The following is a 54,871-nucleotide window of genomic DNA, read 5'->3' on the forward strand; positions in this document are numbered from 1 at the left end:
CCTCGGCGAGGAGTATCCGGACTTTCCGCGTGCAGGGCAACTCGTGCATCGGCTGGAATCGGCCGGCGTCGATCTCGGATCTGTGACGGATGTCGTGTTGACCCACATGCATTTCGACCACGTCGGTGGCCTTCTTGCCGAAGGTGTGAAGGAGAAAATGCGTCCCGATCTTCGGGTACATCTCTGTGCCACCGAAACCGAATTCTGGAAGTCGCCTGACTTCTCCCGCACTGCCATGCCGCCGGCGCTCGCCGCGCTGGCCCGCAAGGCGTCGCTCGACTTCATGAATATCTACGGCAGCCACATTCGCACCTTCAAGGACGAGGCCGAGGTGGCTCCTGGCGTTTCCGTAACCCGCACAGGCGGCCACACGCCCGGACACAGTGTCGTCCGGGTGAAGTCTGGAAAGGATCGCCTGATGTTCGCCGGCGATGCGATCTTCCCGGTATCATTCGATCATCCGGAATGGCACAACGGCTTCGAACATGATCCGGAAGAGGCCACGCGCGTTCGTCTCCGTCTCATGCGCGAACTTGCAGATACGGGGTCCTGGCTAATCTCGACGCACATGCCCTTCCCGTCCGTGGGCCGCGTCGCGGCGGCCGGCGACCTCTTCCGCTGGGTGCCGGCTTGGTGGGACTACTGAACGTTACTCGATAAGATAGAACAATATCCGGAGAGGAATGCCCGGCGCATCGCTTGATGCGCCGGGTTTCGCAACAATGGCATGAAGTGGGACCGATCGGACTTGCCTGCTTGTTAGCACTGTGACTTGGGCACCTTGTCGGATTGTTGGTGGCGCGTTTCGCCTGGACGCCGGCCGAGCTCGCAATTTCGTTTGAGGAGGAACGTCTCCGCACCAACAACGCGGCAGCTCACCGGGCGAACGCCGCTTCTTCGATGAGGAGGGTTCGTCGAGCGCAGCCCGGGCGGCCGGACGCGGCGCCGAGGCCATCAGCGCCGCCTTGTCATCTGAAACGTCGGCGGCGAACTGGAAATGATATTTGGACGGCTGGATGTAGAGATCCTGCGTGCCATCCGGCAGCGTCACGGGTGCGAGCGCGCTAAGCGTACTGCCCGGGAATTTGCCCGACAGGGTGAGGCTGGATTCGCCGGCATCCAGCATGAAACCCGCGACATAGACCAGAGCCTTCACGTTCGGATTGCCGTTTGCGGCTTCAGTGATGACCGGTCCGCTATAGGAGTGACCGACCAGAACGACCGGGCCACGGATGCTGCATCCGACGCGACGCTGCGAAGCGGGTTGGCTGCCGCGATCGCCACATAGCCGTACTTGGTCAGGCTGCGATCACAGCATCCCAGCTCGACGACTCGGCAAAGGCGCCATGAACGAGAACGATTGTCGGCTTGAGGTCATGATCTCAGGGATTGTGCGCCGGCGCCAGTCAGCGTGGTGATCGCGGCACCAAGCGCCAAGGCCTGATAGTTTTGAGCATCTGCTTTTCCTAACGCTGCGGTTGCGTATGGCGGGAGAGTGCATGGGTTTGCGGCCGCAAACCATTCTACGTGAGCCGGGCCTATCCGCTGCCGAAGTATAGAAAGAGATGGCACGAAAGGCGGTGAAACCTGGTCAATCGGCAAGGCCCAGCTCCATCAGGTGCTAACCGGGAGCGCCTTCCGGCCAGATGAATGATCCGCGATATCGTGGATAGTTGGTGATCGGGCGACCCGCGTGGCTTCGACCCCATCACAACCAATCCACGGAGAGCAGGATGACCAGACGTTTGAACATATTGGCCAGGAAGAATGACGGCATCGATGGCCTCATCGCCGTCGAGGCCTGGATAGCCAAGAGCTTTGATCCAAAGCTAATGGAGCTCGTCAAGGTGCGCGTGTCGCAGATCAACGGCTGCGTCCATTGCCTGCACATGCATCGTCAGGACGCGCTGAAACAGGGCGAGACGGAAGAGCGAATGCTTCTTCTGAGCGCCTGGCGCGAATCGCAGCTTTATAGCGACCGGGAGCGCGCCGCACTCGCCTGGGCGGAATCGCTGACCAACGTCGCCGAGAGCCGTGCACCGGATGCGGATTATGAAGTTGCCTCGAGCTTCTTTTCGGAAGACGAACTCCTGGCACTGTCTGTCGGCATTGCCATGATCAATGCCTGGAACCGGTTGGCGATCGGCTTTCGGCTGCAGCATCCGGCAGATCACAAGCGCGCCGCCTAATCGCCAAGCAGACGCGAACGTGCCGGGCGGGTTCATCGCCCGGCAAGCTCCAATGCAAGGCGTCCGCTCCTTCATGCCAGCCACTTCGCTGCCAAATCTCCGCAGCGGCCGCGCTGAGAGCATAGGCTACCCTATCCTCAGGTATGGCCCCTCCTCTTCTTCCGCCGGATCGACCGCCAAACGCGCCTCAACATAAAATCCGCCGTGGCTTGTAACCGACACTTTCGATCACGCAGCACAGGAGAACATCATGTCGCAGACAGAAACAAAGCCCCGTTCGATTGCTCAGCAGGAGACCAACATGAGCTTGGAAAACAACTCACACCTCGGAAGAGCGGGCGCCGACGAACTGGTCCCGTCGCGCTACGCGGTGCAGATCGGTGATATTGAGGTGCTGGTGATCAGTGACGGCGTGCTGCCCCTGCCGACCAAGATGCTGGGATACAATGCCGATCCGGCCGAGCACGCGGCCTGGCTGAACGACATGTTCCTGCCGCCGGATGCTTTCGACTGGGCACTGAACGTGGTCGTGGTGCGCAGCGGCAAGCAGACGATCCTCATCGACGCCGGCCTGGGGCTGGACCCGGAATTGAACCTGCCGCGGGCCGGGCAATTGATCAAGCGACTGGAAGCCGCCGGCATCGACCTTGGATCCGTAACCGACGTGGTGCTGACCCACATGCACATGGACCACGTTGGCGGGCTGCTCGTCGACGGGGTGAAGGAGCGGCTGCGTCCGGACCTCAGGATCCATGTGGCGACGGCAGAGGTCAAATTCTGGGAGGCACCCGATTTCTCTCACGTGTCCATGCCGCCCGGCTTCCCGGACGCGCTTCGGGCGGCTGCCAAGCAGTTCAGAAAAGAGTATGAGAGCCACCTGCAATTGTTCGATGATGAGTACGAGGTAGCGCCAGGCGTGGTGGTCTCCCGAACCGGCGGCCACACACCCGGGCACAGCGTGGTCCGCGTGGCATCGGGCAAAGACCGGCTGATGTTTGCCGGCGACGCGGTGTTCGCGGTCGGCTTCGATCACCCCGACTGGTTCAATGGCTTCGAACACGACCCGGAAGAAGCTGCCCGCGTCCGCGTTCGTCTTTTGCGGGAGCTGGCCGAGACCGGCGAACTTCTGGTCGCCACTCATATGCCGTTCCCCTCCGTCGGCCATGTGGCAGCCGACGGCGATCACTTCCGATGGGTGCCGGTCTTCTGGGACTACTGACCGCCTGGTACACTAGAGCCGAGCCGGCGCACGGCCTTTAAGGCCACGCCCCGGCTCGGCCGAGTGGATCTGCAGAACCGGCAGGGCCGGCCCGATCCTCGACCAATCGTTCAGAAACGAATGAACAGTGCGGTGCGCGAGACGGCCGCAAATGGAGAAGCTCATGAAAATCGTCATCATCGGCGGAACCGGCCTGATCGGTTCGAAGACTGCCGACCGCCTTCGCAGGCAAGGCCATGAGGTTGTTGCCGCCGCTCCCAAAACCGGCGTCGACACGATCACGGGTGAAGGTCTCCCCGAGGCGCTCGCCGGAGCCTCCGTCGTCATCGACCTCGCAAACTCGCCGTCCTTCGAGGACAAAGCCGTGCTCGAATTCTTCGAGACGTCAGGCCGCAACCTGGCGGCGGCGGAAAAGGCCGCCGGTGTAAAGCACCACATCGCGCTCTCCATCATAGGCACTGACCGCCTGCCTGAGAGCGGCTACATGCGAGCCAAGGTCGCTCAGGAAAAGATCGTCAGGGGCGCCGGCATTCCCTATACGATCATCCACTCGACGCAGTTCATGGAATTTCTCGGTGGAATCGCCCAGGCGGGCACCGTCGGCGACACGGCTCGCTTGTCGACCGGCTTTTTGCAGCCGATCGCCTCCGATGACGTCGCGGACTTCGTGACGGATGCGGCCCTTGCGGCGCCGGTGAACGGCGTCATTGAGATTTCCGGCCCCGAGCGCGCCCGGCTTTGCGATTTCGTCGCCCGTTACCTGAAGGCGATGGGAGACACCCGCAAGGTCGTCGCCGATCCCGAAGCCCTCTATTTCGGCACGAAGCTCGAGGACGGCTCGCTGGTCTCCGACAACAATCCCCGCATCGGCCGCATTACCTTCGAGCAGTGGTTTGAAACCGCGGCAAGGAAATGACCGAGCACCGGTGCGTCGCGTGAGGCGGCGCACCTCACTACCTCACGAAAAGAGTTTCGCTATGATCAAGTTAATCCTCACTGCCTTTACCATGACGGCTCTCCTGTCCGCTGCCGCCGCTGCTGGTGATGCTGGTCGGAAAGATGCCAAGGTCACGCTGGTTTACGAGCACGAATTGCCGAACGCCGCAGGCAAGAGCATGAAAGGCGTTCTTGTCGAATACGGTCCCGGCGGCTTCTCCTCGGCCCACACGCATCCCAATTCGGCCTTCATTTATGCGACGGTGCTGGAAGGCGCGATCCGCAGCCAGGTCAATGATGGTCCCGTCAAAGTCTACAAGGCGGGCGAAAGCTTCTCTGAAATGCCGGGCGATCGCCATGGTGTCAGCGAAAATGCCAGCAAGACCAAGCCTGCCAAGCTGCTGGCTGTTTTCGTCGTCGATAGCAGCGAGAAGGAACTGACCTTCCCGATCAAGAAGTAGGCGAAAGGGCCAGTGGCCGTCTGTGGCATTTGGCCCTTTCCCAATCGTTAAAAATCACCGCTGGTGAGCTCGGCCATGTTGGGCGAAAATCATTTCCTGCTGCTCGTCCTGATCAATATTCTAGGACTTGCCGGCATTCTCGTATGGCACGTTCAGGGGCGCAGCCGTCCGACCGGGCGTCTGATCGTGCAAATTCTCTTCTTCGCCACGATGAGCGTCGTGCTCGGGCTGGGCGGAATTTCGCCTTACCGGCTCGACCAGACCGAGCTTCAGGGCGCCGGCCTATTGGTTGCCAAGTCGGCGAGGATCCTCTGGTGGACCCATCTCGCGTGGACGATCATCGGCTTCGTGCACATCTATATCGGTCTCAACCACAGGCCGCGGGAGGCACATCTCCTGCAGGATCTGATCGTCGCCGTCGTTTATCTCGGCGTGGCGCTGTCGATCATCGGCTTCGTCTTCGGCGCGCCAATAGGCCCGTTGGTTGCCACCTCGGGCGTGGTTGCCGTCATCATCGGCCTGGCGCTGCAGAATACGCTCGCCGACGTCTTTTCGGGGATCGCGCTCACGCTCGGGCGGGCTTATGGCATCGGTGACTGGATCCGGCTCAGCGAAGGCACGGAAGGGCGCGTCGTCGAAACCAACTGGCGCTCGACGAATCTCCTGACCGGCGCGCACAATGTGGTGGTGGTACCCAACAGCATCCTGGCGAAGCAAGGGGTCACCAATCTCAGCCGTCCTGACGAGACACACTGGATTGCGTTTGCCGTCCACATTGCCGCCACCCACGCGCCGTCCGTCGTTGAACAGGTCATGCTGGGTATCCTGCAGGACTCCGAGCAAATCGTTAAGGTTCCGCCGCCGGCCATCGCGCTCAAGGCGATCGACGCGACGGCGATCGAGGTCGAGCTGCAGTTCTGCGTGGCGAGCCCGGCGAGCAGAATGCCGGCCAAAAATGAGGTCATTGATCTCGTCTACCGCGGTTGCAAGACGAACGGCCTCTCCCTGGCAATGCCGCCCGAGAACCTGCTCTGGGGACCAGCCGTTGCGGGCGATAAGCCCGCAGCCATCGTCAGGCCCCGCTCATCCAGCACGGTTTAGCCATGGACGTCGCGCTGAGGCGCAGGAGTGAAAAGCTTGAGCGACAACTACTCGGTCGGCTCGCTGCCGGCATCGCGCATGAGATCAAGGGGCCGCCGTATTGCTCATTCCTGTTGAGCGGGCATGCTCTTCGCATCCCGTGCAAGCAACAGGCAGGGCGAGCAGGCGGTTTGCGTTACACATTGCTCAGGCGTCAGCTCAACTCAATACGTTCTCCCGTTGCCGCCGAGCGTTTTACCGCATCGATTACCCTCAAGGTTTCGAGCCCCTCACGCCCGCTGACAAGCGGCGGCTGGTTTCCGCGGATCACCTTGCAGAATTGCCTGATCTGCAGAGCGAGCGGGTCCTCGTCGTCGACCTCGATACGCGTTTGTTCAAATGGTTCCCACCAACTCCGGGTACCAGGATTGCGCCACACCTCGAGCGACGGAACAGCCAGCGACCCGTGCGTTCCTCCGATCATGTAACAGGATTGCTCGGTTTTCGGGTAGGCCGGATTCTCTGCGGTTGTCATCTCCCAGCTCCAGGGTGCGACCACCGCGTCCGAGACTGAAGCAGTTCCCAAAACTCCATTCTTGAACTCGATCAGGATAACAGCCGTTTCCTCAACTGCATTGCCGCGCACCGCGTTGGACTCGCGTGCCTGAACCGCGGCCACATCGCCGAGAAGGTAGCGCAGATTATCGACATCGTGGATGAGATTGAGGAAAACCGGCCCGGCGCCGCGCTCACGACGCCACGAGATGTCGAAGTAATCGTCGGGCTTGAACAGCCAGAACATCGCATTGACAACAAGAACGCGGCCGAGCTTCCCGCTTTCGATGACTTCCTTTGCCTTCTGCATCATCGGATTGTGTCGGCGGTGATGGCCGGTCAAAAGAGGAACACCTTTTGCCTCGGCCGCTGCGATGAGCTTTCCCCCGGATACAATGTCGTCGGCGATAGGCTTCTCGATGAGTGCGGGAACGCCGGCTTCAACGGCTTCCAACCCGTTCTGGACGTGAGCCTGATTGGGTGTAGCCACGATGACCCCATCAGGCCGGTCTGCGGCAATCATGTCCGCGAAGCTTGGAAACCACTTCACGCAGGCTTCCTTGGCAATGGCCTCGCCAACCGGCGTGGGATCGACCACGGCGCTGAGTTGCGCCGAGGGTTCGGCCAGGACATGCTGAATATGGCGCTTACCGATGAGGCCTGCCCCAACTACGGCGAGCTTAACCCGCTGGGTCATGGTCACCTCAGCCCTTGCTCGCCGCCTTGATCATTGTCGCCACGCGCCGGATGCCAAGCTGGTATCCTTCTGTTCCAAGGCCGCAGATCACGCCGTCCGCGCGGTGCGAAACGAACGAGTGGTGTCGGAAGCTTTCGCGCTTGTGCACATTGGAGATGTGGACCTCGATCACAGGCCCTTCAAATGTGTTCAGAGCGTCGAGGATGGCGAGTGAGGTGTGGGTGAAGGCGGCCGGATTGATGACGATGCCCGCACCGTCCTCGCGCGCCTCATGAATCCAATCGATGATCTCGTATTCCCGGTTGCTCTGATGAAAGCGGAGCTCATGGCCGAGTTCGGCTGCCAGTTTGCGGCAGTCCGCTTCTACGTCTGCAAGCGTCTCATGCCCGTAGATATGCGGCTGACGTTTGCCAAGCAGGTTGAGGTTTGGTCCATTGAGAACGTAGATCAGGCTCATAGCATTGTGTCCTTCTTGAAGAGGTCGTTCTGGTCAGGCGAACCCGGTTGCTTGAACAGCAAAATCAGGGTCCGACTCGTAGAGATCCGCGCGCAAGCCGAGCCTTCCCGCTTCGAGAGCAGGCGCGGCGATCGCGCGCGCGGCGTCGAGAATGGCAGTGAGAAGCTTCTGCTTGGTCTCTGCAGTACGACCCGGTGCCATCCGTACGATGATTTGGATGAAATGATTATCGACATCCTCGTCGCCCACGCACGAGTATGTCGCCTCCCGCGCCAGCGTGCGCACGGCGGAAGGTTTCACAAGGCCGCCATCGCGAACGCAGCGATGCACGGTCATCGTCAGCCGGTCCATGGCTACATGCTCGCCTGCGCCCCGGCTATAATCGATGATGATATGCGGCATGTGGGATCTCTCCATCAAGCCGACAGGTGGCACAAGTCCATGAAGTGACGGGACATGCGCTCTGCGTCGGGTGCTATCCCGGTGAATAATTCAAAAGCCGCTGCGGCCTGGTAGACGGTCATGCCGCCGCCACGAAGGGTCCGGCAGCCTGTTCTTTCCGCGAGGGCAAGAAGCTCTGTGACGAGCGGCATATAGACGATGTCGGCGACCCAATGCCGTGGCAGAAGCCATTCCGGGTCGATCGGCAAACCAGGATGGCTTTTCATACCCGTCGGCGTCGCGTGGATAAGTCCGTCGGCGGAGCGCAGGGCGCCGCCGACATCCGTCGTGGCACGAGCGCAATCCCTTGAGAACCGATCGTTCAACTGCCCGGCCAAGGTTTCTGCCCGTTTCGAATCCTGGTCAAAGATCGATAATCTCTCAATACCGAGCTTGATTGCGGCATGTGCCACGGCGACACCGGCGCCGCCGGCGCCAAGCAGGACGGCATGCGACTTTGCGACGTCCGGAAGGCCGCGCTGGAAATTCTCGTAGAAACCGTACCAATCAGTGTTATGGCCGATCCTCTCGCCGTTGCGAAAAACCACGGTGTTGACCGCACCGAGCATCTCCGCATCCTCGGAAAGACGACTGAGGTGGGCGATCACCGTCTGCTTGCACGGATGTGTAATGTTGCTCCCGGCGAAACCGCGCCGCTCTTCCTCGTCGAGGAGGTCCGGCAGCGCCGAGGCGGGAAGGCCTCGCTCGGCCAGGTCGAGAAGCTCGTAGCGGTAATCGAGGCCCTGATGTCGAGCCTCCGTTTCGTGGAGCGCCGGAGACTTCGACATCTGGATGTCGGCACCGATCAGTCCCACGAGAAATTTCTTGTCGCGCATTGGTATCGCTTTCGAACGTCAGTGGTGGGCCAGGATTTCGCCGAGGAAGGTTTTCGTGCGTTGGTGCTTGGGAGACTTGAAGAAGACCTCCGGTTCGGCCTCTTCGACGATTTCTCCTGAGGCCATGAAGATGACGCGATCAGCGACCTGGCGGGCAAACCCCATTTCGTGCGTGACACAGATCATCGTCATGCCGTCACGGGCGAGCCCGATCATGGTGTCGAGCACTTCCTTCACCATTTCTGGATCGAGGGCAGAGGTCGGTTCGTCGAAGAGCATGACCTTCGGCTCCATGCAGAGCGCGCGAGCGATGGCAACGCGCTGTTGTTGCCCGCCGGATAGCTGTGCAGGATACTTTTCCGCCTGGTCAAGGATCCGAACACGCTCGAGATATTTTCGAGCCAGTCGCTCTGCGTCAGCGCGGCTTGTGCCTCGAACACGCATCGGGGCGAGTGCACAGTTCTGAAGTACTGTCATGTGCGGGAAGAGATTGAAGCTCTGGAAGACCATCCCCACTTCGCGACGTATCGCATCGACGGATTTGGTGCTTCCATCCAGTACCTGACCCTCGACGACGATCTTGCCGTCCTCGATCGTTTCGAGGGCATTGATGCAGCGAATTAATGTTGATTTCCCGGAGCCTGACGGCCCGCAGAGGACAATTTTTTCGCCTTTGCGGACCGACAGGCTGATGGATTTCAAGGCATGGAAAGCGCCGTACCACTTCTGCACGTCCTCAAGGGAAATCAGCGTCGATTGATCGTTTGCGGAATTGAGCACGGAACCCTCCATTTGGGCTTTAATTGACGGTGAACGGGATGTTCGGAATGGATTCCGGGAACTGCGGCAGATCGATCGCCATCCACTTCTTCGTGATCGCGGCAAGCTCACCATCGGACTTGATCTTGTCGATGAAGGCGTTGACGGCTTCGTTCCAGTCCTTCTCGCCGAGACGGGTCCCGACGCCGTTGTAGGTCGTCAGAAAGTCGATTTTGCGCTCATAGGTGCCGGCACTCGCCGCATCCAGACGCTGACCATAGAACTGGTTGCCGCCAACCGCCTTTACCTGTCCGGAGATCAGTGCCTGGATGGTTGCGGCGTCGTCATCAAAGCGGCGAACCGTTGCGGTGGATCCGACGGCGTCCGTTACTGCCTTATCTTGCGAACTGGACTTCGGAACGCCGATCTCCCATCCCGCAACGTCTTCAGGCTTCGTAACCGTGTCGGACTTCGCGGCATAAAGCGAAATCGTGTTGGCGGCGTAGGGCTTGCTGTATTGAATTGATTTCGCGCGTTCTTCCGTCATCGCCATCGTTGCGAACAGGATGTCGACCTTGCCGGTCGTCAGCGCCGGGATTCGGTTGGCAACGGCGAGCGGCTGGAATTGAACCTTCACGCCCAATTCCTTGGCAAAAAGGTTGGCGACGTCAGCGTCGAAGCCATCCTGCACGCCGCTTGTATTGACGAACCCCCATGGCGCATTGTCGCCCTGGATGCCGACCACAAGCGTGCCCTTGGCCTTGATTTCCTCCACACTTGCCGCAGAGGCGGTGGCCGCGCCAACGGTTGCGAAGGCAACGGTGGCCAGTGCAAGTCCGAGAAAATTCCTACGATTGTTATGCATGCTTATTCTCCTCCTCCAGAGTTTTTGCTTCGAGCGAAGCGGTTAGCGGGCAGCTTTCGCCATCCGTTTTTCGAGACCACTTCCGGCATGGGAGAGCGGCCAGCAAATGATGAAGTAGATTGCGCCGACGATCCCGAAGACGAGCAGCGGACGATAGGTCTGGTTTGAAATGATCTGGCCGGCGCGAGTCAGTTCAATGAAGCCGACGATTGCTGCCAGCGACGTGCCCTTGATGAGCTGAACAAGGAAGCCGATCGTGGCCGGCATCGAGATTTTCAGGGCCTGCGGCAGGATGACGTCTTTCATCCGGGAGACATAATGCAGACCGAGGGCGTTGGCGGCTTCCGTCTGGCCCTTCGGCACAGCCTCGATGGAGCCGCGCCAGATCTCGCCCAGGAAAGCACTGGCATGGAGCGTGAAGGCGATTGCGACCGCGATCCACGCGTTGACCTCGATGCCCAACAGCGCAACGCCGTAATAGACAACGAATAGCTGCATCAGAAGGGGCGTGCCCTGGAAGACGCCGATATAGCCTGCGGTGATCGTCCGGGCGACTTTCCTCTTTGAGGTGCGCAGCAGCGCGATCAGGATTCCGAATATCCCCCCACCGATGAAACCCACGATCGCGAGCAGCACGGTCCACTTCAAACCCTGCATCAAAAAGAAGAATTCATTTACGCCGATGGGACCCATGGCTGCCTCCTATCGCGTCGGGTAGTTGAAGTAGTGACGGGAAATGAGGGCAAAGAGGCCCATCATCAGCGTCGAGATGACCAGGTAGATAGCGGTCACCGTGAAATAGACTTCGAAGCTGCGGAAGGTGTCAGACTCAATGCGCTGCGCGGCCGAGGTCAGTTCGTAGGCAGCGATTGACGTGCAGACAGACGTTGTCAGTGTCAGCATGATGAACTGGCTTGTAAGCGAGGGATAAATCGCCCGCAGCGCCGGCTTGAGCACGATGAGCCGGAAGACGTCCGCCTTATGCAGACCAAGCGCGAAACCTGCTTCGATCTGGCCGCGCGATACGCTTTCGACCCCGCCTCGGATGATTTCGATTGCGTACGCCCCACCATTGATGCCGAGGGCAAGGATCGCCGTGGCGGTCGGATTGAGGCGTATGCCCATGAGCGGAAGGGCAAAATAAATGAAGAAGATCTGCACCAGAAATGGCGTATTGCGCACGACTTCGACGAAGACGATGACGGGCATGCGCGCGATCTCGCTCTTGGAAGTCCTTGCAACAACGCCCAGGATTCCGATGACGAGTGCGAGGAGCATCCCAGCCAACGCAAGGCCAAGCGTTCCAAGCGCACCCCATAGCAATTCCGGGGCGCGGTCGAGGACCGCACCGAAATCAAACGTATAGGTCATGTAAGACTTCCTCCCTCCGACCGGCCTACGCCGCGTCGGCGCCGGATCATTGGTCCGGTTTCAAAATCCGAAGTGCGCTCTCATGCAGATGTTTTAGATGTGCCTCCGCATCCACCGGCCCGACGAGTGGCACTTCCACCGAGATAGCGGCGCCGTATTCAGTTGCCGCCCAGAGGTCCTTCAATGGCAATTCGCCTTCTCCAGGAGCGAGCCTGCCGCTTCTCGCCTCGGCGATCATTGCCTCCGATGTTTTGGGCGCAGGCCCGCGGACATCGCAAAGCTGGACGTGCTTCACCTTCCCAACATTTGCGCGAAGCTCGTCGAGCGAGGCGCCGTTTCGGAAGAAGTGAATCCCGTCAACAAGGACACCGGCGTTCTCGGCTCCACAGGAATTCACGATCGCTACGCTGTCGCGAAAGGTTCTTACCGTCCGCCAGCCCATGTTTTCGATGTCGACTGAGATGCCATATCGCGCCGCGAGGACGCAAAACTCAAAAAAGTTCGTGGCAAGACGGCCGCCGTCTCGATCATCGCCGCAAACACTCAGGCGGCGCGCCCCTATGTTCGCAGCGGCTGCCACGGTCGCCTCGTGGGAGGCCGCAACGAAGTTCTCGTCGATCACGAAGAACTCGATATCGAACACCTTGATGCCTTCGCTATCGGCAACCGTCTTGAACTCCTGGGCACTGTGACTGCCCACCGGCAACTCATAGAAAGGGGCTCCGGGAAAGGCAGGGTGCAGGCGCAGACCTATCGACGCAAAACCCGCCCGAGCAGCCATCACGGCGAATTCCCTAGGCGGCAGCGCGATGGCTGAAAAATGCGCCACGCCCAGTTCAAGGCTCGGCCCTGGCGTCGCGACGGTCATCACAAGATCCCCTTTGTCGCGAGGTGATTGCGCAGATTGGTTCCCGTGCGGTGGATATGCTGACGCAACATGTCGCACGAATAGTCCAGATCCCGCGCGACGGCGCCCTGAGCAATCTCACTGTGCTCCTGGCTGACGTTGCGGTCACCCGACGTGCGGGTCAGAAACACCCGACGATAACGATCGTTGAGATTAAGAAGCAATCTGCAGAAATGGAGCAGGATCGGCTTCCCGCAGCCAGATATAAGTGTCAGATGAAATTCGCGGTGGAGCTCTTCCCAGCGCTCCAGCGTCTCTGGCCGAGCCGCGTCACGCTCGGTGCGGTTTAGGCGATGCAGCGCGCGCATGACGTTGCCCTCCCACTCCACGTCGCCGAGCCGCATGGACTCGCGAAGCGCAAAGACTTCAAACTCTTCGCGCAGGGTGGTGACCTCTTCCAGGTTGGCCAAGGAAATTGGCGAAACGCGGTAGCCGCGATTGTCCTCGAACTCCACCAGGCCGTCCGATATCAGCCGCGCCAACCCTTCACGCAGCGGACTGAGGCTCACGTTGAACGTTTTGCGCGCCTTGTCGAGGTTGATCTTGCTGCCGGCCTGAAGCTCGCCGGAGATGATCGCCTCACGAAGACGGGATGCAAGCTGGCTTCCAATTGTGTTTTTGCCGTCGTCGAGAAAGCCAGAAGACGATGAAGCATCTTCTGTCGTCGGAGCAAAAGCGCCGTCGTCATTCGGTACCATTGTTCCTCCCAAGGCCCCTTAACCAATTGTCGATGATCGATACAATAAACGATTATTCATGTCAACTTTAGTGCGCTGAATTCTGCAAAACGTCAAGTCTCAGCTTCCCTTTTGCGATTAATATGCAATGAAATCAACGATACACGCGCAGACACCCTGCCTCTCTCGGCTTATCATCGTCGCAAGAATGTCCGGCCGCCTTGACAAATAATCGATTATTTTGATAGTCGGGGAAATCGGGAGGTAGCCCACATGGTGATCAAAACTGAAAGCGATCTGACGCCAGCCGTCCTCGCTGTGATGAATCGCACTGAAAACCCCCGCCTGCGAGAAATCCTCGTGGCGATGGTCAAGCATCTTCATGCGTTCGTGCGCGAGGTTCGACTAACGGAGGTCGAGTTTCGGGAGGCGACAGCCACGCTGAATGAGATCGGGAAGCTGCATACTGATCACCACAACGAGTTTGTGCTGATGGCCGGTTCTCTTGGCGTGTCTTCGCTTGTCTGCCTGCTGAACAATGGCGACAGAGGACAGACTGAGACCTCCCAGTCGCTGTTGGGTCCGTTCTGGCGCCTCAACTCTCCGCGAGTCGAAAATGGCGGATCGATCATCCGATCCGAGACGCCGGGCACTCCCTTGTTCGTGCATGCCAGGGTCGTTGACCGCGACGGTAAGCCAATTGCCGGCGCCGAAGTGGATGTATGGCATGCGTCTCCCGTCGGGCTTTATGAAAACCAGGACCCGGACCAGGCCGAAATGAACTTGCGCGGCAAATTCATGACCGACGAGGAAGGTCGGTTCTGGTTCAGGACCGTCAAGATGGTCGGGTATCCGATACCGGTCGACGGCGTGGTCGGACGCCTGCTCAAAGCTCAGGGACGCCATCCTTACCGACCAGCGCACCTGCACGCACTGATCTTCAAGCACGGATACAAGACGCTGATTTCCCAGGTCTTCGACCCCAGCGACCCGAACATCGATTCCGATGTTCAGTTCGGTGTCACGGCAGCGCTGACCGGCGACTTCATTCGTCATGAGGAGCCCCATCCGACCGAAGCGGATATTCCCGGTCCGTGGTTCTCGCTCGACTACACCTATGTCATGGAGCCCGGCGAAGCCGTTTTGCCGCGTCCCCCAATCAAATAAATCACGACCAGCGGAGCAAACGATATGATCACTGAAGAAGAACGCCGGGCCGCGGCAGACGCGCTGCTCAAAGCTGAAATCGAGCGCAAGCCGATCGTACAGCCAAGCAAGACCTACCCGAACCTCGAACTCGAGGACGCCTACCGAATTCAGGCTTTGTGGGCGGAAGCGAGGGTAGCCAAGGGCGCACGGATCGTCGGGCATAAGATTGGCCTTACGTCACGCGCGATGCAGATGGCTTCGAAGATGACGGAGCCGGACTACGGCTGCATTCTTGACGATGCGCTTTACAATGACGGAGCGCAGATCAGGGCTGACTTGTTTATCAAGCCGCGCCTCGAGGTCGAGCTGGCCTTTGTTATGGGTGAGGATCTCGCAGGGCCCGGCACCAGAATCTATGACGTCATGCGTGCGACCGAGTTCGTTGTCCCGGCGCTTGAGATTATCGACTACCGGACCGAAGTCCCTCGCGCGATCACTGACACCATTGCGGACAACGCAGCTTTCGGCGCCCTCGTCGTTGGCGGCCGTATCATTCGCCCGATGGACATCGATATCCGTTGGGTCGGAGCGACTCTTTCCAAGAACGGCATCATCGAGGAGTCGGGCGTGTCTGCGGCGATCATGGGACACCCGGCAGCCGGCATCGCGTGGCTGGTCAACAAACTTCATGCTGTGGGCGGAGGCCTGAAGAAGGGACAAATAGTCCTGGCCGGCTCCTTCACGCGTCCTGTCGATATCGCAAAGGGTGATGTCATTCAGGCCGACTATGGCCCTGTTGGCTCCATCGGCGTGTCGTTCGTGTGAGGTGCCAGATGGAACATCCTGTCAATCGGTTCAAGCAGAAGCTTCTTTCTGGTCAAAGTCAGATCGGCCTGTGGTGTGGCTTGCCGGGAAACTACGCCGCGGAAATCGTTGCACCTTCAGGTTTCGACTGGCTCCTGTTCGATACGGAGCATTCTCCCGGTGACGTTCTGACCGTCCTGCCACAATTGCAGGCGGTCGCACCATATGACGTTTCCCCGGTCGTCCGCCCGGCCATCAACGACCCCGTTCTCATCAAGCGGTTCCTGGATATTGGCGTTCAGACGCTGCTCATTCCCTACGTTCAGAACGCGGAAGAGGCGAAAGCCGCAGTCGCGGCGGTGCGATATCCTCCGGAGGGAATTCGTGGCGTTTCTGCCCTGACGCGCGCCACGCGTTTCGGCCGAGTTGCGAACTATGCGCAAAATGCGGAACGGGAAATTTGCCTGTTGCTGCAAGTTGAGACGCGGGAAGCGCTTGCCAACCTCGAGCAGATTGCGTCGGTAGAGGGAGTGGACGGCGTATTCGTAGGTCCGGCAGACCTGGCAGCGAGTTTCGGACACAGGGGCCAACCGAGCCACCCGGAGGTGGTCGATGCCATTGTCGACGCGATTGAACGCCTGAAAGCGTTGGGCAAGCCTGCGGGCATTCTTACCCCGGATGAGAAGTTCGCGGCACGATGCATCTCGCTGGGAACGCTATTTACTGCCGTTGGTGTCGATGTCGCTGTTCTGGCAAGGGGTTCGGAAGCACTCGCGGCACGATTTGCATCGCAAGGAGCGCATCGCGATGCCGCAACGTGACGAACTCCTCACCGAAATCGCACCGACGGGAGTGATCAGAGCGGCGGTCAACATGTCGAATGCCGCGCTTGTCCAACTCGATCCGGTGACAGGCTCTCTGACAGGGCCGAGCGCGCAGATCGCGATCGAACTTGCGGCAGAACTCGGCTGCGGTTTGTCACTGGTTCAATACGGATCGGCCGCTGACATTCTTGCGGCTGCCGAAGGCAACGAGTGGGACGTTGCGTTCATTGCTTCCGATCCATCACGTGCCGACAGGTTCTCCTTCTCGCCTCCCTATACCACGGTAACCGCCAGCTTTCTGGTGTCAGACAGTAGCCCGCTTGGCAGCGCGGAGCATGTTGACGTCGAAGGGGTGCGCATTGCCGCCGCCAGAACCGCTGCGTATACAAAACAGCTTGAGCGACAGGTTAGAAACGCAATTGTCCTCCATACCGAAAATCCCGCCGCCGCCCTGGACATGCTTGTATCCTCCCGGTGCGATGCGGCCGCGGGCTTGACGGAGTCCCTGTCACGTTTCTGCGAAGAGACTCCAGGTTTCCGCGTGGTTGAGGGGACATTCTCGGAAGTGCCTCAGGCGATCGCTGTGCATCGGAGGTGTGTTCACGCTTCAACCTTCCTGTCGGACTTCATCCAACACCATTGCCGTGCGGGTAAACCGAGCAACTGAAGCGTGGCGGGACATGCGAGGGAGCGAGGTCGAGGGGACGCGACACGTTTACGACCATTCGGCGTCCTGCCGACCGCGTGGATGTACCCCGCGCGTCGGCCACGCCCCGCCGCACCGCGAGAATGGCCCAGATCGGCGCTCCCCCCAGCACCATGACCGCCGGGAAAACTGCGAGCGCGATCGCGCCCGACCGGGTGAGCGCGTTGTCCCCGAGGTCGAACGGGCTCATTCCCGGCTGTGCCGGCGTTCCGGCGGATCGGATGAGAGCTCTTCTTCGGCTGGCCGAGGCGATCGCCCGAAAGGAAGGCCACATCGAAAGATCAGGCGGTTGAGGAGCCTCTCGACCGCCAAAGCCCATCCGTTCGGCTCCTCCGGATCGCCCCGAGCTCGCCGAGCCACCACGTAACCGATACCCCGCAACATGCCGCACCGCCTTCTCTAACGTCATTGTCGGATGGCGCGCAGCGGCTTGCCACTGCGCTGCGTTACGCCGACACCCGGCGCCACACCGACTTCGGCATTGGAGGCCGCGAGCAGCGGCTTTCCGCGCACCATGTCGGAGGCCCGCTCCGCCAGCATGATCGTCGGCGCGTTGAGATTGGCGTTCGGCTCGGACGGAAAGACGGAACTGTCGATGACCCGCAAACCTTCGATGCCACGCACCTTAAGATCGCTATCGACGACCGCCATCCCATCCTCGCCCATCCGGCAGGAACCGCAGGGGTGATAGGTGCTCTCCATGGTCTCACGCACCCAGGCGTCGATCTCGTCATTCGTGCGAACATTCGCCCCTGGGGCGATCTCCTCGCCCCGGAAACGGTCGAAGGCCGGCTGGGCGATGATCTCGCGCGTCAGCCGCAGGCAGCGGCGGAACCCTTCGCGGTCCTCTTCGCGGTCGAGATAGTTGAAAAGGATGTCCGGCTGCTCATGGGCTTCTGGCGAACGCAGGCGGACATAGCCCCGGCTCTTGGGCTTGTTCGGCCCGGTCAGCACCATGAAGCCATGGCCGTCGAGCGGCTTCTTGCCGTCGTAGCGCATCGCCGCCGGCAGGAAGTGGAACTGAACATCAGGCCACTGAAGCGAGGCGTCGGAACGAATGAAGCCGCCGCTCTCGAAGTGGTTCGAGACCGAAAGCCCCTTCTTGAACAACAGCCATTCCGCCCCGATCAAGGCGCGGCTCAAGAGGTTCATCTTGCCATTGAGCGTGATCGGCTCCTTGCAGGCATATTGAATATAGACTTCGGAATGATCCTGCAGGTTCTCCCCGACACCCGGCAGATCGTGCAACACCGCGACGCCTGCCTGTTGCAGAACCGACGCGGGGCCAATGCCGGAGCGCTGCAACAGGTGGGGCGATCCGATCGGGCCGGAGGAAATGAGCACTTCGCGGTTCGCCCGCACAACAACGCGTTCGCCGCCAAGTTCGTATTCGACGCCAACGGCGCGCTTGCCTTCGAGCAGCACCCTTCGTGTCATGGCATGCGTGACCACGGTGAGGTTCGGCCGGTCCATCGCGGGCTTCAGATAAGCATTGGCCGTCGACCAGCGCACGCCATTCTTCACGGTCATGTGCATCGGTCCGAAGCCTTCCTGCATATGTCCATTCGGATCGTCGGTGGCGATGTAGCCCGCCTCGCGGCCGGCATCGACGAAGGCACGGTAGAGCGGGTTTTTCATCTTGTTGCCGGCATTGGTCGCAAGCGGCCCGGAGGCGCCGCGATAGCTGTCGCCGCCGTCCTGCCAGCTTTCGGCCCGCTGGAAATAGGGCAGGCAATTGGCGTAGCGCCAGCCGCGCGCGCCCAGTTCCTCCCACTCGTCGAAGTCCCGAGCATGGCCACGCATGTAGACGAGCCCGTTGATCGAGGACGAGCCGCCGATCACCTTGCCGCGCGGACAATGCACCCGGCGGCCGTCGAGGCCGGGTTCGGGCAGGGTCATGTATTTCCAGTTGTACTTCGTTCCGTTCATCGGAATGGATAGGGCCGTCGGCATCTGGATGAAGATCGACTTGTCGCTGCCGCCGAATTCAAGCACGAGTACCCTGGCCGACGGATCCTCCGACAGGCGGTTGGCGAGCACGCAGCCGGCCGACCCTGCGCCGATGATGATGTAATCGTATGTGTCGCTCATGGCGGTGATCTCCGGTGTTACGGGTATTGGCCCCAGCCGCGGCCGCGGGCGAAGAGCCGGGTCAGCACGTAGTGCACGGCGCCTGCGGCAAGACAGGACGGCACGGAGGCGGTCAGGTATTTGAAGGCCGGCAGGCTCGCGAGCGTCTGCGGGTTGAAGACGGCGACATAGACGAGGAAGCCGACGGCAAGAGCGAAGAGCCCGATGGGATTGAAGCCAGCGCAGAAGCGGTAGGGTCCGTTTTCCTGTGGGCCGTGCAGGCTGCGCATGTCGAGCTTCTGGCCACGCAGGAAGAAATAATCGGCGATGCCGATGCCGGCGAGTGCGGAATTCAGCGCCGAGGTCCACACCAAAAAGATGAAGAAGCCGTCGTACATCTGCGGGTAGAAGATCACGAGCCCGAACGGGATGAGGCAGAAGAGAAACAGGATCGTGCCCCAGGAAATCGCGCGCACCGACGCCGTGCCGACCTGCCTGAGGCCGACAATGGACGTGTAGAGGATGTTCGCCATCGAGGTCATGTTGGCGAAGGCGACAAAGAGCAGCGCCACAATGCCGATCATCGGGCCGGCGATCTTCGTCATCCAGATGGTCGGATCGCTTTCACCGAGCGCAACCGCCGCAAGCAGGCCGACGATCTCGCCAAGTGCTGCCGCACCAAAGATGCCGAGAATATTTGGCCAGAAGGCGGTGCGCTCGTTCTTCGTCAGCCGCGCCAGATTGCCGATATAGGGCCACCAGGAGAAGCCGGCGGCGAGATTGACCTCGACCGCGACGACGAAGTTCAGCGTCTTGTCCTCGAAGGGCGGCGCGAGCGCGGGAAGCGCCAGAAGCTCGCCGAACGAATGGTGGCTGAGGATGAGATAGAGCATCACCACCATCAACAGCACCAGCGCCGGCGACACGACCATATTGAAGAACTTGATCGAGGTCGGCCCCTTGGCGACGATGAACCAGGTGAGAAGGATGGCGCCGATGGCGGCGACGATCATCTTGGTGCCGGTCGGGTTGGCCGCTTCGTTGGCGCTGAGCGCCATCAGGCCGTCGATCGAGCGGCCGAACATCATGGCAAGGACCGCAAGCCAGCCCATGGTCAGCACGACCACGGCAAGCACATAGACGACACGGCTGCCGTTGTAGCCGAACTGGCTGCGCAATGCGACGAATTGCTCGACACCGTAGCGACCCGACATGGTTGTCGTGGCGAGCGCGGTCAGAACGACGCCGACGATGTTGCCGATGACAATGGCGGCGATGCCCTCCTTAGGCCCAACGAAAAGACCGACGGAGCCACCGATCAGAAAGGCCCAGGTGGCAATTGCCAGCGCGGAGTTGGCGTAGGTGAATTCCCAAAAGCCCCAGAGCCTTTCGGATGGCAGCAGCGGCGCGTCACCGCGTTCGGCGGCGGCGCGGTTGCGCGCCGCGTCTGCCTGCTCGGTTTCGACGGACGCCAGCCGATCCAGTGCGACGTGATCGGTCATATCACGCCCCCCAAAGCCAGAAGCCGACGACCAGCACCAACGTCAGCACGGTCATGCCGGTGTAGTCGAGCTTGGTCATCGTGCCCTCGAAGCGGTCCCCAGCCTCGATGTCCTCATAGATGCGGGCGCGCCGCGACAGCTCGCTCTGCCAAGCGATATCGTTGTGTTCCATTGTCGTTCCCCTTTTCGCGTCGCGCCTTTTGGCGTCTTTCCCGCGAAGACAGTCGCGGCTCCATCAGCCGCCGATCTTCGGAAGCGGACGAACCCGCTTCCGGCTACCGAACCCGCACGGGGTCGGAATAGTAGGGCAGCCGGTCGATCCTCGGCGACCAGCTGCCGTTTTCGACAACGCGCCGCACATGGGCGGCGATCTCCTCCATCGGCGCGAACCAGACGTCGCCGCGTGTGAGAACCTGTTCGAGAAAGCGGTGCACCACCTCCCAGCGGGCCAGACGCCCGGTGGCAAAGGGATGCACGACCGGCACCCAGAGAGCGCCATGGCGATAGGCGGCCTCGAACTCTTGCGCGAAGGCGGCAAAGCCCTGTTCCGGGGCCCGGATCGGCATCATGTAGTCGAGGTCCATCGACTGGACGTATTGCGGCCAATCGTCGAGACCCCAGTGCGAGGGAAGTTCGACGAGGCGCCCGGCGTCACACTCGAGGAGGTAGGGAATATCGTCGCCCATCAGCGAGGCGTCATACTCAAAACCACGCGATACCAGGAGATCGGCAGAGCGATGGGAGAAATTGTAGAGCGGCGCTCGCCAGCCGCGCGGCCGCTTGCCGCTTGTTTTCAAGATCACTTCGATGCCACGATCGAGCCAGTAGGCCTCTTCGTCATCGGAAAGCTCTCGCGGGTGTTCGTGCAGGAAGCCGTGGTGAGCAAGCTCGTGACCGCCTTCGAGGATGCCCTCGATCGCGTGCGGGTATTGCTCGATGCACCAGGCAGGAACAAAGAACGTCTGTTTGATCCCAAGTTGCCGGTAGCTCTCGACGATGCGCGGGATCGCCACCTTCGGCCCGTATTGCAGCATCGAGATCGCCGAAACGCGGCTATGGCCATCCTCGGGATGGGCGATATGGACGAGGCTGTCGGCATCCATGTCAAAGGTAATAGAGGCGGCGCACTTGGCGCCATTCGGCCAGGGGATGGGATTGCGGATCATGGCATGACGCTCCCGCCGTTGCAGCCGATCCCCTGACCGGTGAAGTAGCGTCCTCCGGATCCGGCAAGGAACAGCGCAAGTTCACCGATCTCCTCCGGCTTGCCGAAGCGGGCAAGCGGGATCGCCAACTCCCTGGCACGCCATTCCGCGCTCATATGGGCGGCACCCAGCATCTCGGTGTCGATCGGGCCGGGGCAGATGGCGTTGACGAGGACGCGTGGCGCGAATTCCTTCGCCCAGGAACGCACCAGGCCGAGCACGCCATGCTTGGAAGCGACATAGGGCGAAAACGTCTCGCGGCCGTAATAGGCCATGTCGGAGGCGATCATGATCAGCCGGGCCGGTGCCTCGGCCGTTCCGTTCATCAGCCCCAGCGCCATTTTGCCGACGAGGAAGCTGCCGCGCAGGTTGACGGCAATTACCCGGTCGAAATCGCCAACCGGCGTTTCGAGCAGGGGCGCCTCGTGGATGATGCCGGCGCAGTGGACGACGACATCCAGCGCACCGAAGGTCTGCCGCACCGCCTCGCCAACGGTGGCGACGGCGCCTTCGTCAGACACGTCGCAGGCGAGCGTGACCGCCTCGGCCGCCCCTGCCCGTGCGGCCGCCGCCGCGGTCTCCTCGGGTTTGCGGATGTCGGCAAGCGCGACGCGCGCGCCGGAGGCGGCGAAAGCCAGCGCACAGGCAGCGCCGATACCGCGATAAGCGCCGGTGATGAGAACGCGGTGTGTCATGCCATCACCTCACCGCGGTCGAGCATCAGCGCCTGACCCGTCATATCCTTTGCGCCGTCGGAGGCGAGGAAGAGATAGGGAGCGGCCAGGTCTTCCGGCTCAAGCAGGCCCGGCAGAACCTGCGCGCCGACGATCTCGGCCAGGAGATCTTCTTCGCTGCGCCCGGTGCGCAACGACATGTTCTTCAGCGACAACATTGCCGCCTCGGTGCGCACCCAGCCCGGGCAGACGGCGTTGACGCGGATCCCCCTGCCGGCGAGTTCCTTCGCCATCACGCGGGCAAAGCCGAGGTTGGCGTGCTTGGAGGCGATATAGGCCGAGAACTCCGGCACCGCGACCCGGCTCCAGATCGACGCGGTGACGACAATACGGCCGCCGTCGGCCATATGCGGCACCGCGTGGCGGGTGACGTAGAAGGTGCCGTTGGTGTTGATATCCGTGATGCGGCGGAACGTATCCTCGACGGCTTCACCTTCTTCGGTGAGCGGCGTGATGCGCTCCAGCCCGGCATTGTTGACGAGAACGTCGATCCGCCCGAGCGAAGCAAGTGTCGCCTTCACGGCGGCGCTGTCGGTGATATCGCATTCGAGCGCCGCGATCTTGCGGCCGAAACGCGCCGACATTTCGCGGGCTGCCGCATGGATGCCGGCGCCGGAGGAGAGGATCGTCACTTCGGCCCCGGCAGCGGCAAACCCCTCGGCCACTGCGCGGCCGATGCCGCGGCTCGCGCCGGTCACCAGCACGTGTTCGCCGGAAAAATCGTAACGGATGCGCCCCATGGTTTCAGTCCCTCTTCGCGTGCATAACGCGGCCAATGAGGTTCATCAGCACCTGCGCGGCGAGGATCGACGTGGAACCGGAATGATCGTAGTCCGGCGCAACCTCGACCAGGTCGATACCGACGATCGTGCCGCGCTTGGCAAGTGCCGCAAGGATCTCCAAGACTTCGTAGTAGATGAAGCCGCCATGCGACGGCGTGCCGGTGCCGGGCGCGATCGAGGGATCGAAGCCATCGATGTCGATGGTGACATAATAGCGGGCGCCGGCCGGTACACGCGCGGCGACAGCTTCCGTTCCCAATGCGCGAATCTGGCGCACCGAGAGTATGTCCGAGCCCATGGCGCGGGCATCCTCATACCCCTCCTTCGCTGTCGAGGAGACGTTGCGGATGCCGAGCTGCGAAAGCCCGCTGACATAGGATTTTTCCGCCGCCCGGCGCATGGGGTTGCCGTGGCCGTAACGAACCCCATGGCGCTCGTCGACGAAATCGAGATGGGCGTCGATCTGGACGATGTGGATCGGCCCGTTCCGGGCGCAGTCCTCGTCGAACGCATTGATGCAAGGAATGTTGACGGAATGGTCGCCGCCCAGCACCACCGGCAACGCGCCCGCGGCGAGGATCTTGCGCACGCCGAATTCGATATTGGCGTGGCTCTTCATCGTGTCGGTGTGCACGATGTCGGCGTCGCCGATATCGACGATCGAAACCTTGTCGCTCGGCAGGTAGGTGACGTCGTCTTCGTGGTCATAGGCGCCACCGTGGCCAAAGGAAAACAGCGTCGACGCCTCACGAATGGCGCGCGGTCCGAAACGGGTTCCGGCACGCCATTGCGTGCCGCAGTCGAACGGCGCACCCAGGATCGCGACGTCGGCGTTTATCGCGTCCCAATCCGGCTGATAGGGATATTTGCCGAAGGTGCAGATGCCGACGAAGGGCAGGTTCAGTCGTCCGGAATCGTAGGAATTGCTCGCCATGTGTCTCCTCCACAGGTGAAGGAGTGTGGGGAAGGACGATACCTTTAAAAATATCTATGATTGGATGTTTAGTTGTGACTTAATCAATGCATGATCAACAAGGTTCGTCACCGCGTTCTCAATCTGTCCCTCGGCGACGCGGAGCTCAGGCTGCTGCGCGTCTTTGCCTCCGTCGTCCAGTATGGCGGCTTCTCCTCCGCGCAAACCGCGCTTGGAATGACGCAGGCGACGATATCCACCCATATGCGCCATCTCGAGGATCGCCTAGGCTTGCGGCTCTGCAGCCGCGGGCGCAGCGGCTTCCTGCTGACGGACGAGGGGCGCCTCGTCTATGAGGCGACGCTGGAACTCTTCGGATCGCTGGAGAAGTTCCAAAGCCGGGTCGGCGAGGCGCAAGGCGAGCTGACCGGCAGTCTTGCCTTCGGCACCGTGGATGCGATGATCACCAACAGGGATCTCGATCTTCAGGGCGCTCTTGCCGCCTTCCATCGGCAGGCGCCACGCGTGCATCTCGAAATCGACGTCGCCGCGCCGCAACTCCTGCAGCAGGGACTGCTGAGTGGCGGCTATCAGATCGTGCTGATGCCATCGGTCGGCAGCGTGACGCCGCATTTCCGTACCCGACCGGTCTTTTCCGAGGTTCAGAAACTCTATTGCGCGCAAGGCCACCCGCTCTTCGGCGTGGCGGATACGGCAATCACGACGGAGCTGCTGGAAGCTCAGTCCTTCGCTGGCCGTACCTATATGCTGAACGAGACGATTTGCGGCGTGAACTTCCGCTGGGCGGCAGCCACGCCGCATATGGAGGGAACGCTGCTGCTTCTCCTCTCCGGCGCCTATATCGGATTCCTGCCCGATCATTATGCTGAGGAATGGGTGCGCAGCGGCCGCCTTCGGCTGCTGGCGCCAGAGCGCATGACCTTCGAGGATCTGTTCCACATCGCTCACCCGCGCAATAAACCGTCGCGCGCCGCGGAGACGCTGGCGCGCGCCATTGTCGACAGTGTGCGCACCCATCGTTGATGGTGACTGGAGCGCGCCCATCTCCTTTTGCTCACCTCGTCGCTTCCCGTCATCGAGATTGCCGTCGCCTGCGGCTTCTCCACCGCCTCGCATTTTTCCCGCACCTATCGGGAACGCTACGGCAGCACGCCGCAGCGCACGCGTAGCGCCGAAATGGAGCGGCTTCGTAAAGGTCGTGAGTTGAGGACAGTGAGGGAAGAGCTTCGGGTGGCATAAAGAGGCGCCGCGCGTGAGGCGCCTTCCTTCGGGATAAGGCCTTGCAGGGGACGGGCTGCCCGCCGCGATTGGCTATCGCCAAGCCTGCGTGCGGGCCAGCAGACTGCGGGCGATCAGCGCGTGAGCGAGCTTGGCAATAACATTCGTGTAGAAGATCATCATGCCCATGGCGGCGGCCGGGGCAATGTCGCCCGCATCGTCCATGTTCAGCACCGCAACCGAGGCGAGCTTGGTGTCCGTCGCATAGAGAAAGACCACCGCCGAGACCGTCGTCATCGCATTGACGAAGAGATAGATCGCAATGTTGAGGATTGCCGGAAGGCAGACCGGCACGGTCACGCGGAAGAACAGCCGATGGAACGGCTGCTTGAGGGAGGCGGCGACGGATTCGAATTCCGGGTCCATCTGCTTCAGCGCCGTCAGTGCGGTCAAATGCGCGACGGTATAGAAATGCGTCACCGTCGACACGACGAGGATCGTCATCGTGCCGTAGATCGGGTGCAGCGGATTGGCCGGGTTGTTGAAGAAGAAGATATAGGCAAGGCCGAGCACCATGCCGGGCACCGCCATCGGCATCATTGCCAGGAAATGAAAGAAGCCACGGCCGACGCGGAAGCCATCGGCCTTCTCGACCATATAGGCGCCGGCAAAGACGACGACCGAGCCGAAGAGCGCCGTCAACAGCGCGAGCCGGATCGAGTTGCCATAGGCTGCCCAGCCACCGCCGTCCATCAGGTCGAAGGCAAAGTTCTTGGTCGTCAGCGTCAGGTCATAGGGCCAGAACTTCACGATCGCCGCGATCTGGCACATGGCGATCATGCCGAGAATGAACAGGCTGACGAGGCAGGCGAAGGCGAAGCAGAGCCCATCCATACGCATGTTGGGCTTCGGCGAATAGGGTACCGCGCGCGCCGAGAGAAGCGCCACCTGCCGCTTCTGCATATGCCGATCGACGGCAAAGGCAAGCACGGCCGGCACGAGCAGGATGACGGAAACGACCGCGCCCATCTCGAAATTCTGCTGGCCGATCACCTGCTTGTAGATATCGACCGCAAGCATGCCGTATTGGCCGCCGATCACCTTGGGCAGGCCAAAATCCGTGATGACCAGCGTAAAGACGACGAAGGCCGCCGACACGATGCCATAGCGCGCGCCGGGCACGGTGACGGTGGTGAAGGTGCGCCACTTGCTGGCTTTGAGGGAAGCGGCCGCCTCGTAGTGACGGGCATCGGCGACGGAAAGCGCCGTCAGGATGATCAGGAAGGCGTGCGGCAGGGTGAAGAAGATCGAGCCGATGACGATGCCGATCGGCCCGTAGATCGAAAAGCCGAGCAGCCAATCCCTGAAGATGCCCTGATTGCCGAAGAGATAGACCAGCGCTATGCCCGGCAACAGCGACGGCACCAGGATCGGAATCGTCAGGATGCCGCGAAACAGGCCCTTCAGCGGCATGCAGCTACGCGTCAGCCCATAGGCGAGCGCAAAAGCGATCGAGACCGTGAACGCGGTGCTGATCGCTGCCATCAGCACCGAATTGTAGATCGACTGGGCAAGGGCCGGCGTCGAGAAATAGGTCGCGAAGTTCTCGAAGCCGAGGCTGCGCATGGGCCGCAGCACAACGCGCCGGAACGCGCCGGAATCGTATTCGCGCCATTCCGACCCCTTTTCCAGGGTGGAGCCGACGAGGAAGGCCGTATCATCCGTGGTGCCGCGAATGCGGTAGCGAACGGCACTGCGGAACTTGAACTCCGGAAAGAACTTCGTGGCGGCGAGCCGCCCATCGGAACTGCTGGAAAGCTCGCTGTCCGCCACTGCTTCGAGCGTCCGGTTGAGGTCCGCGGCACTGACGACCGGTCCCCAGTTCGCGCCCGTCTCGTCGCTCACCTGGAACTCGAAGGCCGCAAGGTCGAACCGGTGGGTGGACAGCGACTTCGACAGCATGACGAAGAGCGGCGCACCGAGCGCCACGATCAGGTAAAGCCCGATGACCGCCATGAAGCCGAGCTTGACGCGGTCGTCGCCGGAGGCCTCCTGCCGGAGCCGCTTGCCGATAACGGGAAGATGAGGCGCTTCGAGGACCATGTTCATCGTCAGGCACCCCTCGGATAGAGCAGCAGGCGTTCGCGCGGGATCTCCACCTGGATGGCGCCGCCCGTTTCGATCCTGAGGCGCCTGACGGCGTTGACGGAAAAATCGGCGACGAGCGTGCGCTCGCCGAGGCGCGGCGCCGTCAGGCGCGTGCGCCAGAACATGCCGAGGAATTCCATTTCCCGCACCTCCGCATCGATCAGGTTCTGCGGCGTTGCCGGCCGGTCGCTGGCGTTGGCGGCATGCGCATCGGCACCATGCGGGATAATGTCGACGGGACGCACGACGGCCGTCGCCGCATGACCAGCCGAAAAATCCTCGGTCGAGCAGCAGAAGGCCGAATGGCCGATCTCGACCTCACCGTCGCTTAGCACGCGCGCGGGAAACTGATTGGTCTCGCCGATGAAGTCGGCGACGAACAGTGTTTCGGGATGGCGATAGATTTCGGTGGGCGAGCCCACCTGTTCGATAACGCCGTGGTTCATGACGACGATCCGGTCCGCCATGGCGAGCGCCTCCTCCTGGTCGTGCGTGACCATGATGGTCGTCACGCCGAGTTTGCGCTGCAGTGCCTTGATCTCATGACGAAGGTGAACGCGGACCTTGGCGTCGAGCGCGGAGAGCGGCTCGTCGAGCAGCAGCAGCCCGGGCGAGATGGCGATCGCGCGGGCAAGCGCGATGCGTTGCTGCTGGCCACCGGAAAGTTGCGCCGGATACTTCTTGCCGTGGGCCGAAAGGCCGACCGTTTCCAGCAATTCAGCGACACGGGCCGCCACCCCCGCCTTCGATCGGCCGGTGTTTTCCAGGCCAAAGGCGATGTTCTGTTCGATCGTCAGGTTCGGGAAGAGCGCGTAGGACTGGAAGACGATGCCGTAGTCCCGGCTGGAGGCCGGCAGGGTCGAGATATTGCGCCCGTCCTGCAGGATGGTGCCCCGTGTCTGCAGATCGAGGCCGGCAATCGCCCTCAACAATGTCGTCTTGCCGCAGCCGGACGGTCCGAGGAAACAGATGAATTCGCCCCTCGCTATGCTGAGCGATATGTCGCGCAGCGCAACGAAATCGCCATAGGTCTTCCACAGATCCGAGATCTGCAGGTAGGGGGCCGGGGCCGCATCATCGTCAGGGCGCTGACGGCTGGTGGACATCGGTTCGATCGACAGGGCATGCCTCATCTGCAAGCTCCGCTGCTTGAGGTGACTTCGGGAGAATGCGGGGTGGGCGCAGCGCCAAGGCGCTACGCCCGGCCGATCAGGCTCAGCTCTTCGGTTCCGACTTGGCGTCGTAACGCTTCTGCCATTCCTTCAGGATCGCCGCGCGATGGTTGGCGGCCCATTCGAAGTCATTGTCGATCATCTTCGAGGCGATGTCGGACGGCAGGTGCTCGACCTGCTTGGCGACACCCGGATAGGCAACAACGGCGTAGCCGGCGTTGTACATCTCGTTGGCTTCCTTGGTGACCGACCAGTCGACGAGGGTCTTGGCGGCTTCGAGATTTGCCGTACCGGCGATGATCGCCGTCGCCTCAGCCTCCCAGCCCGACCCTTCCGAGGGGAAGATGATGTCGATTGGCGCGCCGGCGCTCTTGGCTTTGGCGCCCGGGAACTCGAAGGAAACACCGATCACCGCTTCGCCGGCGCCGGCCATCTTGCAAGGCTTGGAGCCGGAATGCGTATAGGCAGAGATGTTCTCGTGGAGCTTGTCCATGAAGCCCCACGCCTTCTCCTCGCCCCACATCTGCATCCAGCCCGAGACGTCGAGGAAACCGGTGCCAGACGAGGCCGGATTCGGCATCACGATGTGGCCCTTGTATTCCGGTTTTGTCAGATCGTCCCAGCTCGTCGGCGCCTTGAGACCGAGCTTTTCGCCCTCGACCGTGTTGTAGCAGAGTGCTGCGACATAGGCGTCCATGCCGACCCAGCTCGGCGGCGTATCCTTGTCGACGAATTTCTTGTCGAGGACCTCGGCACCTTTGGGCTGGTAAGGCTCCAGCATGCCTTCCGTTTTCAGCAGCAGCAGCGATGTGGCGGCTAGACCCCAGACGACATCGGCCTGCGGATTGTCCTTTTCCGCCAGCAGCTTGGCCGTCATGACGCCGGTGGAATCGCGCACCCAGTTGATCTTGATGTCCGGATGGGCCTTCTCGAAGGTTGCCTTGTAACGGTCGAGGTCCACGGCTTCGATCGCCGTGTAGACGGTCAGTTGGGTTTGAGCGGCAGCGATGGCAGGAAGCACGGCGGAAGCAGCGCCGGCAAGCATAAGGAGGATGCGTCTGTTCATGATTGAAGTTCTCCTCTGAAGTCCTGGAAAAACCGGGGAAGCGCGGCGGGCAATCTTGATGCTGCCCCTGTTGTGATCGGCTTCGGGAAACATTCTGCGCAGCGGCTTCCGGTAAGTAAAATTTATTATTCTTATCGTTCAGTAGATAAAAACTATAGATTGCTTGCCGCAAAACCAGGCATATCGACAGGCAAACGGGCAGATCTTCGGCAACCCTCAATAGAACTTTGGAAAGACTGCAAATTCCCGAGGCAGATCTACGATTGCGCCCGGATCAGGCTGCCGAGCGACCCGACGGCGCAACAAAAAAGGGAGCCGCCGCGGCAGCTCCCAGAAGGGTGATTGCGCGGGGAAACGCTCAGATCACCATGGCAGGGAGAAGGTCTTGACGTTGGTAAAGCTCTTCATCGCCTCGATGACGCCTTCCTTGTAGCCGTTGCCCGAATCCTTGATGCCGCCGAAGGGGCTCATCTCGATGCGATAACCCGGCACCTCCCATATGTTGACCGTGCCGACCTTCAGCCCGGCGATGTATTTCTGCATGCGCCGGAAGTCGTTGGTGCAGACGCCTGAGGAAAGACCGAAGGCCGTCGAATTCGATAGCGCGATCAGCGCGTCGTCGTCATCGGGCGCGCGCACGATCGGGATAATCGGCGCGAAAGTTTCTTCCATCACCAGTTCGCTCGAGTGCGCGACCCGGTCGACCACGATCGGCGGCAGCAGGGCGCCCTGCCGGCCGGGGTTGTAGAGGATCTCCGCTCCCTCTTCCGCCGCCTGGTGCACGCGCCGCTCGAAGATTTCCGCCGCGCGCGCATGCACGACCGTGCCGAGCTCCGTCGCGCGGTCCATCGGATCGCCGAACTTGAGCTTCTTCGCCCGCTCCAGCACCAGCGGCACGAAGCGGTCGGCGACACTCTCCTGGCAGAGAATGCGCTTCACCGCCGTGCAACGCTGGCCGGAGTTCTTCGTCGCGCCGGCGACGGCGAGATCCGCTGCTTTGGCGAGATCGGCGTCCGACAGATCGTTGAGGATGATCAGCGGGTCGTTGCCGCCCAGTTCCAGCACCTGCCGCTTGTAATGCGCGTGCGCCGCGATCAGCTTTCCGACCGGCACGCTGCCGGTAAAGGTGATCAGGTCGAAGTTCGGGTTGGTGATCATTTCCATGCCGATATCGGTCGGCCAGCCGGTCACCACAGAGAGCATCTCCGGCGGCAGGCCGGCTTCATAGAGAATGTCGGCGAAGACGAGCGCCGTCATCGGTGTCAGTTCGGTCGGTTTCAACACCACGCAATTGTTTGTCGCAACCGCCGGCGCCACCTTGTGTGCCACCATGTTGAGCGGGTGATTGAAGGGTGTGATCGCCGAAATGGCGGTCAGCGGTTCGCGGGTGGTGAAGATCTTGCGCGCCTTGCCGTGCGGGGTGAGGTCGCAGGAGAAGATTTCGCCGTCGTCATGGATGCACATCTGTCCGGACAGCGTCAGCACGTCGAAGGCACGGCCGACCTCGTAAAGCGAATCCTGCTTCGAAATGCCGAGCTCCAGCGTAATCAGATCGGAGATCTCCTCCTTGCGTGCGACCAGCAGCTCCGCCGCCCTCAACAGGATGCGCTGACGCTCGTAGCGCGTCAGCTTCGGCTGGTAGGCGGCCGCGATCTCGAAGGCCTTGCGGGCGTGCTCGGCGTTGCCCGCCGGCACGGTGCCGATCACGGCATCGTTCCAGGGATAACGTACCTCGATGCGCCCCTCGGTATCGACCGCCTTGCCGGCGATCCGCATCGGCTCGTGACGAATTGCGAATGTCGTTTCCACCTTGGTCATCGCGTCCTCCCTAATGTGCGGCTTGCGCGGCTGCGACGAGCGCATAGTAGAAGGCGTCGAAATTGCGCAACGTGCCGGCCGCCGAAAGTTCGGGCAGCTTGCGGTTGGCGATGAAGGGGACCTGCTGCTCGGTCAGGCCACCGTGCGAGCGCAGCGGCTCGTTCAGCGCGGCAAGGTCGTGACGGTGCTCGCTGGTGCCGAGCGTCTTGTTTTCGGTCGAGATCAGCACGAGATCGCCGATGCGGTCATCGGGCAGTTCGAAGCGCACGCAGGCTTCCGAACGGGAGAGCACGATGTCGATGCCGTCGATCGCCTGCAGGCGCTCGATGATCTCCTCCTTGTCCGTCCCTTCAGGCAGATAGGCGGTCGCAAAGGAGCCGAGCGCCCCGTGATGGACGACATAGGGGTCAGTGATCGGCAGGATCACGCGCGCTGCGTCCTTGCCGAGCCATTCGTCGAGCAGGTCCTGAACGTAGACGACATCCGGCGAACCATCGGCCTTGTGCTTCGGCTTCATGCCGTGGTCGGCGGTGACGATGATCGCCGCCCCCAGCGCGTCGAGTTCAGTCAGGTACTTGTCGAACATCTCATAGAAGGCGTTCGCTTCGGGTACGCCAGGAGCATATTTGTGCTGCACGTAGTCGGTCGTCGTCAGGTACATGACATCCGGGCGGAACTCCTTCAGCAGCTTGACGCCAGCGGCGAAGACGAACTCGGAAAGATCCGCCGAATAGACTTCCGGCACCGGCCGGCCGAGCCAGGCCGAAGCATTGTCGAGGCCGTTTTCCGCCCTGATCGTCTTATCGGATTTTTCCGACGAGAAGCAGATCGCCCTGCCCTCGTCGAACTTGAGACCATGGCCGAGAAGCGCCCGCAGCTTGTCCTTCGCCGTCACGACCGCGACCTTTGCACCGGCATCGTAGAACGCCTTGAAGATGGTCGGCGCGCGCAGGAAGCGCGGGTCGTTCATCATCACTTCCTTGCCGGTCTGCGGTTCGAAGAGATAGTTGCCGCAGATGCCGTGGATTGCCGGCGGCCGGCCGGTGGCGATGGACAGGTTGTTGGGGTTGGTGAAGCTCGGGATGACGCTGAGCGCGGTGCGCTCCGTTCCGGTCTTGCGGATGCGCTCGAGCGTCGGCATCAGCCCGGCCTTGATGGCTTGGTCGAGATAGGCCGGTTCGCAGCCGTCGAGGCAGATGGCGATGGCCGGGACATTCGGCCAGGGATAGGTGCGGCGGTTGGCGGTGACGGTGATCTTGGACATCTGGTTCATGGGAGTTTCCTCTGTGTTCAGGCAGCGAGGCGGCGGCGTTCCTCAAGGGCAACGGCCGGCGGGGCGGCGCTGTCGACGCCCATTTCGATCAGGGATTCGCGGGCAGCCGCGACCACGCGGCGCATGACATGCTCGTCCATGCGGCCGATGCAGCCGACACGGAAGCTGTCGACGACGGTCAACTTGCCCGGATAGATGATGAAACCCTTCTCCTTCATCAGGTCGTAGAAGCGATCGAAGGCGAAGGCCGGATGGGCCGGGCTGAAGAAGGTGACGATGATCGGCGACAGCCACTGGTCGGCAAGCAGCGTCTCGAACCCGGCCTCGCGCATGCCGGCGACCATGACGTCGCGGTTGCGGGCATAGCGCGCTCCGCGGCCGGCGACGCCTCCCTCGTCCCGGTGCAGCCGCAAGGCTTCCAGGAAAGCCGCGACCACATGGGTCGGCGGCGTGAAGCGCCACTGGCCGGTCTTGTTCATGTATTCCCATTGGGCATGCACATCGAGGCTCAGCGAATGGCTGCGGCCCTTGGCGGCCTCCAGCTCGCTCTTGCGGGCGATGACGAAGCCGAAGCCGGGCACACCCTCGATGCATTTATTGGCGGAGGAAACGATCGCCTCGTAACGGAAGTCGTTGACACCGGCCGGCACGGCGCCGAAGGCGCTCATGGAATCGACGAGCAGCTTGCGGCCGCGGGAGTAGACGGTGTCGGAGATCTCCTTCAGGGGATTGAGGATGCCCGAGCTGGTCTCGCAATGGACGACGACGACATGGGTGATCGCCGGATCGCCATCAAGCGCCGCGGCGACTTCGGGACCACGGGGCGGCATGTAGTCGCCCTTGTCGATCGTCACGTGATCGCGGCCGAGATAGGAAAGCGTCTGGGCGATGCGCTTGCCATAGGCGCCGTTCATCAGCACCAGCACCTTGCCGTCCTTCGGAACGAAACTGCCGAGCATCGCCTCGACCGAGAACGAGCCGCTGCCCTGCATCGGCACGCAATCGAACGCGCCCTTAGTATCGCCGGCAATCTCAAGCAACTCGCCGCGAAGTCTGGCGGTCATCGCGCGGAAGTCGCCGTCCCAGGACCCCCAATCCTTCAGCATCGCTTCCTTGACTTCATAGGCCGTGGTCAGTGGGCCGGGCGTCAGGAGATAGGGCTCGCCGAGTCTCGGCTTTTCCAGGGGCGCGATGGTTCTGTCAGAAGCGGTGTTTGGCATGGTCCGTCCTCGCAGTTGGCGTGTTCGAGAAAGACAATGCGGCGGAAACATATATCTGTAAAATCGTTCTTTTGTATCAATCTATAGATCAAGCTTATATATCTAGGCTGCGGGAACCAGACGGCTTTCGAGCAGGTCTCCGCTTTCGCGCAGACGCGGATAGGCCATGGTCGTGACCAGTGAATTGACCTCCTTCAGCGCCCGCACGATCTCCAGATGCATGTCGCTCGACAGGATGCTCGCCGCCACGCCCTGGCGAAGCCGCTCCAGATGGCTCTTGCTGCTCTCCTCGACCAGGCGGCGGACATGTTCCTTTTGCCGGACCATCTCGCGGGCGATTACCGGGTCGGGCGAGACGAGAAGATTGGCCGCGAGCCTGACATTGGAAGATACGGCCGTGTGCAGCAGGGTGAGCTCGCGCCACCCCGCCTGCGAGAAGGTGCCCGCGCCCTCCAGCCGCTCCTCTGCCATTTGCAGAAGGTTCTTCGCGACGACGTCGCCGGCATATTCGAGATGGATCGCCGCCTCCGTGAGCTCGATGCCGCGCCGGGATTGGTCTTCGGTGAGCACACCGCGGTTGACGGCGGCGATGTAGAGCTTGATCTCGCTATGCGCCCGGTGGACGTCGGCGTCGATGCCGCGCAGCGTCTTGACCGCCTCCGGCGTTGGCGATCGAATGACCGTCATGACCGGCTCAAGCATTCGCGCAATGAGATTGCCCATGTGCAGCACTTCGCGCGCCGCGGCCGCAAGCGCCTGCGCCGGCTTGTCGATCAGTGTGGGTTCAAGCGCGCTGACATGGACCGAATTGTCGCCAGCACCGGCGGCGTCCGGCATGAGCAACTGAACGAGCCGCGCCATCGGGGCGCAGGAAACCACCCCGACGAGAACGAGGGCGGCGTTGAAGAGAACGTGCAAATTGACGAGTTGGCCGGCGGCCGTCTCACCCGGAAGCCAGGCGAAAGGGACATGCAACGAAAACAGGCCGAAGATGGTTGCGCCGAACAGGGCGCGAAAGAGGAGGTTGCCGAGCGGCAGGCGACGGCCCTCGACCGTCAGACCGCGCGTCAGCCACAGCGCGATCAACCCGCCGCCAATGTTGACGCCCAAAACCAAGGGAATGCCGACCTCGATGGGCACGATGCCTTTCGCGGCAAAGGTCAGGATCAGCAGGATCGCCGCCACGCTGGAATGCAGTGCCCAGGTAAAAAGCGCCGCAAGGATCATCACCGTCAGCGCGTCCCTGCCGATGAACGCGACGATGGAGGGCAGCAGCGGGCTTTGCGTAAGCGGCTGTGTCGCATGGCCGATCATCTGCAGCGACAGCAGCAGGAGGCCGATGCCAAGCATGGCGCGTCCGCCTTCAACAGCCTTGCGCGCCGAAGCCTTCAGATGCATGAGCCCGCCCACCGCAATCAGGAGCGGCGCCAGCCAATGGAGATCGAAGGATAGGATCTTGACGACGAGCGCCGAACCGAGATCGGCGCCAAGCAGCACCGCCAGGCCGGTATCAAGAGCCAGCGCGCCGCTGACGGCGAAGCCGGCGGCAAGCATCGCGACGGCCGTCGAGCTCTGCAGGGCAATGGCAACGGCGCAGCCACAGGCGGCGGCGCGCGGCCGCCCGCCAGCGCCGCCGACGGTGCGCGCGACGATGTCGCCCGCCGCCGCTTCAACGCCTTTCTTCACGAGACTGACGGCGTAGAGCAACAGGACGGTTGCGGCGGCGAGTTCGAGGGCGACAGCCGGCAGGTTCATGGGCGTGTTCCGGAAAGAGGAGCAATCCGAAAACTATCCTTTGCGACTTTACATAAATCAAATCGTTCGTTCTAACAAATCCATAGGTCAAATCTATCCTGAAGAGGGTCCGCACGCATGCGCTATGTCCAGCTTCGCGCCTTCCACAATGTGGCAATCCATGGCGGCTTCTCGCGCGCTGCGGAAGCGCTATTCCTCACACAGCCGGCCGTTTCGGACCAGGTACGCAAGCTCGAGGAAGAATACGACGTCCTGCTCTTCAACCGAAACAAGAAGCAGGTGACACTGACCCAGGCCGGCCAGCACCTCCTGGAAGTCACGCGCCGCATGTTCGACGTCGAGCAGCAGGCGCTGGACCTTCTTTCGGAATCGCGGGCGCTCAGGGCCGGAAAACTTCGGATCGTCGCCGATGCCGCTCACCACCTGCTGCATATCCTTGCCGCCTTCCGGCGCACCTACCCGACGGTGCAGGTCTCGATCGATTCCGGCAATACCGAGACGGTTATCACCAGCCTGCACGCCTATGAGGCGGATATCGGCGTTCTCGGCGAAATCCCGCAATCGAGCGACTTCGACATCCTGAAACTCAACTCCACGCCAATCATCGCCTTTGCCAGCTTCAACTACCCGCTGGACAACCGGAAAAAGATCACCTTCGCGGAGCTCGTGAAGCACCCGCTCGTCATGCGCGAGCAAGGCTCGAAAACCCGGCAAAAGCTGGAGGCCATGTCGGCACGATGCGGCGTGCAGCTCACGCCGCTGATCGAGGCCGAAGGCCGTGAGGCCGTGCGTGAGATCGTGGCGGCCGGCGGCGGCGTCGGTTTCGTCTCCTCCGCCGAGTTTGGCCAGGACGCCCGCCTCGTTCCCATCGAGATCGACGCGCCCGAGATGCTGATGGACGAAGCGCTGATCTGCCTGCGCGAGCGCAGCAACGGCAAGCTCGTCAGCGCCTTCTTCGACATTGCGCGCAAACTTGCAAACGCGCCCGCGTGAGCCGCCAGGGGATCATGACCCAACAACTCCGACGGATGGCTGAACCCTCGCCTGGGCTCGGGAGTATGCTCTCAGGCACTATAGCGCCGCGCTTCTTCTCGCACGCAAAGGTGTCGCTGTAGCGCTTTGAATTACTTCATGCTTTGTCCCTTTGATCCGCTGTCATTTAAAGGAGACGTGCAGTCGGCCGCCGGTTTGATGCCTGAACGACAGTCACGGCGATCATGTGGAAGACGTCATCGACAGTGCAGCCACGCGAGAGGTCGTTGGCGGGCTTGTCAAGTCCTTGCAGGATCGGGCCGATGGCGGTGGCGCCGCCGATGCGCTGAGCGATCTTGTAACCGATATTCGCCGCATCGAGATTGGGGAAAACGAAGACATTGGCCTCACCCTGCAGTGCCGAGTTGGGTGCCTTGGCGGCGCTGACTGCCTCGACGAAGGCGCTGTCGAACTGCAGTTCCCCATCGATGACGAGACCGGGTGCCGCAGCATGGGCAAGCCTCGTCGCCTCCACCACCTTGGAAACGCGCTCGTGTGCGGCACTGCCCGCGGTCGAAAACGAGAGCATTGCCACCTTCGCCGGCTTGCCGGAGAGCGCCTCGAAGGACTGTGCCGAAGTCACGGCGATATCGGCGAGGCCTGCAGCATCGGGATCCACCACCAAACCGCAATCTGCAAAGACGAAAGCGCCCTTCTTCGCGTGATGCGGCGCACAGAGCATCATCAGGAAGAAGCTCGACACGAGACTGACATGTGGCGCGCGGCCAATGGTCTGGAGCGCGGCGCGCACGGTGTCGGCGGTGGTCGCAACCGCGCCGCCAACAGTGCCGTCGGCCGCATCTTCCCGCACCATCATGGCGGCAAAGACGAGCGGCGAACGCACCGCTTCGCCCGCTGCTGCCTCATCCACACCCTTGTTTCGGCGCAGTTCATGGTAAGCCGCAGCGAGGCGCTGGGTAAGCGGTGACGAGGTCGGATCCTCTATGCGGATTTCGTCCGGGCGCGCACCAGCGGCCTCCAGCCGCTCTGCGACAATCTTTCGATTGCCGACGAGCGTGATCTCGGCAAGACCGGCGCGAACGGCCCTGAGGCCCCCTTCGACGATGCGCGGGTCTTCGCCCTCGGCAAGTACGATATGGCGCGGCGCGGCCTTCGCGGCTTCGAGAATGCGATCGAGCGGTTTCATCAGGCGTGCCCCAGATAATGAATGCCGACGAGAATGAAGAGAGCGATGAAGATGGTTTCGGCAACGATCAGCGCGACAGCATCGCCGCCGACGTCCAGCACGCGGCGAAGCGAGGTGCGCATGCCGACGGCGACGATGCCAGCGAGCAGCGCCCAGCGCGAGGTCTCCATCCCGGCCTTTGCGACCATTTCCGGCACGAAGCCGAAGGAATTCAGCGCCGCGAAGATCAGGAAGGCGACGACAAAACCGGGCAACAGCGGCGGGCGTTTGCCGGTCTCACCCTCGGGCTGCGGCACGTTGCGCAGCACCAGCGAGAAGGTCAGCACGACCGGCGCCAGCATGGTGACGCGGATCAGCTTGACGAGGGTCGCCGTCTCGCCCGCCTCCGGCGAGACCGAGAAGCCGGCGCCGACGACCTGGGCGACATCATGGATCGTACCGCCGAAGAAGATGCCGGTCGCCCGGGCATCGAGCCCCATGGTCTGGGCAATGATCGGATAGGCGATCATCGCAAGCGTCGAGAGCACCGTGACAGAGAGCACGGTGAAGATCAGGTTGCGCTCGGAAAACTCGTTCTTCGGCAGTACGGCGGCAATCGCCATCGCCGCCGAAGCGCCGCAGATGGCGACGGAACCGCTGGTGATGAGCGCCAACCGCCAGCCGCGGCCGAGCAGTTTCGCGGCGAGCAAACCGAAACCGATTGTCGCGGCGATGGCAGAAACGAGGAGCAGGATCGTGCTGGCGCCAAGCCCGATCAGGAGGTCGACACTGATGCGCATGCCGAGCAGCGCCACGCCGATGCGCAGCACTTTCTTGGCGCAGAAATCGATGCCGGCGACGCAACGCCCCTCTTCCGAAAGAAAATGAAAGGCGATGCCGAGCAGCAGCGCCATTAGCATAGCCGGCGCACCATAGTGGTCGGAGAGGAACTGCGCGGCGACGGCAACCGCCGCGGTGACGGCGAAGCCTGGCCAATAGGTCCAAAATCCGGAGGGCATGCTGCGGAAACGTTCGTGGACGGAGGCGGTGAAGGTCATGTTTGCGTTCCGGTCGCTTGCGGGAAGCTTCGCCTGCCCGGGCTGACCGGGCAGGCATGGTCTGTGAACGGTCACGCCCGCTTCTGCGGACGCATGTCGGCGCGGTCGATGCCGGCAACCGGCACCGGCCTCTTCATCGCGTCGCGACGGAACGGCTCGCCGAGCTCCTGGTTGAGGATGACTTCCACGAAGGTCGTGACACCCTTCTTCTGGTCGGCGATCGCATTGGAGAGCGCCTCGGTCAGCGCCGCAGGCGTATCGACGGCGACGCCCTTCAAACCGCAGCCCTCGGCGACCTTCGCGTAAGAGAGATTGGGATTGAGCTCGGTGCCGACGAAATTGTTGGCATACCAGAGCGTCGTGTTGCGCTTTTCCGCACCCCATTGGTAGTTGCGGAAGATCACCATGGTGATGGCCGGCCAGCCCTCGCGGCCGATCGACCCCATCTCGTTCATCGAGATGCCGAAGGCCCCGTCACCGGCAAAGCCGACCACCGGCACATCCGGGCAACCGATCTTGGCGCCGACGATCGACGGGAAGCCGTAACCGCAGGGCCCGAACATGCCAGGTGCGAGATATTTCCGGCCGGCCTCAAAGGTCGGATAGGCGTTACCGATCGCGCAATTGTTGCCAATGTCTGTGGAGATGATCGCCTCCTTCGGCAAGGCCGCCTGGATCGCCCGCCAGGCCTGGCGCGGCGACATGCGGTTCGGCTCGCGCGAGCGTGCCGTCTCGTTCCACTGCGTGCCCGGATCGTCGTCCTCGTGGTCCATGGAGGAGAGCTGCTGCTGCCAGGCCGATCGGGTCTGGTGGATTGCAGCCTTGCGCTCGTCGCGGCCGGCATCACCGGCCGACGGCGAGAGCTGCTCGAGGATCTGGCGGGCGACTTGCTTGGCGTCGCCGCAGATGCCGACCGTCACCTTCTTGGTAAGGCCGATCCGGTCGGCATTGATGTCGACCTGGATGATCGCGGCGTTCTTCGGCCAATAGTCGATGCCGTAGCCCGGCAGGGTCGAGAAGGGATTGAGCCGGGTGCCGAGCGCCAGCACGACGTCGGCCTTTGAGATCAGCTCCATCGCCGCCTTCGAGCCGTTATAGCCGAGCGGACCGACCGACAGGCGATGGCTGCCGGGGAAGGCGTCATTGTGCTGGTAGCCGCAGCAGACCGGTGCGTCGAGCCGCTCGGCAAGCTTCATGGAATCACCAATGGCATTGCCGATGACGACGCCGGCGCCGTTGAGGATGACCGGGAATTTTGCTTCCGACAGCAGCTTTGCGGCCTCTGTGATCGCCTGCGGCCCACCGGCCGGACGTTCGAAACGGACAATCGCCGGCAAGTCGACGTCGATCACCTGGGTCCAGTAGTCGCGCGGGATGTTGATCTGCGCAGGCGCGCAACCACGCCAGGCCTTTTCGATGACGCGGTTCAGCACCTCGGGAATGCGGGAGGGATCGCGCACTTCCTCCTGATAGCAGACCATTTCCTCGAACATGGCCATCTGGTCGACCTCCTGGAAACCGCCTTGCCCGATCGTCTTGTTGGCCGCCTGCGGCGTGACCATCAGAAGCGGTGTGTGGTTCCAGTAGGCGGTCTTGATCGCGGTAATGAAGCCGGTGACGCCGGGGCCGTTCTGGCCGATCGCGATCGACATCGTGCCCGTTGCACGGCTGAAGCCGTCCGCCATCATGCCGGCGTTGGTCTCGTGGGCGCAGTCCCAGAACTTGATGCCGGCCTTGGGGAACAGGTCCGACACGGGCATCATGGCCGAGCCGATGATGCCGAAGGCATGTTCGAGGCCATGCATCTGCAAGACTTTGACGAAGGCTTCCTCGGTGGTCATTTTCATGGGGCAGTTCCTTTCCTGAGAATTATTTCAAAGAGTTAGAGGATCTCGTCGCGGAGGTAGTACCAGCGGTACATTCCCCATTGGCCAAGCCTGCGGAATGGAGTCAGCAGCCCGTGGCTCGGCAGGGGCGAGGTGAAGATGGGAAGGTCGAGAGCCCCGCCCTTGCCGGCGACCATCTGGGCCATGCGGCGGCCGGCCTGCGCGGAATACATCACGCCGTTGCCGCCATAACCCATGGCGTAGAACAGCCTCTGGCCCGGATCCGGCTGGAAGATGCGCGGCATCATGTCGTGGCTGACATCCACCCAGCCCCACCAGGAATAGTCAATGTCGATGCCGCGCAGCGCCGGGAACTTGCGGTAGAGACCTGCGAGCAGCAGTTCGAGATGCTTCGGGTTGCCGGCATCGCGCCCGGTAATGGCGCTGCGGCTGCCGATCTGCACTCGGCCATCGGGCAGCATGCGGTAGTAATGGCGGAGCGTGCGCGTGTCGGTGAGCGGTATGCGCGCCTTGAAATTCAGCGCCTGCTGCTCGCCTTCAGTCAACGGCCGCGTAACGATCGAGTTCGACAGGATCGGCATCAGCCGGTGGCGCGTGAGCGCATTCATGCCGGGCGACGTATAGCCGGCGGTTGCAATGCAGACGGCGCGGGCACGAACCGTGCCGCCCGGCGTCGTCAGGTGGTGCACGCCACCCTTCGCCGTGCAGGACAGCACGGGACTTGAGGTATGCACCTTTGCGCCAAGCCGCCGCGCCAGTTTCAGATAGCCGAAGGCAAGCCTTGCCGCATGAATGCCCATGCCGTCAGGCTCGTACATCGCCCCGCGCGCTTCCTCGTCACGGACGAAATCGCGATGGATCTCCTCGCGCGAGACCATGCGGGCCCGGTAACCGAACATGTCGTTGAGGACCCGAACCTCGCCTTCGAGCGCCGGCAGCATCTTGTCGCGGTGGGCGATATAGAGATGGCCGCCATCCTGCGGATCGCAGTCGATCTCCGGCTCCCGGACCAGCGCCCGGAAAAGCTCGAACCCTTCGGCGATCTCGGCGTGCATCTTGCGTGCGACGTCGACGCCCCAGCGGGCGATCCATTGCGAGCGCTTCAGGCGACCGGCGGAAATCTGCGCCTGCCCGCCATTGCGGGTGCTGCAGCCCCAGGCAACGCCATTGGCCTCCAGCACCGTCGCACGGATGCCGTGCTCGCGTGCCAGGTGGATGGCACAGGAGAGGCCGGTATAGCCCGAACCTATGATGGCGACGTCGACATCTATGTCCCGCGTGACGGGGCCGTCATCCTCCGGCTCAGGTCCGGCGGTGCCGATCCAGTAGGTCGGCGCATAATCTTTGCCCGTGCCGGGGCTGCGGGCATGGTTGGGGTCATAGGCCGGATCAAACGGCTGCCTTGCGGGCTTGAGAGGGGTGGCGCGCAGTTGCATGGCTCGTGCTCCAGGCCATCAGTAGCGGGGCTGCAGGAGCGGGCGGTTCTTGCGGAACGCCTGCTTGCGCACGATCTTGCCGTTTCGGAACGTGAAGAGGTCACAGCCCTCGGCCTCGATGCGGCTGCCATCGGCGGCCGTGCCCGAGAAGGTCCATTCGGACACGCCTCGATCGCCGTCGACGAAATGGCTGTGGTTGCCCCACTCGGCGTCCGGCATCGATTTCCAGACGCCGCTGAAAGCATCGGCGATCGGCCCTGTACCGACGAAGCGGGTGCCGTGCACCTCAGGGCCGCCGACCGCATTGAATACGCAGTCCTCGGCGAAGAAGCGCATGACCCCATCGATGTCATGCCGGTTGAAGGCATCGAACAAGGTTTTGAGATCGGTTGCAGAGAGTGTCATGGTCCTGTCCTTTGGCTTGGTCCACAAGGCATGGCTTCGCCGGAGACGGGAAATGCCGTCTTCAAAAGGCCGCCAGGCCGAATTCAGATGAAGTGTCGAAGTCGCCGCCGGTTACAGACGGCCCTTCCAGGGGATCAGCGCCTTTTCGAGGTAGCGGATCAAAAGATCGAAGGCGAAGGCGAAGATGCCGATGATGAAGATCCCCATGATCACAGTATCGCTTTCGAGGTTTTCGGCGGCATTGAGGACCATGAAGCCAAGACCTCTGTTCGCAGCAACCATTTCCGCTGCCACCAGGGTGGTCCATCCGACGCCGATGCCGATGCGCATGCCGGTGAAGATCTCGGGCAAGGCGGCCTTCATGATCACCTGACTGATCACCTGTCCACGGGTGGCGCCCATCGCATAGGCCGCGTGGATCTGCTCGGTCGAGACCGAACGCACCCCTGCCCTTGCGGCAATCGCCATCGGCGCGAAGATCGCCAGATAGATCAGGAACACCTTCGGGAACTCGCCGATGCCAAGCCAGATGATCACCAGCGGCAGGTAGGCAAGCGGCGGCAGCGGCCGGTAGAATTCAATGATCGGATCGAAGAGCCCGCGCACGACGCGATTGACACCCATCAGGATGCCGATCGGCACCGCCGTCACCAGCGCCAGCAGGAAGGCGCCGAAGACGCGACCGATACTTGCGAGCGTATGCTCCATCAGCGTCGAGTTCGAAACACCGTCGGTCAGCGCCAGCATGAACTTGTCCCAGACCGCCAGCGGCGACGGCAGGAAGAGCGGCTTGACCCAACCGGATTCGGTGACGGTGAACCAGAGGGCGAGGAGAACGACCGTCGTTGCGAAACTGATCAGGCCGCTGCTTCCGTCACCGGGCGCACCGAAGATTTTGCCAGCCTTGGCGGGCTTGGCCCGCGTCACTCTATCAAGCATGGGCCACCTCCGGGTTTCCGGACGCACGTTCGTCGCCATAGATGATGCCGAGCACCTCCTCGCGCATGCGGATGAATTCCGGGCTGGACTTGATCGCGCGCGCATTGCCTTCGGCGAGGAAGCGCTTGTTAAAGTTGAGCTCGTAGGTGTGGGTGATGCGGCCCGGCCGCGGCGACATGACAATCAGCTGCGAGCCGAGGAACAGCGCCTCCTCGACGCTGTGGGTGATGAAGAAGAACATCTTGTTGGTGAGTTGCCAGACCTTGAGCAGCAGTTCCTGGATGGTCTCACGCGTCAGCGCGTCGAGTGCTGCCATCGGCTCGTCCATCAACAGCATGGCAGGATCGCATGTCAGTGCCCGCGCAATGCCGACGCGCTGCTGCATACCCCCCGACAGGTGGTAGATCATGTGGTGGTGGAAATCCTGCAACCCGACGAGAGCAAGGTTCCTGGTGGCGAGTTCCCGGCGTGTCGCCTTGTCGACACCACGCAGCTTGAGACCGAATTCGGTGTTCTCGATCACGTTGAGCCACGGCAGCAGAGCGTGTTTCTGGAAGACCACGCCGCGCTCAGCGCCTGGCCCGTTGACCTGGTGATTGCCAAGCGTGATGTCGCCCTCCGAGGGGGCCATGAAGCCCGCCATCAGATTGAGCAAGGTGGTCTTTCCGCAGCCGGAAGCACCCAATGCAACGACGAAGTCGCCGCTGTTGATGGTAAGATTTACACCTTTCAAGGCGATGATCGCCTGGTCCGAGTACAGGCCCGGATAGGTCAGACTGATGTTCCTGACGCTCAGTGTTTCCATGAGAAATGCCTCCCTGCACCTCGGTCACGGTCTCGATGATGGACGCACCGGCCGCTCCCCACGGCCGGCGCAACAGGCAGAATACGTTATTGCGCGGCAGTCTTCGCGAAGCTCGCGTTGACGTAGGGCGCATAGTCGTCGAGCGAATTGCCGATCTGCTTCTGTTCGACCAGGAATTTTGCGCTCTCGCTGAGCGCGCGCGTCGCACCGCCGCCGAGCCAGACCTCGGACGCCTGCTCATCCGCATTCGGGAAGGAGAGGAGGCGCAGGGCTTCCACGGTGCTTGGGCCATCGCCGCCGATCAGCTTGACGATACCCTGGACCTCGGCCGACTCCTCCGTCCAGGCGGCCTTGTTGGAATTGTAGTCGGCATAGGCTTTCGCCAGGACCTTGGTGAAGGCCTCCATCAGCTTCGGGTTCTCCTCCGCCCAACCCTTGTCGACCACCAGTCCGTCGAAGGTCGGAACACTTGCCGCACCGATCACCTCGGAATCGGAGATCGTCTTGCCGGTCTTCTGGATTTCGGAAAGCGCCGGCGGCCAGACATAGGCGGCATCGATATCGCCGCGCTGCCAGGCGGCAACGATCTGCGGCGGCTTCAGATTGAGGATCTCGACCTCGCGGGGATCGACGTTCCAGACCTTGTTCATGCCGACAAGCAGATGAAAGTGCGAGGTCGAAACGAAGGGGACGGCGACTTTCTTGCCCTTGAGGTCGGCCGGCGTTTCAATGCCCGAGCCGTCGCGCGCAACGAGCGCTTCCGACTGGCCGATATTGTCGAGGATCCAGAAGAGTTGCAGGTCAACGCCGCGTGTTGCGGCCGCCGCCGTGCCAGTCGACCCGAGAACGCCGATCGGCACGTCTCCCGAAGCGAGCGCCGTCGTGATGTCGCCGGCCGAACTGAACTGGCGCCAGTCGATCTTGTAGCCGGCCTCCTTGGCGGCGGCGTCGAAGCGGCCATCGGCGATCGCGGCAACGAAGGGGCCGACAATCTGCTGATAGCCGACGACAAGCCTCGTCTCCGCATAGGCTACGCTCGATGCGGCAAGGCTCGCCACGATGCTGGCCGCCGCCGCTAACCGCTTGAAATGTCCATGTAGCATTCGTCGTTCTCCTCTTTGATTATTGATTGGCCGGTTTTTCCGGTCTTGCTGATGACGATACGGCCGGGGCTTGGCTTGCGTTATATCCAGTTTGGAAGTTGAATAGATCCAGATTGACCTCGCTGAGGGCCGCCTTTGTGCGCATGAGCGTTTCGGAAACGATTTTCTTCATCGAGCGCGAAAGCGGGATCGGCTTGCAGGCGCAATTGCGCGAGACGGTGGTTTCGGCGGTGCTCGCCGGCCGGGTGCAGCCCGGCGCGCACCTGCCCTCGACGCGCAAGCTCGCCGACTATCTGCGCATCTCGCGCATCACGGTAACACTCGCCTATCAGGAACTGATCTCTCAGGGGTACGTCGAAGCCGCAAGCCGCAGTTCCTATCGCATCACCGACAATCCGCCAGGCAGGGACGTGGACGACAATCTCCCGTCGGGCGGTTCCGCCCCGGTGGACTGGAGCCGCAAGATCAAGATGAGCTTCGGCGTCGTGCGCCAGATCCCGAAACCGCTGGATTGGCGCCGTTATCCGTTCCCCTTCCTTTATGGCCAGATGGATCCGACGCTCTTCGACCTCAACGCGTGGCGTGATTGCGCCCGCCGGGCGCTCGCCCGTGAGGACTTCGTCCTGATGGCGAGCGACTTTGCCGCGGCAGATGACGTGCGGCTCGTCAATTACATCTGCTCGCGCACGTTGCCGCGACGCGGCATCCATGCCACTCCGGACGAAATTCTCGTCACCGTCGGCGCCCAGAATGCGCTCTGGATCGTGACCCGACTGATCTTGGACGAGGGCTCCGCCGCAGTCTGCGAAAACCCATGCCACCCCGACATCAGCGCCTCGCTGCTGCTGAGCGGTGCCGATGTCATGACCGTCGACGTCGATGGCGAGGGCCTTTCGCCAGATGCCCTGCCGGAGAACGTCGACGCCGTGTTCGTCACTCCGAGCCACCATTCACCGACGGGCGCGACAATGCCGGTCGATCGGCGCGCGCGACTGCTTGAGGCCGCCGAGGAGAAGGACTTCGTGATCGTCGAGGACGACTACGAGTTCGAGATCAGCTATCTGGCACCGCCCTCGCCGGCACTGAAGGCCCTCGATCCGACCGGGCGCGTGCTCTACATCGGCAGCTTCTCGAAATCGCTGTTTCCAGGCCTGCGGCTCGGCTACCTCGTCGCACCAGCCCCCTTCATCCGCGAGGCCCGCGCGCTGCGCTCGCTGATGCTGCGCCATCCGCCCGGTCACCTGCAGCGCACCGCAGCCTATTTCCTGGCGCTTGGGCACTATGACGCCGTGCTGCATCGCATGCGCACGGAGTATCACAAGCGCCACGTCCTTATGGCGGAGGCACTCCGCCGCGAGGGTTTGACGATCGCAGGTTCGTCGGCCTTCGGCGGTACGTCTTTCTGGATGAAGGGACCGGAAGGGCTCGACGCCGATCGACTTGTGAGCGAACTGCGCCAGGATGGCGTGCTCGTCGAATCCGGCTCTCCTTTCTTCCCCAGGAGTGAGGAGCCCTGTCGCTATTTCCGCATGGGCTATTCGTCCATTCCGGGCGCGAGCATCCCGGAAGGTGTTGCCCGTGTTCGCGCCCGCATCGATCTCCTTGCAGGCCAGCGACGATAGTAGAAAATCGGATCGACGGTTGTGAGCGGAACATCACCGCACTTGCCGATGCGGATGCCCAGTCGGAACTATTGAAGATGACCTCGGTTGTATCCTTGGCCCCTTTCCTCGTCGGGTAGCGGGCGCAGAGGCTACGTATGGAGGTGGACAAATGATTGAGCATTTGGACGAGCGCGGCGAACCGGAATCTGCAACGCATGACGCGGAGCGAACCCAGTTTTCGCCACGCGAGGCCAGGCAGGGAGGACTGGGCACGCGCGTCTTTCTGGTGCTCGCCGCCAGTCTGACTTTGGCGCTGGCCGCATGGGGCCTCGTGGAATGGGGGCAAGGCGGTGGCTCTGATCAAACCGGTTCGGTTGAACGCACTGAGCCCGCCTCTACGGGCCAGCGGCCGGAAGCCGAACAGCGCCCGAGCACCGAGAGCCCGCAAGGCCTGGCACCCACGGATCGCAACCCGACCCCACAATCCGGTACGGGCGCACCAAGCAACAACAGCGCGCCCGATGACACCAACAGGTGACGGGAAACCCAGCCTTCGATGTTTGAGGGAGACAGCCGGCGATGAATAGTGCGCCGGGCATCGGCGAGTTACGCAAATTCCCTCAGGCGCGTTTGGCCAGGTCACAGTCGGAAGGGTCGTCCTGGCTCCTGCTCGCCGGCAGGATCAGGGCCGGTCCACGAATTTGTTGAACCTGCTCAGGCTGCCATCTGCCGTTTTGTCCTGGTGAAGAAACAGCAGCTTGTTGTGATCGAAGATACGGAAAAACTCGTCCCACGAGATCGGCTCAAGGTTCATCTCTGCTTCGCCGAAATCGATCCGCAATATTCCGCCATCAAGCGCACCTTTTACCCGGGCGGGCCTTCCCTTCCGTTTTTCGGCCCAATGGCGAATTTCGTCGTGGTTGTTGGTGGTTTGCGCCTCGCTCATGCATTCGCTCCTTGCGCTCAGTCGCTTTGGACACCGTATCGAACCGCGTCCATGCACGTTTGTTCCCCGCGTGCGCGCCGCCGCTGCGGACGCCAACGAAGGCGCGGGGTCGGATGCGAGCGTCTACGTTCGCACGCAAAAGCCGTGGTCCTCGACATGATCGGCGTCCGCTAGGGTTGGCCCCTATTGCAGGCCACATTCCACGCTCCGTCGCCCCCCAGCGGAGCGCTTCGGCACCGAAAAAATTGCCGCGCACTTTTGCGCGACATTCTTTAATCGCAGCTGCTGGATCTAAAGCTCCGAACGCAACCGATCGCGATGCATTCCGATTTCGGTCTGTGTCAGTGGCTCCCCTTGTTCATCAAAGCGACGCCAACCGGTCGATTCGTAGGCGGCGCGACGTTCGGCGAGATCGACGCCCCTGTTACGCAAGATCATCTGCGCCTGCTCGGCCAGAGGTTCGCTCAGCGACCGCACCGTCACGAGTGCGCCGCCACGGCGGACGCCCTCGGCATACACATTCGCATCCGCTTCATCGATGCCCGATTCCGTCAGCGCGCCGATCACGCCGCCCACGGCACCGCCGGCAATGGCGCCGGTTGCGGCGCCTGCAGCCGTTGCAGCCAGCCACCCCGCCGCGACAATCGGACCGATACCGGGAACCGCCATAAGGCCGAGGCCCGTCAACAGGCCGACCGCGCCTCCACTGGTGGCGCCGATGGCCGCGCCGGCTCCGGCGCCCTCGGCAGCGCCGCTCTCAGGAGAATATCGGCCGGCCGCGTTGCTGGCGATAATACCGATATTTTCCGCAGGAATTCCCGCCTGCACCAGTTCACGAACCGCTGACTGCGCATCCGCATAGTCGTCGAACAAACCACTTACGGTTTTCATGTCGAGATCTCCTCACTATTTCGCCTGAGACGTGACATTGCCCTGATAATCCAGGGCGACCTCAACTGGTTTTCCGCCTTTTGTCGCCTCAGCCCGCCAAATGCCCTGGTTGTCCAGCTTCAAACCCTGCACCGAAGCGTAGCCAGCCTTTTCAATACGATCCTTGGCCTGAGCTTCAGTAAAACTGCTGGCGCCAGCCACCGGTGCGGTCGGATTGCTCGAGTTGGGAGTCGCAATGGCGGGCGTCTCCCCGTTTGGGTTGGGCGTCGTTTGCGCGAAGGCCGGCATTGCGACAGCACCGAAGAGCGCTGCCATTGCGAGAGTGGTGCGTTTCATGGAGTACCTCCTACCGGGTCCAAATCGGCCCGTGGCGCTCCAACCGGGGGATACCCTGCAAGTTCCGAGAAACATCCGAATGCTGACACCATCGACCTGGTTCTCGATGCCGAGGAAAGCGGCCAGCCGTGGTTCGAGTGGAACAGTTTCGTCCAGTGCTGGTTCTTTTCGGTTCATTTCAAAGGAGCAACGAAAATGGATCACGCCAATCACGTACGCCTCGACCCGACGGAACTCACGCCTGCTGTCCTTGAAGGTGCGACAGTATATGGGGTGGATGACGATAAGGTCGGCACGGTTGATCACGTCCACGGCGCCGGTGCCGCCGGCACCGTTATCATCGACGTCGGCGGCTTTCTCGGCATCGGCGCAAAGCCGGTTGCAGTACCCACTGCCGACCTCGATTTCATGCGTGATGAGAACGGTGAGGTTCATGCCGTGACGGCCTGGACCAAGGATCAACTCAAGGCGATGCCCGAGCATCGTGATTGACCGTGGTGGCCCGGCCTCGTGCCGGGCCTCTTCGCGCCCCGCCTGCCTTGACGCGAAGGGCGAACCTACGCCCTCCGCTTCTCGACTCCGGTCAAGCTGCAACCTTTGCCTTGTTGTTGGCGGCGGACAGAGCGATCTTGGTGAGCGCCTTGTCGGTTGCCCCTTCTTCTTGAAGGGTCTGGTCGAGCAGCAGCGCCGCTTTCTCCAACCCAAGTTGCTTGGCCCAGGTCTTCAGGGTGCCGTATCGCGCGATCTCATAGTGTTCGACCGCCTGGGCCGTGGAGATGAGGCCCGCGTCGAGAGCCGGGCTGGCCTTGAATTCCTCCATGATCTCCTCGCCCTCGGCGATGATCCCCTGAATAGCCTCACAGGTCTTGCCCTGCGCACGTTTGCCCATAATCTCAAAGACTTGTTGCAGGCGCTCGACATGCTCCTCCGTTTCGTCCCGGTGCTTCTGGAATGCCGCTTTGCTATCGGGCAATTGCGCCGCGCGCGCCATCTTCGGCAGCGCTTTCAGTATCTGCCTTTCCGCATAGTAGATGTCCTTAAGGCCGTCATAAAACAGCGCCTCGAGTGTCTTCACCGGCATAACAAACTCCTGTGTCATCTGATCGGAACGCCTCCAACACCTGCGGCGATAAAAGGTTCCGGACGGCGTCGAAGCAGGCAATCGGAGGACGAAGCGTGCTCGGCCCTTCGACAGGCTGGCGTAAACGGGCGGAATTGATCCGTAACGACATTCGACTACCGACACTTAGGTCCGGAGATGAAAGGTTCTCTGCAATTGGCGGGAGCCCTGGTCCTGCTGCTGCAATATTCCTCGGATTTGACAAGTTGGATTTGACAAGCCCGATCCTCGCCCCAGTTCATGGAGATGGCTTTAAGTGAGGTCGTGCGCAGTAACGCACAGCGAACAGCAGCACTGGTCAGATGGACCTTCGGGCGGGTGCGACGGCGCCGGACCAGTCCTGTTTCTTCAATGCGCAGCTTTTGGGGTCTGTTGCTGGCCTACTGGCTCTCCGAGCGTTGGCGCGAGGCCTGGGGCTTAACGCTTCTTATCCTGCTGCTCACCGGCTTGTCGGCTCAGGCAAGCGTATGGTTCGCTTTGACCTCCGGCGAACTCGTCAATCGGATCGCTAATTTTCACCATCCTACCGTGCCGACGACGCCCTGGTCGCTCCTGACCACCGCAGCCACGCTTGCCGCGATCGCCATCACCAGGGACGCAGGCTTCACTGCGGTCCGTCACTTCCTCTCGACCACACTCCACCGGAAATGGCGCCAATGGCTGGACGATCGCTTCAACCAGGCGCTGCTCGACTCCAACCACACCCATTTCCACCTCCTGCAAAACGGGTTTGGCGCCGCAAGCGAGGCGGAGGCTTCATCGCCTGACAACATCGATCAGAGGATACAGGAAGCCATAAAGGGCATGACGGGCGGTGCAATCGGCCTGGGCGTGGGCATAGCCGGCGTCGTTCTATCGCTTGCATTCGTCGGGCTAAAACTGATCGAGACGTCGAGCACCGTCAGAGGGCTTGATCTTCTGGGCAGCTACGGCAGCGCCTGTTTGACACTGCTGGCAATCGCGATCTACGTGCCGCTGAATACGTTCCTCGCAGCCAAGCTCGGTAGTGTCCTGCAGGGCCTGTCGATAAGCATCCAATCGGCGGAAGGCAGTTATCGCAGCGAATTAAACCAGTTGTTGCACCGCAGTTTTCATGTTGCGGTCATTAAGGGCGAACCGGCCCAGAAGGCAGTCAACCGGCGCCGATATCGCGAGATAGATCGCACCTGGGCAAGCCTCAATCGCGTGACCGCCGGGTTCATGGGTTTCGAGCTGGTGCACAATTTCATCGGCTCGCGCATTGTCGCGTACGCACCAGGGCTGCTCCCCTACGTCGATAAAACGATCAGCCTGCAGGACTATGTCACCGGCGCCGAGCTGGCGACGGCGCTCATCAACGAATGCTCGTGGTTCATCCACGCGATGCCCGACATCGCGACGCTAAGGGCCGATGCACGCCGGATCACCGAACTTGCGCAAGCGATAGAAGCCGTGCAGGAACCACAGGACTACTATGCTCGTAGTGGCCCTTCGGTGTTCGAATACAAGACCCAGGATCCCGGGCAGGGCCTGACCATCCATGCGATCGAGCTCCTGCATACCGGCGATGACGACCCTTTTCTGATTGCCGACAAGCTGCATTTCCTTCCGGGAGAATGGACGTTGGTGGTTGGTGAATCCGGAAGTGGCAAGACGTCGCTGCTCAAGGCGATAAACGGTCTTTGGGCGCATGGCCGCGGCACGATCACGATGCCGGAGACGGTACGAAGCCTCTACGTTGCCCAGGACGTCAAGCTCCAGGGCGTCTGCCTGAAGGACCTCGTTTGTTTGCCGGATGGGGCTGAGACCCATACCGACGGCGCTGTCGCGGCGGCGTTGGAAGAGGCTGGGCTCGAAGAATTTGCCTCCGAGCTTTCGGAAGACGGTCGCGATGGACAGCCCTGGGACAAACTTCTTTCCGGAGGCGAGAAGCAGAAACTCGTCCTGGCGAAAATCGTCTTGTTAAGGCCGGGCCTGCTCTTCCTCGACGAGGCAACCAGCGCCCTGGATAGCCAGGCGGTCCAGGCATTTCATCAGTCGATCAAGGATCATTGCCCAGAGGCGACGGTAATCGCCATCATGCATGATACCTCGTCGATCCAATCAGACGGTGACGCCGATTTCTTCGACAGCGTCCTCACCATCGACAACGGCGTCGCGAAGAAAACGCCGATAGCTGCCTGGCGCGATACGTAGGAGCAGGCTGCCTTGGTGCGGTGTCGTCCCGCTCTATTTCTTCAGTCATGCGCGGTGCATCAGGCGCTGGCGCGACCGGGACCAAATTCCTCCATCCGAAGCTAGGAGCTCCAATGCGAATCGCCCTCCTTGTCAACGCACTCGAAACCGAAGAGCCCGCCTATACGACCACCGCGTTGGCGCTTGCTGCGCTCGCCCGCGGGCATGAGGTCCTTTATGTCACGCCCGGTGATTTTATCCTGCGCCCGGACGATACGTTGATGATACGGGCGGCCGGTTTCGTCGGAACACGACCAAAGAAACCGGAGACGCTTTTGCGCGCCCTCACGGACGGAGACAGGACCGTCGTCAACATTGAAGACGTGGATGTTCTGTTTCTGCGCAACGACCCGTCGGAGGATGCGGATAGCCGTCCTTGGGCATCGTACGCCGGGGCGAATTTCGGTCGTCTCGCCACAGAGCGCGGTACGATCGTCGTCAACGATCCCTGCGGCTTGGCATTGGCACAAGACAAGCTCTATTTTCAGGATTTCCCGGTGGCCGTTCGCCCGACAACTCTGATCTCCAAGGACATCGATGAAATCCGCGCGTTCATCGACGCGCACTCGGAGGGTGTGATCATCAAACCGTTGCAGGGATCGGGCGGTAGAAATGTTTTCAGGGTGGCGACCAGCACGGAAGGCAATCTTACTCAAATTGTCGATGCCGTCGGCGTCGTCGGCTATCTGATCGTGCAAAGCTACCTTCCGAAAGCATCGGAAGGTGATACGCGGTTGTTCCTGATGAACGGACGACCGCTCCAGAGGGGCGACGTCTATGCCGCGTTCAAACGCGTCCCGCCCAAGGGAGACGTCCGGTCCAACATCCACGCCAGCGGCACTCCAAAGGCAGCCAACGTTACGAAAGAGATGCTGGCGATCGCCGAAACACTCCGCCCGAAACTGGTTGAGGACGGCATGTTCCTGGTCGGTCTTGATATCGTCGGCGACAAGCTTCTCGAAATCAACGTCTTCACGCCTGGCGGCCTCCAGACCATCCGCGAGCTCCACGACATTGATTTCTGCGACGAGATCTTGGATTCACTGGAAAACAAGGTCGAGATCAAGAAGACCTATCGCGGATCGCTCAGCAACCGGATCCTGTCAACGCTTTGAATCTGCCAGTCTTCCGTCCCGCGTTCCACTTTCGCGTAATGTGTTGGCGGAACAGAAGCGGCTATCTGGTTGTTATCCCCTATCTTCGAGCGGCAGACAGAAGCCCGCCTGCCGCGGAGGGCAACAAAGGAGATAGCGTTTCTGTGAATTTTCTACATCAAATTGCCTCTGACGTGCAGTTGATGCTTCGCCGGCCGCCACGCATGCAATACGCGGCCCTGTGTTATCGCCGTAAAGACAACGCACTGGAAATCCTTCTCATCACCAGCCGGGACACCGGCCGCTGGGTCATTCCGAAGGGCTGGCCGATGAAGGGAAGGCGCGCGCATGAGGTCGCGGCGAGAGAGGCCTATGAGGAGGCAGGCGTCAAAGGCACTTGCCAGAGGTTCCCGTTCGGCCACTACTTCTACAAAAAGCGACTGGACCACGGGCTCAAGATTTCCTGCAGGGTTCAGCTCCACCTGCTCGAAGTCGGGCGCATGCGCCAGAAATTCCCCGAGAAGGGCGAGCGAAAGCTGGCCTGGTTCGACTATCGGGAAGCGGCAAAGCGTGTCGCCGAGCCTTCACTGCGGGACCAGATGCTCCGTTTCGGGCAGCAATGCGCTTCTTAGTGGACGCTGGCGACCTTGACGGCGCTGGCGAAATCTTCCGCCACCAGTTCACTGATCGCGATCAACACCTCCTCCACCGAAAACCCGGAGTCGATCGTTTCGCGGATCAAAAGCTGAAGATCAAGCTCAACGACGTCTCGGCAATCCTCGAGCCGTTCCTCAGATACCGTGATGCTCTGCAGTTCTTCCATCGCGAGACTCCTCTTGACGTGGATTCTGCTGGCTCGCCCTCGCAGGCTTCCTTCCAACCCTTGGGAGGAGGTTTGAGTTCCGGCGAGAACTTCTCGAAGAGATCAAAGAAAGAGATTCGCTGCAATGCCTTGCTGCCACACGAGAGCCGTCTACCGGTCGCGGCGACCCAGACGGGGCGACCGCTCCGCGTCCTCCAATGGTCCTGCCGGTCCTTCCCAGCCAAATACACTTCGGCCGCCGAACTCTTGCGATTGGCGAAAC

56 protein-coding genes and 2 pseudogenes (2 of these 58 running past the window's edge) are annotated in these 54,871 nt (G+C 61.7%); 19 read left to right on the forward strand and 39 right to left on the reverse strand.

Translation table 11 applies throughout. The features are described from left to right. Positions 1-646, forward strand: partial view of an MBL fold metallo-hydrolase gene (locus tag ACQ5BM_RS08955; protein WP_429810190.1) — the 3' portion only. Its footprint begins 284 nt before the window's first position; 646 of the gene's 930 nt are visible here — the last part of the coding sequence; the start codon falls outside the window, past its left edge; it ends in the stop codon at positions 644-646. A gap of 258 nt (positions 647-904) precedes the next feature. On the opposite strand, the pseudogene ACQ5BM_RS08960 reads toward ACQ5BM_RS08955, so the two are convergent. Then, a pseudogene (locus ACQ5BM_RS08960) lies at positions 905-1,370 on the reverse strand (alpha/beta fold hydrolase); the annotation flags it as partial. 363 nt (positions 1,371-1,733) lie between these two features. Here ACQ5BM_RS08960 and ACQ5BM_RS08965 point away from each other — a divergent pair. The 5 genes from ACQ5BM_RS08965 (at position 1,734) to ACQ5BM_RS08985 (ending at position 5,906) form a co-directional block, all read left to right on the forward strand. Beyond that, positions 1,734-2,189: a carboxymuconolactone decarboxylase family protein gene (locus ACQ5BM_RS08965; protein ID WP_429810192.1), complete on the forward strand. Its 456-nt coding sequence runs from the start codon at positions 1,734-1,736 to the stop codon at positions 2,187-2,189. A gap of 250 nt (positions 2,190-2,439) precedes the next feature. After that, positions 2,440-3,408, forward strand: a complete 969-nt coding sequence (locus ACQ5BM_RS08970) for an MBL fold metallo-hydrolase (RefSeq protein WP_429810194.1) — start codon at positions 2,440-2,442, stop codon at positions 3,406-3,408. Positions 3,409-3,571: 163 nt separating this feature from the next. Further along, a complete protein-coding gene (locus ACQ5BM_RS08975) occupies positions 3,572-4,324 on the forward strand; it encodes an SDR family oxidoreductase (protein ID WP_429810196.1) in 753 nt (250 codons plus the stop codon). 61 nt (positions 4,325-4,385) lie between these two features. Beyond that, positions 4,386-4,805 carry a cupin domain-containing protein gene (locus ACQ5BM_RS08980; protein WP_429810197.1) on the forward strand — a complete coding sequence of 140 codons (420 nt, stop codon included), beginning with the start codon at positions 4,386-4,388 and terminating at the stop codon, positions 4,803-4,805. Between the two features lie 75 nt (positions 4,806-4,880). Continuing rightward, entirely contained in the window at positions 4,881-5,906 is a 1,026-nt protein-coding gene (locus tag ACQ5BM_RS08985) for a mechanosensitive ion channel family protein (protein ID WP_429810199.1), read from the forward strand. 193 nt (positions 5,907-6,099) lie between these two features. Here the strand turns inward: ACQ5BM_RS08985 and ACQ5BM_RS08990 are convergent, their stop codons facing one another. Genes ACQ5BM_RS08990 through ACQ5BM_RS09035 form a run of 10 tightly spaced genes read right to left on the reverse strand, consistent with a single transcriptional unit; the run spans position 6,100 to position 13,471 of the window. Next, a complete protein-coding gene (locus tag ACQ5BM_RS08990) occupies positions 6,100-7,137 on the reverse strand; it encodes a Gfo/Idh/MocA family protein (protein ID WP_429810201.1) in 1,038 nt (345 codons plus the stop codon). Positions 7,138-7,144: 7 nt separating this feature from the next. After that, the gene (gene aroQ, locus ACQ5BM_RS08995; RefSeq protein ID WP_429810203.1) at positions 7,145-7,594 is read right to left on the reverse strand and encodes a type II 3-dehydroquinate dehydratase; all 450 of its coding nucleotides are present in this window, start codon (positions 7,592-7,594) and stop codon (positions 7,145-7,147) included. Positions 7,595-7,627: 33 nt separating this feature from the next. Beyond that, positions 7,628-7,996 carry a 5-carboxymethyl-2-hydroxymuconate Delta-isomerase gene (locus ACQ5BM_RS09000; RefSeq protein ID WP_429810205.1) on the reverse strand — a complete coding sequence of 123 codons (369 nt, stop codon included), beginning with the start codon at positions 7,994-7,996 and terminating at the stop codon, positions 7,628-7,630. Positions 7,997-8,010: 14 nt separating this feature from the next. Then, entirely contained in the window at positions 8,011-8,871 is an 861-nt protein-coding gene (locus ACQ5BM_RS09005; protein ID WP_429810206.1) for a shikimate dehydrogenase, read from the reverse strand. Positions 8,872-8,889: 18 nt separating this feature from the next. Further along, complete coding sequence (locus tag ACQ5BM_RS09010; RefSeq protein ID WP_429810518.1) at positions 8,890-9,663, reverse strand: amino acid ABC transporter ATP-binding protein; 774 nt, start codon at positions 9,661-9,663, stop codon at positions 8,890-8,892. A 7-nt stretch (positions 9,664-9,670) separates the two neighbouring features. Then, the gene (locus ACQ5BM_RS09015; protein WP_429810207.1) at positions 9,671-10,495 is read right to left on the reverse strand and encodes a transporter substrate-binding domain-containing protein; all 825 of its coding nucleotides are present in this window, start codon (positions 10,493-10,495) and stop codon (positions 9,671-9,673) included. 42 nt (positions 10,496-10,537) lie between these two features. Beyond that, positions 10,538-11,188: an amino acid ABC transporter permease gene (locus ACQ5BM_RS09020; protein WP_429810209.1), complete on the reverse strand. Its 651-nt coding sequence runs from the start codon at positions 11,186-11,188 to the stop codon at positions 10,538-10,540. A gap of 9 nt (positions 11,189-11,197) precedes the next feature. Then, positions 11,198-11,866 carry an amino acid ABC transporter permease gene (locus tag ACQ5BM_RS09025; protein ID WP_429810211.1) on the reverse strand — a complete coding sequence of 223 codons (669 nt, stop codon included), beginning with the start codon at positions 11,864-11,866 and terminating at the stop codon, positions 11,198-11,200. A 46-nt stretch (positions 11,867-11,912) separates the two neighbouring features. Beyond that, positions 11,913-12,734, reverse strand: a complete 822-nt coding sequence (locus tag ACQ5BM_RS09030; RefSeq protein ID WP_429810213.1) for a sugar phosphate isomerase/epimerase family protein — start codon at positions 12,732-12,734, stop codon at positions 11,913-11,915. After that, on the reverse strand, positions 12,734-13,471 hold the full coding sequence (locus ACQ5BM_RS09035) for a GntR family transcriptional regulator (RefSeq protein ID WP_429810215.1): 738 nt from the start codon (positions 13,469-13,471) through the stop codon (positions 12,734-12,736). The genes ACQ5BM_RS09030 and ACQ5BM_RS09035 overlap by 1 nt, the downstream gene beginning before the upstream one ends. A 252-nt stretch (positions 13,472-13,723) precedes the next feature. Here ACQ5BM_RS09035 and ACQ5BM_RS09040 point away from each other — a divergent pair, with 252 nt between their 5' ends. Genes ACQ5BM_RS09040 through ACQ5BM_RS09055 form a run of 4 tightly spaced genes read left to right on the forward strand, consistent with a single transcriptional unit; the run spans position 13,724 to position 16,894 of the window. Beyond that, positions 13,724-14,617: an intradiol ring-cleavage dioxygenase gene (locus ACQ5BM_RS09040; RefSeq protein WP_429810217.1), complete on the forward strand. Its 894-nt coding sequence runs from the start codon at positions 13,724-13,726 to the stop codon at positions 14,615-14,617. A gap of 24 nt (positions 14,618-14,641) precedes the next feature. Continuing rightward, a complete protein-coding gene (gene hpaH, locus ACQ5BM_RS09045) occupies positions 14,642-15,424 on the forward strand; it encodes a 2-oxo-hept-4-ene-1,7-dioate hydratase (RefSeq protein WP_429810219.1) in 783 nt (260 codons plus the stop codon). 8 nt (positions 15,425-15,432) lie between these two features. Next, a complete protein-coding gene (gene hpaI / locus ACQ5BM_RS09050; protein WP_429810220.1) occupies positions 15,433-16,224 on the forward strand; it encodes a 4-hydroxy-2-oxoheptanedioate aldolase in 792 nt (263 codons plus the stop codon). Further along, positions 16,211-16,894, forward strand: coding sequence for a transporter substrate-binding domain-containing protein (locus ACQ5BM_RS09055; protein WP_429810222.1), 684 nt, complete (start codon positions 16,211-16,213; stop codon positions 16,892-16,894). The genes hpaI and ACQ5BM_RS09055 overlap by 14 nt, the downstream gene beginning before the upstream one ends. A 444-nt stretch (positions 16,895-17,338) precedes the next feature. Here the strand turns inward: ACQ5BM_RS09055 and betA are convergent, their stop codons facing one another. The 7 genes from betA to speB form a co-directional block, all read right to left on the reverse strand. Further along, positions 17,339-19,024, reverse strand: a complete 1,686-nt coding sequence (gene betA / locus ACQ5BM_RS09060) for a choline dehydrogenase (RefSeq protein ID WP_429810224.1) — start codon at positions 19,022-19,024, stop codon at positions 17,339-17,341. A gap of 17 nt (positions 19,025-19,041) precedes the next feature. Next, on the reverse strand, positions 19,042-20,505 hold the full coding sequence (locus tag ACQ5BM_RS09065) for a purine-cytosine permease family protein (protein WP_429810226.1): 1,464 nt from the start codon (positions 20,503-20,505) through the stop codon (positions 19,042-19,044). Position 20,506: 1 nt separating this feature from the next. Further along, positions 20,507-20,677 (reverse strand): hypothetical protein, encoded by a 171-nt coding sequence (locus tag ACQ5BM_RS09070; protein WP_429810228.1) that lies wholly within the window; start codon positions 20,675-20,677, stop codon positions 20,507-20,509. Positions 20,678-20,780: 103 nt separating this feature from the next. Further along, on the reverse strand, positions 20,781-21,671 hold the full coding sequence (locus ACQ5BM_RS09075; protein WP_429810230.1) for a polysaccharide deacetylase family protein: 891 nt from the start codon (positions 21,669-21,671) through the stop codon (positions 20,781-20,783). After that, positions 21,668-22,405, reverse strand: coding sequence for an SDR family NAD(P)-dependent oxidoreductase (locus ACQ5BM_RS09080; protein WP_429810232.1), 738 nt, complete (start codon positions 22,403-22,405; stop codon positions 21,668-21,670). The genes ACQ5BM_RS09075 and ACQ5BM_RS09080 overlap by 4 nt, the downstream gene beginning before the upstream one ends. Continuing rightward, entirely contained in the window at positions 22,402-23,184 is a 783-nt protein-coding gene (locus ACQ5BM_RS09085; RefSeq protein WP_429810233.1) for an SDR family NAD(P)-dependent oxidoreductase, read from the reverse strand. Before ACQ5BM_RS09085 ends, ACQ5BM_RS09080 begins: the two co-directional genes overlap by 4 nt. 4 nt (positions 23,185-23,188) lie before the next feature. Next, positions 23,189-24,160 (reverse strand): agmatinase, encoded by a 972-nt coding sequence (speB, locus tag ACQ5BM_RS09090; RefSeq protein ID WP_429810235.1) that lies wholly within the window; start codon positions 24,158-24,160, stop codon positions 23,189-23,191. Positions 24,161-24,250: 90 nt separating this feature from the next. Between speB and ACQ5BM_RS09095 the strand changes: the two genes are divergently transcribed. Both ACQ5BM_RS09095 and ACQ5BM_RS09100 read left to right on the forward strand, forming a co-directional pair. Beyond that, complete coding sequence (locus tag ACQ5BM_RS09095; RefSeq protein WP_429810237.1) at positions 24,251-25,183, forward strand: LysR family transcriptional regulator; 933 nt, start codon at positions 24,251-24,253, stop codon at positions 25,181-25,183. A gap of 6 nt (positions 25,184-25,189) precedes the next feature. Next, a pseudogene (locus ACQ5BM_RS09100) lies at positions 25,190-25,399 on the forward strand (helix-turn-helix domain-containing protein); the annotation flags it as partial. 72 nt (positions 25,400-25,471) lie between these two features. On the opposite strand, the gene ACQ5BM_RS09105 reads toward ACQ5BM_RS09100, so the two are convergent. From ACQ5BM_RS09105 to ACQ5BM_RS09135, 7 genes are all read right to left on the reverse strand, one after another. Beyond that, positions 25,472-27,481 (reverse strand): putative 2-aminoethylphosphonate ABC transporter permease subunit, encoded by a 2,010-nt coding sequence (locus ACQ5BM_RS09105; RefSeq protein ID WP_429810520.1) that lies wholly within the window; start codon positions 27,479-27,481, stop codon positions 25,472-25,474. An 8-nt stretch (positions 27,482-27,489) separates the two neighbouring features. After that, the gene (locus ACQ5BM_RS09110; RefSeq protein ID WP_429810239.1) at positions 27,490-28,659 is read right to left on the reverse strand and encodes a putative 2-aminoethylphosphonate ABC transporter ATP-binding protein; all 1,170 of its coding nucleotides are present in this window, start codon (positions 28,657-28,659) and stop codon (positions 27,490-27,492) included. 82 nt (positions 28,660-28,741) lie between these two features. Beyond that, positions 28,742-29,764 carry a putative 2-aminoethylphosphonate ABC transporter substrate-binding protein gene (locus ACQ5BM_RS09115; RefSeq protein ID WP_429810240.1) on the reverse strand — a complete coding sequence of 341 codons (1,023 nt, stop codon included), beginning with the start codon at positions 29,762-29,764 and terminating at the stop codon, positions 28,742-28,744. Positions 29,765-30,127: 363 nt separating this feature from the next. Beyond that, positions 30,128-31,582, reverse strand: coding sequence for a phosphonoacetaldehyde dehydrogenase (gene phnY / locus ACQ5BM_RS09120; protein WP_429810241.1), 1,455 nt, complete (start codon positions 31,580-31,582; stop codon positions 30,128-30,130). Positions 31,583-31,592: 10 nt separating this feature from the next. Beyond that, the gene (gene phnA, locus ACQ5BM_RS09125) at positions 31,593-32,855 is read right to left on the reverse strand and encodes a phosphonoacetate hydrolase (RefSeq protein WP_429810243.1); all 1,263 of its coding nucleotides are present in this window, start codon (positions 32,853-32,855) and stop codon (positions 31,593-31,595) included. A gap of 17 nt (positions 32,856-32,872) precedes the next feature. Then, positions 32,873-34,075, reverse strand: coding sequence for a 2-aminoethylphosphonate--pyruvate transaminase (locus ACQ5BM_RS09130; protein WP_429810245.1), 1,203 nt, complete (start codon positions 34,073-34,075; stop codon positions 32,873-32,875). 102 nt (positions 34,076-34,177) lie between these two features. Continuing rightward, positions 34,178-35,830 (reverse strand): Na/Pi cotransporter family protein, encoded by a 1,653-nt coding sequence (locus ACQ5BM_RS09135; RefSeq protein WP_429810247.1) that lies wholly within the window; start codon positions 35,828-35,830, stop codon positions 34,178-34,180. A 117-nt stretch (positions 35,831-35,947) separates the two neighbouring features. Here ACQ5BM_RS09135 and ACQ5BM_RS09140 point away from each other — a divergent pair, with 117 nt between their 5' ends. Next, positions 35,948-36,823: a LysR substrate-binding domain-containing protein gene (locus ACQ5BM_RS09140; protein ID WP_429810249.1), complete on the forward strand. Its 876-nt coding sequence runs from the start codon at positions 35,948-35,950 to the stop codon at positions 36,821-36,823. 166 nt (positions 36,824-36,989) lie between these two features. Here ACQ5BM_RS09140 and pta read toward each other — a convergent pair whose 3' ends face one another. The 8 genes from pta to tauA form a co-directional block, all read right to left on the reverse strand. Continuing rightward, positions 36,990-38,009, reverse strand: a complete 1,020-nt coding sequence (pta, locus tag ACQ5BM_RS09145; protein ID WP_429810250.1) for a phosphate acetyltransferase — start codon at positions 38,007-38,009, stop codon at positions 36,990-36,992. Continuing rightward, positions 38,009-39,046, reverse strand: coding sequence for a YeiH family protein (locus ACQ5BM_RS09150; protein ID WP_429810252.1), 1,038 nt, complete (start codon positions 39,044-39,046; stop codon positions 38,009-38,011). The genes pta and ACQ5BM_RS09150 overlap by 1 nt, the downstream gene beginning before the upstream one ends. A gap of 71 nt (positions 39,047-39,117) precedes the next feature. Beyond that, positions 39,118-40,893: a sulfoacetaldehyde acetyltransferase gene (gene xsc, locus ACQ5BM_RS09155; protein WP_429810254.1), complete on the reverse strand. Its 1,776-nt coding sequence runs from the start codon at positions 40,891-40,893 to the stop codon at positions 39,118-39,120. Positions 40,894-40,928: 35 nt separating this feature from the next. Then, complete coding sequence (locus ACQ5BM_RS09160; RefSeq protein WP_429810256.1) at positions 40,929-42,329, reverse strand: NAD(P)/FAD-dependent oxidoreductase; 1,401 nt, start codon at positions 42,327-42,329, stop codon at positions 40,929-40,931. A gap of 18 nt (positions 42,330-42,347) precedes the next feature. Then, the gene (locus ACQ5BM_RS09165; RefSeq protein WP_429810257.1) at positions 42,348-42,734 is read right to left on the reverse strand and encodes a nuclear transport factor 2 family protein; all 387 of its coding nucleotides are present in this window, start codon (positions 42,732-42,734) and stop codon (positions 42,348-42,350) included. A gap of 111 nt (positions 42,735-42,845) precedes the next feature. Continuing rightward, positions 42,846-43,673 carry an ABC transporter permease subunit gene (locus tag ACQ5BM_RS09170; protein WP_429810259.1) on the reverse strand — a complete coding sequence of 276 codons (828 nt, stop codon included), beginning with the start codon at positions 43,671-43,673 and terminating at the stop codon, positions 42,846-42,848. Next, positions 43,666-44,478 carry a taurine ABC transporter ATP-binding protein gene (locus tag ACQ5BM_RS09175; RefSeq protein ID WP_429810261.1) on the reverse strand — a complete coding sequence of 271 codons (813 nt, stop codon included), beginning with the start codon at positions 44,476-44,478 and terminating at the stop codon, positions 43,666-43,668. Before ACQ5BM_RS09175 ends, ACQ5BM_RS09170 begins: the two co-directional genes overlap by 8 nt. Before the next feature lie 86 nt (positions 44,479-44,564). Then, positions 44,565-45,581, reverse strand: a complete 1,017-nt coding sequence (gene tauA / locus ACQ5BM_RS09180) for a taurine ABC transporter substrate-binding protein (protein ID WP_429810263.1) — start codon at positions 45,579-45,581, stop codon at positions 44,565-44,567. A gap of 143 nt (positions 45,582-45,724) precedes the next feature. Here tauA and ACQ5BM_RS09185 point away from each other — a divergent pair, with 143 nt between their 5' ends. Both ACQ5BM_RS09185 and ACQ5BM_RS09190 read left to right on the forward strand, forming a co-directional pair. Next, positions 45,725-47,203 carry a PLP-dependent aminotransferase family protein gene (locus tag ACQ5BM_RS09185; protein ID WP_429810522.1) on the forward strand — a complete coding sequence of 493 codons (1,479 nt, stop codon included), beginning with the start codon at positions 45,725-45,727 and terminating at the stop codon, positions 47,201-47,203. A 151-nt stretch (positions 47,204-47,354) separates the two neighbouring features. Beyond that, complete coding sequence (locus ACQ5BM_RS09190; protein WP_429810265.1) at positions 47,355-47,723, forward strand: hypothetical protein; 369 nt, start codon at positions 47,355-47,357, stop codon at positions 47,721-47,723. A gap of 144 nt (positions 47,724-47,867) precedes the next feature. Here the strand turns inward: ACQ5BM_RS09190 and ACQ5BM_RS09195 are convergent, their stop codons facing one another. The 3 genes from ACQ5BM_RS09195 to ACQ5BM_RS09205 all read right to left on the reverse strand — a co-directional run bounded on the left by ACQ5BM_RS09195 (position 47,868) and on the right by ACQ5BM_RS09205 (position 49,358). Next, positions 47,868-48,131, reverse strand: a complete 264-nt coding sequence (locus ACQ5BM_RS09195; protein ID WP_429810267.1) for a hypothetical protein — start codon at positions 48,129-48,131, stop codon at positions 47,868-47,870. A gap of 291 nt (positions 48,132-48,422) precedes the next feature. Further along, entirely contained in the window at positions 48,423-49,022 is a 600-nt protein-coding gene (locus ACQ5BM_RS09200; RefSeq protein ID WP_429810269.1) for a hypothetical protein, read from the reverse strand. 15 nt (positions 49,023-49,037) lie between these two features. Further along, positions 49,038-49,358, reverse strand: a complete 321-nt coding sequence (locus ACQ5BM_RS09205) for a PepSY domain-containing protein (protein WP_429810271.1) — start codon at positions 49,356-49,358, stop codon at positions 49,038-49,040. 195 nt (positions 49,359-49,553) lie between these two features. Between ACQ5BM_RS09205 and ACQ5BM_RS09210 the strand changes: the two genes are divergently transcribed. Next, complete coding sequence (locus tag ACQ5BM_RS09210; RefSeq protein ID WP_429810273.1) at positions 49,554-49,850, forward strand: PRC-barrel domain-containing protein; 297 nt, start codon at positions 49,554-49,556, stop codon at positions 49,848-49,850. 91 nt (positions 49,851-49,941) lie between these two features. Here ACQ5BM_RS09210 and ACQ5BM_RS09215 read toward each other — a convergent pair whose 3' ends face one another. Next, a complete protein-coding gene (locus ACQ5BM_RS09215; RefSeq protein WP_429810523.1) occupies positions 49,942-50,439 on the reverse strand; it encodes a ferritin-like domain-containing protein in 498 nt (165 codons plus the stop codon). 411 nt (positions 50,440-50,850) lie between these two features. Between ACQ5BM_RS09215 and ACQ5BM_RS09220 the strand changes: the two genes are divergently transcribed. The 3 genes from ACQ5BM_RS09220 to ACQ5BM_RS09230 all read left to right on the forward strand — a co-directional run bounded on the left by ACQ5BM_RS09220 (position 50,851) and on the right by ACQ5BM_RS09230 (position 54,418). Beyond that, entirely contained in the window at positions 50,851-52,653 is a 1,803-nt protein-coding gene (locus ACQ5BM_RS09220) for an ABC transporter ATP-binding protein/permease (protein WP_429810275.1), read from the forward strand. 113 nt (positions 52,654-52,766) lie between these two features. Next, positions 52,767-53,807, forward strand: coding sequence for a glutathione synthetase (locus tag ACQ5BM_RS09225; protein ID WP_429810277.1), 1,041 nt, complete (start codon positions 52,767-52,769; stop codon positions 53,805-53,807). Positions 53,808-53,950: 143 nt separating this feature from the next. After that, positions 53,951-54,418 (forward strand): NUDIX hydrolase, encoded by a 468-nt coding sequence (locus tag ACQ5BM_RS09230; protein ID WP_429810525.1) that lies wholly within the window; start codon positions 53,951-53,953, stop codon positions 54,416-54,418. Here the strand turns inward: ACQ5BM_RS09230 and ACQ5BM_RS09235 are convergent. Further along, positions 54,415-54,609 carry a hypothetical protein gene (locus tag ACQ5BM_RS09235; protein ID WP_173520071.1) on the reverse strand — a complete coding sequence of 65 codons (195 nt, stop codon included), beginning with the start codon at positions 54,607-54,609 and terminating at the stop codon, positions 54,415-54,417. The genes ACQ5BM_RS09230 and ACQ5BM_RS09235 overlap by 4 nt on opposite strands. 150 nt (positions 54,610-54,759) lie before the next feature. Next, positions 54,760-54,871, reverse strand: partial view of a DUF763 domain-containing protein gene (locus ACQ5BM_RS09240; RefSeq protein ID WP_429810280.1) — the end only. The gene runs 1,172 nt beyond the window's last position; 112 of the gene's 1,284 nt are visible here — the last part of the coding sequence; its start codon lies off the right edge, out of view; its stop codon occupies positions 54,760-54,762.

The organism is Ensifer sp. B1-9 (genome assembly GCF_050474445.1).
Taxonomy (GTDB): Bacteria; Pseudomonadota; Alphaproteobacteria; order Rhizobiales; family Rhizobiaceae; genus Ensifer.

Excerpts from the sequence above, each read along its gene's own strand:
- ACQ5BM_RS09195 (WP_429810267.1), bottom strand. The coding sequence starts at position 48,131 with ATGAGCGAGGCGCAAACCACCAACAACCACGACGAAATTCGCCATTGG.
- ACQ5BM_RS09150 (WP_429810252.1), bottom strand. The coding sequence starts at position 39,046 with ATGACCTTCACCGCCTCCGTCCACGAACGTTTCCGCAGCATGCCCTCC.
- ACQ5BM_RS09170 (WP_429810259.1), bottom strand. The coding sequence starts at position 43,673 with ATGCTTGATAGAGTGACGCGGGCCAAGCCCGCCAAGGCTGGCAAAATC.
- ACQ5BM_RS09200 (WP_429810269.1), bottom strand. The coding sequence starts at position 49,022 with ATGAAAACCGTAAGTGGTTTGTTCGACGACTATGCGGATGCGCAGTCA.
- ACQ5BM_RS08975 (WP_429810196.1), top strand. The coding sequence starts at position 3,572 with ATGAAAATCGTCATCATCGGCGGAACCGGCCTGATCGGTTCGAAGACT.
- ACQ5BM_RS09065 (WP_429810226.1), bottom strand. The coding sequence starts at position 20,505 with ATGACCGATCACGTCGCACTGGATCGGCTGGCGTCCGTCGAAACCGAG.
- ACQ5BM_RS08970 (WP_429810194.1), top strand. The coding sequence starts at position 2,440 with ATGTCGCAGACAGAAACAAAGCCCCGTTCGATTGCTCAGCAGGAGACC.
- ACQ5BM_RS09105 (WP_429810520.1), bottom strand. The coding sequence starts at position 27,481 with ATGGTCCTCGAAGCGCCTCATCTTCCCGTTATCGGCAAGCGGCTCCGG.
- ACQ5BM_RS08985 (WP_429810199.1), top strand. The coding sequence starts at position 4,881 with ATGTTGGGCGAAAATCATTTCCTGCTGCTCGTCCTGATCAATATTCTA.
- speB (WP_429810235.1), bottom strand. The coding sequence starts at position 24,160 with ATGGCGAGCAATTCCTACGATTCCGGACGACTGAACCTGCCCTTCGTC.
- hpaI (WP_429810220.1), top strand. The coding sequence starts at position 15,433 with ATGGAACATCCTGTCAATCGGTTCAAGCAGAAGCTTCTTTCTGGTCAA.
- ACQ5BM_RS08965 (WP_429810192.1), top strand. The coding sequence starts at position 1,734 with ATGACCAGACGTTTGAACATATTGGCCAGGAAGAATGACGGCATCGAT.
- ACQ5BM_RS09000 (WP_429810205.1), bottom strand. The coding sequence starts at position 7,996 with ATGCCGCATATCATCATCGATTATAGCCGGGGCGCAGGCGAGCATGTA.
- ACQ5BM_RS09020 (WP_429810209.1), bottom strand. The coding sequence starts at position 11,188 with ATGGGTCCCATCGGCGTAAATGAATTCTTCTTTTTGATGCAGGGTTTG.
- phnA (WP_429810243.1), bottom strand. The coding sequence starts at position 32,855 with ATGAACCAGATGTCCAAGATCACCGTCACCGCCAACCGCCGCACCTAT.
- ACQ5BM_RS09040 (WP_429810217.1), top strand. The coding sequence starts at position 13,724 with ATGGTGATCAAAACTGAAAGCGATCTGACGCCAGCCGTCCTCGCTGTG.
- ACQ5BM_RS09140 (WP_429810249.1), top strand. The coding sequence starts at position 35,948 with ATGCGCTATGTCCAGCTTCGCGCCTTCCACAATGTGGCAATCCATGGC.
- ACQ5BM_RS09010 (WP_429810518.1), bottom strand. The coding sequence starts at position 9,663 with ATGGAGGGTTCCGTGCTCAATTCCGCAAACGATCAATCGACGCTGATT.
- tauA (WP_429810263.1), bottom strand. The coding sequence starts at position 45,581 with ATGCTACATGGACATTTCAAGCGGTTAGCGGCGGCGGCCAGCATCGTG.
- ACQ5BM_RS09115 (WP_429810240.1), bottom strand. The coding sequence starts at position 29,764 with ATGAACAGACGCATCCTCCTTATGCTTGCCGGCGCTGCTTCCGCCGTG.
- ACQ5BM_RS09075 (WP_429810230.1), bottom strand. The coding sequence starts at position 21,671 with ATGATCCGCAATCCCATCCCCTGGCCGAATGGCGCCAAGTGCGCCGCC.
- ACQ5BM_RS09025 (WP_429810211.1), bottom strand. The coding sequence starts at position 11,866 with ATGACCTATACGTTTGATTTCGGTGCGGTCCTCGACCGCGCCCCGGAA.
- ACQ5BM_RS09210 (WP_429810273.1), top strand. The coding sequence starts at position 49,554 with ATGGATCACGCCAATCACGTACGCCTCGACCCGACGGAACTCACGCCT.
- ACQ5BM_RS09225 (WP_429810277.1), top strand. The coding sequence starts at position 52,767 with ATGCGAATCGCCCTCCTTGTCAACGCACTCGAAACCGAAGAGCCCGCC.
- aroQ (WP_429810203.1), bottom strand. The coding sequence starts at position 7,594 with ATGAGCCTGATCTACGTTCTCAATGGACCAAACCTCAACCTGCTTGGC.
- ACQ5BM_RS09160 (WP_429810256.1), bottom strand. The coding sequence starts at position 42,329 with ATGCAACTGCGCGCCACCCCTCTCAAGCCCGCAAGGCAGCCGTTTGAT.
- ACQ5BM_RS09215 (WP_429810523.1), bottom strand. The coding sequence starts at position 50,439 with ATGCCGGTGAAGACACTCGAGGCGCTGTTTTATGACGGCCTTAAGGAC.
- phnY (WP_429810241.1), bottom strand. The coding sequence starts at position 31,582 with ATGACCAAGGTGGAAACGACATTCGCAATTCGTCACGAGCCGATGCGG.
- ACQ5BM_RS09205 (WP_429810271.1), bottom strand. The coding sequence starts at position 49,358 with ATGAAACGCACCACTCTCGCAATGGCAGCGCTCTTCGGTGCTGTCGCA.
- ACQ5BM_RS09080 (WP_429810232.1), bottom strand. The coding sequence starts at position 22,405 with ATGACACACCGCGTTCTCATCACCGGCGCTTATCGCGGTATCGGCGCT.
- ACQ5BM_RS08980 (WP_429810197.1), top strand. The coding sequence starts at position 4,386 with ATGATCAAGTTAATCCTCACTGCCTTTACCATGACGGCTCTCCTGTCC.
- ACQ5BM_RS09235 (WP_173520071.1), bottom strand. The coding sequence starts at position 54,609 with ATGGAAGAACTGCAGAGCATCACGGTATCTGAGGAACGGCTCGAGGAT.
- ACQ5BM_RS09005 (WP_429810206.1), bottom strand. The coding sequence starts at position 8,871 with ATGCGCGACAAGAAATTTCTCGTGGGACTGATCGGTGCCGACATCCAG.
- ACQ5BM_RS09130 (WP_429810245.1), bottom strand. The coding sequence starts at position 34,075 with ATGCCAAACACCGCTTCTGACAGAACCATCGCGCCCCTGGAAAAGCCG.
- ACQ5BM_RS09175 (WP_429810261.1), bottom strand. The coding sequence starts at position 44,478 with ATGGAAACACTGAGCGTCAGGAACATCAGTCTGACCTATCCGGGCCTG.
- ACQ5BM_RS09190 (WP_429810265.1), top strand. The coding sequence starts at position 47,355 with ATGATTGAGCATTTGGACGAGCGCGGCGAACCGGAATCTGCAACGCAT.
- ACQ5BM_RS09135 (WP_429810247.1), bottom strand. The coding sequence starts at position 35,830 with ATGAACCTGCCGGCTGTCGCCCTCGAACTCGCCGCCGCAACCGTCCTG.
- ACQ5BM_RS09165 (WP_429810257.1), bottom strand. The coding sequence starts at position 42,734 with ATGACACTCTCTGCAACCGATCTCAAAACCTTGTTCGATGCCTTCAAC.
- ACQ5BM_RS09095 (WP_429810237.1), top strand. The coding sequence starts at position 24,251 with ATGATCAACAAGGTTCGTCACCGCGTTCTCAATCTGTCCCTCGGCGAC.
- ACQ5BM_RS09015 (WP_429810207.1), bottom strand. The coding sequence starts at position 10,495 with ATGCATAACAATCGTAGGAATTTTCTCGGACTTGCACTGGCCACCGTT.
- ACQ5BM_RS09085 (WP_429810233.1), bottom strand. The coding sequence starts at position 23,184 with ATGGGGCGCATCCGTTACGATTTTTCCGGCGAACACGTGCTGGTGACC.
- ACQ5BM_RS09030 (WP_429810213.1), bottom strand. The coding sequence starts at position 12,734 with ATGACCGTCGCGACGCCAGGGCCGAGCCTTGAACTGGGCGTGGCGCAT.
- ACQ5BM_RS09185 (WP_429810522.1), top strand. The coding sequence starts at position 45,725 with ATGAGCGTTTCGGAAACGATTTTCTTCATCGAGCGCGAAAGCGGGATC.
- ACQ5BM_RS09110 (WP_429810239.1), bottom strand. The coding sequence starts at position 28,659 with ATGAGGCATGCCCTGTCGATCGAACCGATGTCCACCAGCCGTCAGCGC.
- pta (WP_429810250.1), bottom strand. The coding sequence starts at position 38,009 with ATGAAACCGCTCGATCGCATTCTCGAAGCCGCGAAGGCCGCGCCGCGC.
- ACQ5BM_RS09055 (WP_429810222.1), top strand. The coding sequence starts at position 16,211 with ATGCCGCAACGTGACGAACTCCTCACCGAAATCGCACCGACGGGAGTG.
- hpaH (WP_429810219.1), top strand. The coding sequence starts at position 14,642 with ATGATCACTGAAGAAGAACGCCGGGCCGCGGCAGACGCGCTGCTCAAA.
- ACQ5BM_RS08990 (WP_429810201.1), bottom strand. The coding sequence starts at position 7,137 with ATGACCCAGCGGGTTAAGCTCGCCGTAGTTGGGGCAGGCCTCATCGGT.
- xsc (WP_429810254.1), bottom strand. The coding sequence starts at position 40,893 with ATGAAAATGACCACCGAGGAAGCCTTCGTCAAAGTCTTGCAGATGCAT.
- ACQ5BM_RS09070 (WP_429810228.1), bottom strand. The coding sequence starts at position 20,677 with ATGGAACACAACGATATCGCTTGGCAGAGCGAGCTGTCGCGGCGCGCC.
- betA (WP_429810224.1), bottom strand. The coding sequence starts at position 19,024 with ATGAGCGACACATACGATTACATCATCATCGGCGCAGGGTCGGCCGGC.
- ACQ5BM_RS09035 (WP_429810215.1), bottom strand. The coding sequence starts at position 13,471 with ATGGTACCGAATGACGACGGCGCTTTTGCTCCGACGACAGAAGATGCT.